A 43,711-nucleotide genomic window follows, 5' to 3' on the forward strand; every position below is an offset into this window, starting at 1 on the left:
CCCCGCGCTACCCCCCCCCCCTCCCTCGCGGGGCACTCCGCGGCCTAGCACGTCCCGCCGCGCCACAGGGCCACCGGGCCCCCCCCCCCCCCGCCGCCGCACCGACCCGGGGGGAACACCTCATGTCCACCAGCACCCGCGCGGCCCTGTCCGACGCGAGGCTGTACCTGTGCACGGACGCCCGCAAGCGCCAGGGCGACCTCCCGGAGTTCCTCGACGCGGTCCTCGCCGCCGGGGTCGACATCGTGCAGTTGCGCGACAAGGGCATGGAGGCCGGCGAGGAGCTGGAGCACCTCGCCGTGTTCGCCGACGCCTGCCGCCGGCACGGCAAGCTGCTGGCCGTGAACGACCGGGCCGACGTGGCGCACGCCGCCGCCTCCGACGTCCTGCACCTCGGCCAGGGCGACCTGCCGGTCCCGGCCGCCCGCGCGATCCTCGGCGACGGGGTGCTGATAGGCCGGTCCACCCACGCGGAGGCGGAGGTCGACGCGGCCGTCGCCGAGCCCGGCGTGGACTACTTCTGCACGGGCCCCTGCTGGCCCACGCCCACCAAGCCGGGACGGCACGCGCCGGGCCTCGGCCTCGTGCGGTACGCGGCCTCCCTCGGCCAGGACCGCCCCTGGTTCGCGATCGGCGGCATCGACGCGGGCAACCTCGACGAGGTCCTGGACGCCGGCGCCCGCCGCGTCGTCGTCGTCCGCGCCGTCACCGAGGCGGACGACCCGGCCGCCGCCGCGGCCGACCTGGCCCGCCGGATACGCGAGCGCGCCGCCGACGCGCCCCCCGTGGCGGCCGGGTGACCCGGTCCCGCCGGGGGCCGGGACGGCGGTGCCCGCGCCCGGGGGTCCTGAGCCCGGTTCCGTCCGCCCCGTGGACAAGATTCCGGCAAAAGACATGAAACCCGCTGCTCTGGTTGGGTGACCCCTCTTCGGGTGGCTAACCTGCCCGTATGGCCCTTGGCACCCCCTCCACCAGGTCGGATCGCGCGCGTACGGTGCGCGATCTGCTCGCGAACGGCACCACGTACTCCTTCGAGTTCTGGGCGCCCAAGACCGAGAAGGGCGAGCGGAACCTCTGGAACGCGCTGCGCCGGGTGGAGGCGGTGGCCCCGAGCTTCGTCTCCGTGACGTACGGGGCCGGCGGGTCCACCCGTGCCGGGACCGTCAAGGCCACCGAGCAGATCGCCTCCGACACGACGCTCACGCCGGTCGCCCACCTGACGGCCGTGGACCACTCGGTCGCCGAACTGCGCAACATGGTGGGCCAGTTCGCCGACGCCGGCATCCGCAACATCCTCGCCCTGCGCGGCGACCCGCCCGGTGACCCGATGGGCGAGTGGGTCCCGCACCCGCAGGGGCTGCACTACGCGGCCGACCTCGTCCGGCTGATCAAGGAGGCCGGTGACTTCTGCGTGGGCGTCGCCGCCTTCCCCGAGATGCACCCCCGGTCCCCCGACTGGGACACGGACGTCCGCCACTTCGTCGACAAGTGCCGGGCCGGCGCCGACTACGCGATCACGCAGATGTTCTTCGACCCCGAGAGCTACCTGCGCCTGCGCGACCGGCTCGCCGCCGCGGGCTGCGACACGCCGATCATCCCCGAGGTCATGCCGGTCACGGCCGTCCGGCAACTGGACCGGCTGCCGCAGTTGAGCAACGCGCGTTTCCCCGCGGCCGTCGAAGAGCGGATCCTCGCGGTCAAGGACGACGCCGCCGCTGTACGCTCCTTGGGCATCGAGTTCGCGACGGAGTTCTGTGCGCGGCTGCTGTCCGAAGGCGTGCCCGGACTGCACTTCATCACGCTGAACAACTCCACGGCGACACTCGAGATCTACGAGAATCTCGGACTGCACCCGCAGTCCTGACCGGCCGTACCCGTCACGTCCCGAGGCGGCGGCCGAAGGAGAGGGGCGGGCATGGACTGGAGCTGGTGGACGGTCCTCTACATCGCGTTCGGCGTCGTCGCGCTCTGGCTTCTCGGCGAGGTGCTCCTGCAGTACAAGGCGCGGCTGCGCTGGCGCCTGCTGGCCTTCTTCGGCTTCCTCGGCGTCGTCGCCGGCGTCGTCGTGTCGTCGATCGTCCTGATCATCGCCGGTGCCGCGGCCTTCGGCGTCGGCCAGACCTGCGTCACGCTGTCGTTCCTGCGCGGCTTCTCCACCGGGTGGGCGCTCGGCGGCAGGCCCGGCGCCAGCCGCCGCCGCAGGACCGCCGGGCAGCCGCAGGACCGCGGCCCCGCCCTGGAGGTCACCGAGCTCGCGTACGACGAGCCGCAGGCCCCGCCGGTGCCGGGCGCCCCGCCCGTCCACGAGCCGCTGCCGCTGCCCGACGACACCGGCGGCTACGGGATCTACGGCACGGACGGCGCGTACGGCACGGACGACACGCACGGCACGGAGGGGACGGACGGCCTGCGGCAGCCCGCCGCCCCCGGCCCGTCCGCCGCGGGCCACCCGGACGCGTACGGCGACCACCCGGTGTACGACCCGGGCGCGTACGCCCCCGTCCACGACCACGGTGCGGGCGGCCAGGAGCAGTACGCCGTCTACGCGGACCCGTACGCCGGAACGGCCACCGCCGCCCAGCCGCACGACGCCCACGACGCGTACGGGCAGCCGTACGCCGCCGACCCCTACGCGCAGCAGTACGCCACGGACACCCCGCCCGGCGGCGTGTGGGTGCCGCCCCAGCGGGACGGGTCGCAGCAGTTCCCGCCGCCCCCGCAGGAGCCCCCCTCCCCGTACGGCTACGACCAGGACGGCCGGCGGCACCACTACTGAGCCGCCGGGGCCCGGCCCCGCCCCCTCCCGACGGCCGACGGCCGACGGCTGACGGTCAACGACCGGCGGGCGGGGCGGGCGGGGCCGCCGCGGCCGGCTACCGCGAGCCGCGGAAGTCCGCGCCCTCCACGATCAGCCCCGCGACCAGCGCCCCCGACATCCCGGCGTGCGCCAGCCCGCCGCCCGGGTGGGACCAGCCGCCGGCGAAGTACAGGCCCGGCAGCGGCGCGGGGTTGGCCGCCGGCAGGTGGGCGCCGCCCCCGCCCGCCAGTGCGGGGCCGGGCACGCGCCGGCTGCCGGTCTCCTCCCCGGTGTGGACCGGCGTGCGGACCTCGCGCCACAGCAGCCGCTCCCGAAGCCCCGGCACCGCCGCCCCGGCCGCCTCCACCATCCGGTCCGCGAACGCCTCCACGGCCTCCGCCGCGCCCCACGGGTCGCCCGGCGCCCGCGGGTCGTCGCCCGCCGGGACCGTCGCCGTCACCGTGACCGCCTCGTGGTCGCCGTCCGGCCGCAGCTCCGCGTCACCGGGCCGCAGCACCACCACGGTCGGCCGCTCGCACGGCGGCCCGCCGCCCGCGAGGGCCGCCCGCTCCCCGGCCGGATCCGCGGAGTGCACCACCGTGCGGTGCGCCGCGCCCTCCTCCCGCGCGCCGCGCAGCGCCAGGCACACGGTCACCCGCCCCGTCGCCACCCCGGTCTGGAAGCGCGGCCACGCGTCCTGCCGCTCCCAGGCCACCACGTGGTCCCGGTACAGCGCCGGCACGGGCGCCCCCGCGACCACGTGGTCGGCGTCCACGACCCTCCCGTCCGCCAGCTCCACCCCGGCGGCGCGCCCGTCCTCCTCCACCACGCCGGTCACCCCGGCGCCGAAGACGAACTCGACCCGCCGCGCGAGGCACCGCTCGTACACCGCGTCCGCCAGCGCCCGCAGGCCGCCGCGCACGTACCAGGTGCCGAAGGTCTGCTCCATGTACGGCAGGACCGCCGCCGACGGGGGAGCGGTCGCCGGGTCCAGGCCGTACGCCAGCGCGTACCCCTCCAGCAGCGCGGCCAGCCGCGCGTCCCCCAGCTCCCGGCGGCCCACCTCGGCGAGGTTCGCCGCGGTCCGGCGCAGCAGTCCCGTCCTCGGCGCCGGGTACGGGTCGCGGGAGAACGGCGCCACGTCGGCCGGGAGCGGCTCCTCCAGCAGCGGTCGCCGCGAGCGGTCCCACGCGTCGCGCGCCCGGTTCAGGAACGCCGCCCACCGTTCGCCCGCGCCCCGCCCGAGGGCGTCGTCCAGGGCCGCGACGACCCCGGCCCGCGACGCGTTCGGCAGCGACACGGCCGTGCCGTCCGCGAAGACGTGCCGGCTCGCCGGGTCGACCTGCGTCAGCTCGACGCACCGCTCCAGCGGCTCCTTGCCGGTCTTGACGAACAGGTCCCGGTAGACGGCGGGCAGGTGCAGCAGCCCGGGACCGGTGTCGAAGCCGAAGCCGTCCCGCGCGAACCGGCGCACCGCGCCGCCGTACGTCCCCGTCCGCTCGTACACCGTCACCCGGTGGCCCGCCACAGCCAACCGGGCGGCCGCCGCCATGGCGCCCATCCCGGCGCCGATCACCGCAATCCGTGCCATGCCGGGGACTCTATAGGCCCTGCCGCAGGTCCCTGCCGAGAGCCCCGGCCGCGCCGGTCGGCGCCGGTCGCGCCGCTCGCGCCGGGGAGCGGGGCCGCCGCGCGCGGGTCCTGAGTACGGGTACTCAGGGCTCCGGATGAGTAGGCGCGCGGATGGGCCGGGGACCGCCGGGGCGGAAGAGTGGGGGCCACGGAAGGGGCGCGGCGCGGGCACCGCCGACACGGGGCTGCGGAACCGGCGTCGCGCACCCGTCCGGACGGGGGGATCGGGGGCCGGCGCGCCGGTCCGGTGGGGCTCGGGGGGATCGAGCCCCACCGGACCGGCGCTTCGCGTCACTCCGCGGGGGCCTTCGTCCCGGAACCCCGGCGCGCGGTCAGCGACCGCTCACCCGCCCGTGCAGCAGCCGCGACAGGGCGGCGTGCACGTCGTCGATGGACCGCTCCCGCTGGAACGCCTGCCAGTCGAGCGCCGCCACCAGCACCATGCCGACGAGCGCCGCCGCCGTCAGTGGGATGTCGATGTCCTCGCTCAGCTCACCGCCCGCGACGGCGTCCCGCAGCACGGTCTCGACGACCGCGACCGCCTCCTGCCGCACCACCAGGAGGGTCGACTGCCACGCCCGGTTGGTGCGCCACAGCTCGGCCACGTACAACTGGGTGAAGGCCGGGTACCGGTCGATGAAGACCAGGCCCGCCCGGATCATCGCGTCCAGCGCCTCGACCCGCGTCCCGCCGCGCGCCGCCGTCTCGTCGGCGGCGGCGCGCAGCGAGGCGGTGAGCAGTCCGACGCCGTGCCGCAGCAACTCCTCGAACAGCTCGGTCTTGCTCTTGAAGTTGTAGTAGACCGTGCCCTTGGCCACCCCGGCCCGCTCCGCGATCTCGTCGACGGTCGTCGCCGAGAAGCCCTGTTCCGCGATGAGGGTGACGGCCGCCTCGTACAGCTTGGTACGGGTGGCCTGCCGTCGGGTGCTCTGGGTGTCCATGGCGTCGATTCTCACAGGTCCCGGCCGCCCGTCCGGCCTACAGGCTCAGCTCGGGGTGCAGACGGTCGAACGTCCACACCTGCTTGCGGCGGGCCGACAGGGCCGTCAGCGCGAGCGCGCCCGCCGTGAACGCGGCCAGGACCGCGCACGCCTGCCACACGGGGCCCGCGGGGCCGCCCGTGATGAGCCGGCGCAGCGCCTCGACGACGTGGGTCATCGGCAGGTACGGGTGGACCGCGTTGAAGAAGCCCGGGCTGGTCTCCACGGGGTACGTGCCGCCCGCCGAGGTCAACTGGAGCATGAGCAGCGCCAGGACGAGGATGCGCCCCGCCGCCCCGAACCGGGCGTTCAACCACTGGATGATCGCGGCGAAGCAGCAGGTCACCAGGGCCAGGAAGCCCAGGGTCCCGGCGGCGCGCGCCATCTCCAGGCCGAGTCCCCAGTGCAGTACCGCCATCAGCGCCGCCACCTGCACGAGGCCGATCGCGGCGACGGGCAGCCAGCCGGCGAACGCGATCCGCCAGGCGGAGGCGCCCGCGGCCAGGGCCCGCCGGTTCATCGGCTGGATCAGCATGTACGCCACCATGGCACCCACCCACAGGGACAGCGGGATGAAGTACGGCGCGAAGCCCGTGCCGTAGTTGGACGCCTCGTGCAGCGACTGGGAGGCGAGTCGGACCGGGTCGGCCATGACCTCGGTACGACGGTCGCGGTCCCGCTCGTCGTAGTCGGGGATCCGCCCGACGCCCTCGTCGAGGCCGCTGGCGAGTTCGGTGGAGCCGTCGGCCAGCTTGAACAGGCCGCCGTCCAGGTCGTTGGCGCCCTTCTTGATCCGGCCGAGGCCGGAGTCGATGCCGACGGCGCCGTCCCTGCTCTTGGTGACGCCCCGGTGGAGTTCGGCCATCCCCTTGGCGACGCGCTGCGCGCCGCTGTTCAGCTCGTTGATCCGGGCGATCGCGTAGTCGACGTCCTGGCTGAGGGTCGGCGCGCGCCTGCCGAGGGCCTCCGCCTTCCGCTGGAGATCGGCGAGTTGGGCGTCCAGCCTCTTGAGGTCGCCGCCGCTGTCCTGCGCCAGCGCGTGCACGTCGTCCGCGACGGTCGCCACGTCGGCGGCGGCCACCTTGGCCTTCTTCAGCTCGGCGCACAGCTCGGCGTCGGCGGCCGGGGTGCCCTCGCACCGCTCGGTGTGCAGCGCGGCGAGCCCGTCGGCCGCCTTGTGCGCCCCGGCGCGGGCGGCGGGGCCGTGCCGGACGATGCCGTCCAGGCTGTCGCGGGCCGCCCGGGAGGTGTCCGCGACGAGCCGGGCCGCGTCACCGATCTGCTTGCCGTTGTCCCGCAGGTACGGGCGGACCTTCGGCGCGACGCCGTTGACCCGGTCGGCGAGCTGCCGGGTGCCGTCGGCGACCTCGCGGGTGCCGCTCTCCAGCCGTCCGGCGGCGGAGTCGATCTTCTTGAGGCCGGAGGCGAGGTCGGCGGTGCCGTCCTTGGCCTTCGCCAGGTTGTCCGCGAGGCTCCTGGCGCCCTTCTTCGCCTCGCCGACGCCGTCCTTGAGGTCGTTGGCGCCCTTGGCGGCCTTCTCCGTCGCGTCGTGGATGTCGGAGAACGAGATGAAGATCTTGTCGAGGAACGAGCGGGACGACTTCGTCGACGCGGCGGTCCGCACCTCGGAGAACACGGTCCGCGAGATCTGGCCGACGATGTAGTTGTTGGCGTCGTTCGTCCGCACCTGGAGCGCGCCGGTCTCCGGGGCGTCGCCGGAGCTGGAGGCGACGCGGGCGCTGAAGTCCTCGGGCATGGTCAGCGACAGGTAGTACCTGCCGTCCTCGACGCCGTCGCGGGCCTCGGCGTCGCTCACCTCGTGCCAGTCGAAGACGGCGCTGTCCCGCAGGCCCTCGGTGATGTCGTCGCCGGCGTTGACCTCCTTGCCGTCGGCGGTGGTGCCCCTGTCCTCGTTGACGAGCGCGACGGGTATCCGGTCGAGCCTGCCGTACGGGTCCCAGAACGACCACAGGTACAGCGCGCCGTACAGCAGCGGCAGCAGCAGGATCGCGACCAGCGCGGCCCGCGGCAGCTTCCCCCGCCCGAACCGCTTCAGCTCAAGCGCGGCCAGTCTCGGCGAACGCATCGGCCGCCCCCTCCTCGTCGTCGATGTCGTCACCGGGGCCCTCGCCGCTCCGCGCGGCGCCGTCCCCGTCCTCCCGGGCGTCCCCGTCCTCCCGGGCGCCCGCGCCCCGGCGGGCCTCCCCGGCCGCGCGCCCGGCGGAGCCTTCGGACGGGGTGCCGGCCGCCGCGGCGGCCGGGCCCGTCGTACGAATGACCACGTCCGGCTCGTCCGTCGTACGAGTGACCACGTCCGGCTCGTCCGTCGTACGAGTGACCACGTCCGGTTCGTCCGTCGTGCGGATCACCACGTCCGCCTCGTCCGGGACCTCCGTGCAGACCGCCAGCACCGTGACGCCGCCGTCGGCGACACGGCGGAGCATCGACCAGGCGGCCGCCTTCTCGGCGCCGTCCAGCTTCAGGTCCGTGTCGTCCACCGCGAGCAGCCGGGGCCCGCCCAGCAGGGCGAGCGCGACGGACAGGCGCAGGGCCTCCAGCCGCTCCAGGTCCCGCACCGAGGTCCGCTCGCCCTTGGGCAGCGCCTCCGGGTCCAGCCCGGCCGCCTCCAGGGCGGCCTCCACCCGGCGCCGGTTCTCGGCCGCCCGCCCGGAGCGCGGTCGCAGCAGGGCCAGCGGGGGACCGCCGAACCGGCGGCGCAGCAGCGCGGCCTCCCGCAGGTGCTCCGCGACGGTGAACGCCGGGTCCAGCTCGCTCACCCCCGGTACGTGCGCGAGGGCGCTGAACCGCCGTACGGCGGCCATCCTGCGCGGCAGGCGCGCCCCGCCCACCTCGGCGTACCCCTCACCCGGGCGCATCCGGCCGGTCAGGGCGAGCAGCAGGCACGTACGGCCGGACCCGGAAGGCCCCGCCACGGCGACGAGGCTGCCGGGCGCGGCCTTCGCGTCCACCCCCCGGAACGCCCAGCCGCGCGGGCCCTTCAGGCCGAACCCCTCCGCCCTGACGGCGGCTCCCGGCCGCGCCGGGGGCGCCTTCGTCCCCGTGGAACCGGTCTCGTCGTCCGCGCTCTCCACGAACCTCCCCCAACCTTTTTGAACTGACCAGTCAGTTCAAAAGCTACAGGCGGCCGGCGGACGAAGCAAAACCGCAGGTCACCCGGGGATGTCAGTGGCGGCTTGCACGATGGGAACCAGACGGCCGAAGCGCCGTCACACGACGACAGGAGGTCCGTCATGGCGAGCGACGTCCATCCCGTGCCGCGCCGCTCATCGGCACCGCCCGCCGCCCTCGACCTGCTCGCCCAGGCACACGCCGGCCTGACCGAGGCGACCACCCTCGACGACCCCAACGAGCGGTATGCGACGGCCCACCTGGCCGCCCTCCGCACCGCCGCCGCCGTCCTGGCCGTGCGCGGTCGCCCGGAGCCCCCGCGGCGCGGCCGGCGCGGGATCCGCACGGCCTGGGAGATCCTGACCGAGACCGCGCCCGAGCTGGCCGAATGGAGCGCCCTGTTCGCCGCGGGCGCCACCCGCAGGGCCCGCGCCGAGGCGGGCATACGCGGCGCCGCCACCGCGCGGGACGCCGACGACCTGGTCCGCGACGTCGCGATGTTCCTGCGCCTGGTGGAGCGGCTGCTCGCGCTGCGGCCGGCGGCGCGGCCGAGGACGGCCCCCGAGGCCATAGGCTGGGACCGTTCGTAACAGTCAGCGAGGAGTCAACCGCCGTGCCCGACCCGCAGCGCCCCCGTGCCTCCCTTCGTACCGCCGTGGTGTGGGACGTCCTCCAGGGGGCCCTCGACCGCAGGGCCGAAGCGACCGGCAAGGAAAGCCTCGACGTCCTCGACACGGGCGGCGGCAGCGGCAACTTCGCGGTGCCCGTCGCCCGCCTCGGCCACCGCGTGACCGTGGTCGACCCCAGCCCCAACGCCCTGTTCGCCCTGGAGCGCCGCATCGCGGAGGCGGGCGTCGCCGACCGCGTCCACGGCGTCCAGGGGGACATCCACGACCTGTTCGACGTCGTCGGGCGCGGCGGCTTCGACGCGGTGCTCTGCCACGGGGTCCTGGAGTACGTCGACGACCCCGCCGAGGGCGTGCGCCACGCCGTCGAGGCCCTGCGCCCCGGGGGCGTGCTCAGCCTGCTCGCGGCCGGCCTCGGCGGCGCCGTCCTGGCGCGGGCCCTCGCCGGCCACTTCAACCAGGCGCTCCGCGCGCTGACCGACCCGGCGGGCCACTGGGGCGAGGGCGACGCGGTACCGCGCCGCTTCACCGCCGAGCAGCTCACCGGGGCCGTCGAGGCGGCCGGCGTGAAGATCGGCGCGGTGCACGGCGTGCGCGTCTTCGCCGACCTCGTCCCCGGCGTCCTCGTCGACACGGAACCCGGCGCCATCGACGCCCTCAACAGGCTGGAGGCCGCCGCCGCCGAGCTGCCCGCGTTCCACTCGGTGGCGTCGCAACTGCACGTGCTGGGCGAAAAGCGCGGCTGACCCGGCGAAGGGGTCTGAACAGCGCCGCAGCGGCAGATGGAGTACGCCACAGCCGCCCCGATCGCGCCGGGATCCCCGTATGATCGAAGGACACCATCCGGCATGACGGTTCGGACGACGGGGAATCAAGGCCTCACCGGCTGAACCGGCATGGCGGTCCGATCGGCGAATTGGCACTGAGGGCGGGTTTCACGGGGACGATTCCCTGCCTATCCTGAAAGGGCCGCATACCGGTCGCCCCCGCGACCGACGATGAGGAGGACTCCGTGCCGCTCTCGGAGCACGAGCAGCGAATGCTCGAGCAGATGGAGCGAGCGCTGTACGCCGAAGATCCCAAGTTCGCGACAGCGCTCGAGGGAAGCGGGCTGCGTACGTACACCCGACGACGGGTCTACCAGGCGGTCGCTGGATTCCTGGTGGGTATCGCGCTCCTCATGGCCGGAATGGTCGCCCAGCAGATCTGGATCAGCGTGGTGGGCTTCCTCGTCATGCTCGGCTGCGCGGTCCTGGCCGTCACCGGCTGGCGCAAGGCCCCCAAGCCCGGGGAGCAGCCCGCCCCCGGAGGCGCGCCCCACGGCAGGGCGAACCGCCAGCGCCGCTCGATGATGGACCGCATCGAACAGCGCTGGCAGCGCCGGCGCGACGAACAGGGCCACTGACCCACACCGCGACGGAGGGGTGACCGCACAGGCGGTCACCCCTCCGTCGCGTACGTCCTCGTCCTCCCGCGCCGGCCGGTGACGGCCTCTCGCACGCCGCCCCGGGGCGGACCCCCGTCACGCCGCCCGGGGACGAACCCCCGGCACGCCGCCCGGGGACGGGCGCCTGCTACGGCGCCTGGGGGGACGGGCGCCCCGCCACGGCACCCGGGGACGGACGCGCCCGCCCCGCCACGCCGCCCGGGAACGGACCCCCGTCACAGCGCCCGGGAACAGATCCCCGCCACGCCGCCCGGGTGGACCGCGGCCCCAGGCGGTGCATCCCCGGAACCGCCCTGGCCGCCGGGCTCGGCCGCGGGGTGCCGGGCGTCACCGGGGCGGCGCACCCCCCGGAACCGCCCTGGTCCTGCCGCCGGGACGCGGCGTCCACGAGGACCCCGTGGACGCCGGCCCGGAACCGCCCTAGCCCTGCTGCCGGGACGGCCGTCGCAGCAGTGCGCCCCAACGGGCCGCCACCGCCGCCCGGCGCCGCGACAGCGCCCACGCCACCCGCGCCGCCGACCGCGGCGCGAGCAGCGCCCGCAGGCGCACCCCGCGCCCGCTGGCCGCCACGATCCCGGCACGCACCCGCGCGGCGTCCCGCGCCAGACCGTCCACGGGCCGCGGCGCCGGCGCGTAGAGGGCCTCCTCCACGGCGCCCGCGATCCGGTGCACCGCCTCCGCCGCGGCACCCTCCAGCGGGCCCGTGCGCACCAACCGCTCCGCCGTCCGGCGCGGGGTCAGCGACTCGTCCGGCGGGATGCCGTGGTCCCAGGCCGTGTCCACGACCTCCTCCCACACCGCCAGCGGCTGCCCGCCGCGCAGCCGTCGCGCCCGCGCCCGCCGCCGCCACAGCATCGGCGTCAACGGCAGCGCGACGACCGCCGCGACCCCGGCCGCGGCCAGCAGCACCGGCCCGAGCGCCACGCCCGCGTCCGCCGGCGGTTCGGCGCCCTGGGGCGCCGGCCCCGCGCAGCCCTCCGGCCCGGCCATCTGCGGGGCGCAGCTGTCCTGCGGGGACGGCTCCGCCGAGGGGACCGCCGACGGGCGCGCCGTGGGCTCCGCCGCCCCCGGCTCCTCACCGGCCGGCGTCTCGGGGAACGCGTAGTCCGGGATCGAGCCCCGCGACGGCGTCGGCTCGAAGCGGGTCCAGCCCACGCCCTCGAAGTACAGCTCCGGCCACGCGTGCGCGTCCTTGATGCTCACCGACACGGTGCCCCCGCCCGCGGGCGTGCCCGGCATGAAGCCGACGGCGACCCGGGCCGGCACGTTCAGCGTGCGGGCCATCGCCGCCATCGCGAAGGAGAAGTGGACGCAGAAGCCCTCCTTGTCCTTCAGGAACCGGGAGATCGCCGTGACCCCCGTCCCCGACGAGACCGTCGTGTCGTACGTGAAGCCGCCCTTCGAAGCGAACCAGTCCTGCAGCCGGACCGCCCGCTCGTAGTCGTTCTCCGCGCCCGCCGTCACCTGGAGCGCCGTGGCCTTCACGTCGCGCGGCAGCGAGTCCGGTACGCGCGTGTACTCCCGCAGCAGCGCGCCCGGCGCCGCCGGCGCCGCGGCCAACTGCTCCGGCGTCGGCCGCACCACCAGGCTGTTCACCGAGTACTGGGCGCCGCTCGTCGTCTGCCCGTCGTCACCGACGACCATCCGCCCGACCGGCTCGTACCGCCAGCGCCCCTCGATCTCCACGTCGGTCGCCGGGTACGGCATCGGCAGCCACTTCTGCTCGTACGAGCCGGCCGCCGAGACGTTCGTGCTGATCTCCGTCGTGCCGGTCCGCTCGCTCAGCCCGGTCGGCCGGGGCAGCCGCTCCGGCACGTCCTCCACGCCGCGCACGGACGTCCGCCACGACGTGCCGTCGAACTGGTCCAGCGACACCAGCCGCAGGTACAGCCCTGAGCCGTCCGGCGCGTTCGTCCGGTACCGCAGGACCTCCCGGTCCTCCTGCTGGTTGAGGTTCTCCTTGAGCGACACGAGCGGGTTCACCGCGGAGATCGTGCCGCCGCCCTCGCCCTCGCCGGTACCGCCGGAGCCCAGCAGACCGCCGTCCAGCGACGGCAACACGCCCGGGACGACCAGCGCGATGCCCAGCGCCAGCGCACCGATCCGCCGCCCCGTGCGCAGCGGGGCGGGCGCCGACCCGTCCGGGGACCCGAACGCGGCCGGGCCGCCCGGCCGGGCCCTGGGCCCGCCGAACACCCGGCCCCACTGGGCGAGCCGGTCACGGCCCTCCGCCAGCAGCAGCACCAGGTACCCGGCCGCCGCGACCAGGAACCACAGCCAGTCCGCCCCGCCGCCCGAGAGCCCGGCCGCGACCGAGTACAGCGCCAGCAGCGGGAGCCCCGCCGGGGCCGCGCTGCGGAACGTCACCGCGAGGGCGTCCACCGCCAGGCCGATCAGCAGCACCCCGCCGACCAGCATCAGCCGGATCCCGTCCGTCGCCGGAGCGGGCGGCGCGTACTGCCCCACGTCCTGGACGCCCGCCTCCAGCAGCGCGCCGAACCGGCGGAACACCCCGGGGGACGGCAGCACCCCGGCCACCGCCTGCTCCCGCGCGAAGACCACTGTCAGCAGCACGAGGCCCACCGCGACCTGGGAGGCCACCGTCAGCGGACGCGCCACCGGCACCCGCCGCGCGACCGCGCCCACCCCGGTCACCACCGCCAGCAGCAGCGCCGCCTGGACGATCCAGCCGACCTCGCCCACCAGCGGCAGCAGCGAGCACGCCGCCGCGACCGTGGCGATCAGGGCACACACCGCCAGGCGCCCGCCACCGCTCATGACCAACCCCCCGAGAACCCCGTCGTACCACCGCCGGCGACCGCGCCCGCGCCCCGCGCGGCGTGCCGCCACAGCGCGGCGAGCGAGTCGCCCGGCCGCACCGGCACAGCCGACCAGCCCGCCTCCTGGAGGCGCCGCACCGCGTCCGGCGCCCCGCCGCCCGCGCCGTCGCCGCCGTCCCGGACGAACGCGACCGCGGCGCCGCTGCGCCGCCGCATCCGGCCCGCCAACTCCGCCTGCTCCTCGTCCAGCTCGCCGAAGAACGCGATCAGCAGCCCCTCGCCCCCGGCGCGCAGCACGTCGTGGGCGGGGGCCAGGCCGGTCTCCTCCGAGTGGTCGACGACCGCGAGGGCGTCCATCATCAGGCCCGCCGTGTCCGCCGCCCCGTGGCCCGGCGCGACGTACCCGTCCGAGCCGTCACCGGACAGCGTGTCCCCGGTGTCCGTCAGGAGCCGCACCGCGTAGCCGCGCTCCAGCAGGTGCGTCACCGCCGACGCCGCGCCCGACACCGCCCACTCGAACGACGAGTCGGGCCCGCCGCCCTCGTACGCCTCCGCGCGCGTGTCCAGCAGGACGGTGCAGCGGGCCTGCTGCGGCTGCTCCTCGCGCCGCACCATCAGCTCGCCGTACCGCGCCGTGGACCGCCAGTGCACCCGGCGCAGATCGTCGCCGTACCGGTACTCGCGGGGGATGATGTCGTCCTCGCCGACCTGGGCCAGCGCGCGGTGCCGCCCGTCGCCGTAGCCCGGGGCCTCGCCGGCGAGCCGGACGGCCGGCAGCGGCTCCGTCCGCGGAACGACCGTCAGCAGGTCGTACGCGCTGAACGAACGCGTCAGTTCGCACATCCCGAACGGGTCGCTCAGCCGTAGCTGGAGCGGGCCCAGCGGGTACCGCCCGCGCAGGTCCGACCGGACCCGGTACGACACCTCCCGCTTGCCGCCCGGCTCCACCCGGTCGAGCACGAACCGGGGCCGCGGCCCCAGCACGTACGGCACGTGGTCCTGGAGCATCAGCAGCCCCGTCGGCAGCCGCGACACGTTGTCCATCCGCAGCCGCACCCGCGCCTCCGCGCCCGCGGCGACCCGCTGCGGGGAGAGCCGCCGGCTGCCCGTGACCCGGTACCGCGTGCGGTACAGCACCGTCACGCACACCAGCGGCAGCGCCGCCAGCAGCAGCCCCACGCGCAGCAGGTCCGGCTGGCCCAGCACGTACGCGCACACCGCCGCCGCCACCCCGGCCGCCAGGAACGACCGGCCGCGCGTGGTCAGCCCGCCGAGGGCGCCCCGCAGCCCGCCCCGGACCGCGCCGTCCGGACCGGCGGGGCCAGCGGATGCCATCACAGCCGCCGCAGGCCGGGCCGCTGGGCGAGGAACGCCTCCCCGGCGGGCTGCTGCCGGGACGCCGCCGGCAGGGGCGTGCGCTGCAGGATGTCCATGACGACCTGCTCGGCGGTCCGCCGGTTCAGTTGCGCCTGCGCGGTCGGCAGCAGCCGGTGCGCCAGCACGGGCACGGCCAGCGCCTGCACGTCGTCGGGGAGGGCGTACTCGCGGCCGCTCAGCGCGGCGGCGGCCTTCGCGGCGCGCAGCAGGTGCAGCGTCGCGCGCGGGGACGCGCCCAGCCGCAGGTCCGGATGGGTGCGGGTCGCCCCGACCAGGTCCACCGCGTACCGCCGGACCGGGTCGGCCACGTGGACGCCCCGCACCGCGTCTATCAGCTTCACGACGTCGTGGGCGTGCGCCACCGGCTGGAGGCCGTCCAGCGGGGACACCCCACCGTGCGTGTCCAGCATCCGCAGCTCGGCCTCGGCGCTCGGGTAGCCGATCGAGACGCGCGCCATGAAGCGGTCCCGCTGGGCCTCCGGCAGCGGATACGTTCCTTCCATCTCCACCGGGTTCTGCGTGGCCACCACCATGAACGGGCTCGGCAGCTCGTACGACTGCCCGTCGACGGTGACCTGGCGTTCCTCCAGCGACTCCAGCAGCGCGGACTGCGTCTTCGGCGAGGCGCGGTTGATCTCGTCGCCGATCACGATCTGCGAGAAGATCGCGCCCGGCTTGAACTCGAACTCGCGCCGCTGCTGGTCGTACACCGACACGCCCGTGATGTCGGACGGCAGCAGGTCGGGGGTGAACTGGATCCGCCGCACCGAGCAGTCGATGGACCGCGCCAGCGCCTTCGCCAGCATCGTCTTGCCGACCCCGGGGACGTCCTCGATGAGGAGGTGCCCCTCGGCCAGCAGCACGGTCAGCGAGAGCCGTACGACCTCGGGCTTGCCCTCGATCACACCCTCCACCGACCGGCGGATCAGCTCCGCTGTGGTGGTCAGATCAGTGAGGCTCGCTCGGTCGTCATAGGTCGTCACCCGGCCCTCCTCGGCCCTTTCGGTCATGGGCCTGCGCGATGAAGGACGGCGCGGCCCACACGGAAACACGGACACCGCCCGCGGAGCGTCTCCTGCGGTCCGGAAGGGGTGCCACTCCGCATTCTTGTTGCCGTGCGGCGTGGTGTCACTCGGCTGTGGACAACTGCGGGCGATATGTCGGGGCTTCGACGGGTCGGTCCCGCCGACGACCGCCCTCGGCGGTCCCCGGCGGGTCCTCCGACAGGTCGTTCACCGGGCCGGTCAGGCCGGGTCGATCTCCCGCAGCAGGCCGGTCGTCACGTCGAAGACGAAGCCCCGCACGTCGTCGGTGTGCTGGAGGAAGGGCGAGGTGCGCACCCGCTGCATCGACTGCCGTACGTCCTGGTCGACGTCCCGGAAGGACTCCACCGCCCAGGTCGGACGCTGCCCGATTTCCTGCTCCAGCTCGTCGCGGAAGCCCTCGGTGATCTTCTCCAGACCGCAACCCGTGTGGTGCACGAGCACGACGCTGCGGGTGCCGAGCGCCCGCTGGCTGATGGTGAGCGAGCGGATCACGTCGTCCGTGACCACGCCGCCCGCGTTGCGGATCGTGTGGCAGTCGCCGAGGTGGAGGCCGAGTGCGGCGTGCAGGTCGAGGCGGGCGTCCATGCAGGCGACGACGGCCACCTTGAGCACGGGCCGCGCGTCCATGCCGGGGTCGGTGAACTGCTCGGCGTAGCGGCGGTTCGCTTCGACGAGGCGGTCGGTGACCGGCTCGCCCTGAACATCGGTGGAGAGGTGCGCGGAAGTCGACATGACTACGACGTTAGTGGCCGCGGCTCCCCGGGGCTCCCCGCGAGAGCGGACAAAGAACATCAATGAGACGTGTTGTGAGGTAGCCCACAAGAGTGATGGGCGGTGAGGGCGGACAGGGGATATGCCCCGGTTGCTCCACCTCGCGCACCCCCCGGGCGACGCGCTGGCCGGTTGATTGACCGAACGGAGGCGTGCACTAGAGTGGCGCGAAGTTCACGGAGACATTGAGCGAATTCCGAGCGATTTCCGCGGTTTCTCCTCCGCGTGTGCGGCGGCACGTACGGCTCGGCCCCTCCGCTCGCCGGTCGGCCGACGCCCTCTCCGGCGCCGGTGGCCCGGCGGTACGTACGCCGCGCCGGACCTGAGAGGGCAGATGAAAGGGCGCGATGGGGGTGCCGCCGGTACGGATCCGGTGGAGCTCCCCGACAAGGACGGCGGCGAACGGCCGGACGGGAACACCCGGCACGTCCCCGTGATGCTCCAGCGGTGCCTGGACCTGCTCGCCCCCGCGCTGGAGCGGCCCGGAGCGGTCGTCGTCGACTGCACCCTGGGCCTCGGCGGCCACAGCGAGGCCCTGCTCACCCGCTTCCCCGGGGCGCGGCTCGTCGCCCTCGACCGCGACACCGAGGCGCTGCGCCTCTCCGGTGAGCGCCTCGCCCGGTTCGGTGACCGCGCCACGCTCGTCCACGCGGTCTACGACGAGCTGCCCGCCGTGCTCGACCGGCTCGGCGTCCCGCGCGTCCAGGGCGTCCTGTTCGACCTCGGCGTCTCCTCCATGCAGCTCGACGAGGCCGATCGCGGCTTCGCCTACGCCCAGGACGCCCCGCTCGACATGCGCATGGACCAGACGGCCGGCGTCAGCGCCGCCGAGGTCCTCAACACCTACCCGCCCGGCGAACTGGTCCGCATCCTGCGCGCGTACGGCGAGGAGAAGCAGGCCAAGCGGATCGTCGCCGCCATCGTGCGGGAGCGCGAGAAGGAGCCGTTCACCCGCAGCGCCCGTCTGGTCGAGCTGATCCGCGACGCCCTGCCGCAGGCCGCCAAGCGCACCGGCGGCAACCCGGCCAAGCGGACCTTCCAGGCCCTGCGCATCGAGGTCAACGGCGAACTGGCCGTACTGGAGCGGGCCGTCCCGGCCGCCGTGAAGGCCCTCGCCGTCGGCGGGCGCATCGCCGTCCTGTCGTACCACTCGCTGGAGGACCGCCTCGTCAAACAGGTGTTCGCCGCCGGTGCCGCCACCACGGCGCCGCCCGGCCTGCCCGTCGTCCCCGAGCGGTACCAGCCGCGGCTCAAGCTCCTGACCCGGGGCGCCGAACTCCCCACCGAGGAGGAGATCGCCGAGAACCGCAGGGCCGCGCCGGCCCGGCTGCGCGGCGCGGAACGGATCAGGGAGGACGCGTGACGAAGGCGGGACCCCTGAAGGGGCGCGCGGCCCGGCTCGCCCGGTTCATGCCGTCCGGGCCGAACACCGCCGCCCGCACCCCCTTCGTCCTGCTCGTCGTCGTCCTCCTCGGCGGCGGGCTCATCGGGCTCCTGCTCCTCAACACCTCCCTCAGCCAGGGCTCCTTCAAGCTGACCGAGCTGAAGAGGAAGACCACCGAACTCACCGACGAGGAGCAGGCCCTCCAGCGGGACGTCGACGCCCGCTCCGCCCCCGACGCCCTGGAGCGCCGGGCCCGCGAGCTGGGCATGGTGCCCGGCGGCAGCCCCGTCTTCCTGGAACCGGACGGCACGGTCCGCGGCCTCCCCGGCGAGGCCGTCGCCCCCGCGCCGGACGGCAGCGCCCTCCCCGCCGCCCCCGCACCCGATGGCGGCGCCCTCCCCGGCGCCGGCCCGTCCCCGGCCGGCGCCCCGCTCCGGCAGCTCGCCCCCGCGCCGTGGGTCCCCGTCACCCCCGCCCCCACGGCCCCCCTCCCCGCCCCGACGCCCTCCGGCAGGTGAGCAGTGCCCTCCCAGGAACCTCCGCACCGCCGCGTCCCCCGGCCCTCCGACGCCCGGCGCACCCCCGGGCGCGCCCCCGGCGCCGCCCGCGCGGACCGCGCCGGCCACCCGCGCCCCGCGCCCCGTCCCGCCGCGCGCCGCCCGCGCCAGGCCCCGCCCCGCCCCGCCCCCGCGCGCCCGCTCCGCCTCGGCAGCCCCCGCCCCCGCCTCCGCCTGGTCAGCCTCGGCCTGACCCTCGTCATGCTGGTGTTCGTCGTACGGCTCCTCCAGGTCCAGGCCGTCGACGCCGCCGCGTACGCCGCCAAGGCCGAGAAGAACCGCTACCTGAGCCACAAGCTGGCCGCCGAGCGCGGCGAGATCACCGACCGCTCCGGCGTCGCCCTCGCCACCAGCGTCGACGCGTACGACATCACCGCCGACCCGAAGATGTTCACCCCGCAGGAGAGCAAGGTCCCCGACGCGCCCGAGCAGGCCGCCGCCCTCCTCGCCCCGATCCTGGGCAAGGACCCCGCCGTCCTCGTCCGCACCCTCAAGACCCCGCCGTCCCCGCGCTACGCCGTCCTCGCCCGCAAGCAGACCCCGCAGGTCTGGAACCAGATCAAGGACCTCAAGGCGCTCTTCGCCGAGAAGGCCCGCGAGGACAAGGCCAAGGGTGGCCCCGGCATCAGCGTCCTCGCCGGCGTGCTCAGCGAGAAGAGCAGCAAGCGCGTCTACCCCAACGGCTCCCTCGGCGCCGGGATACTCGGCTACGTCAACGCCGAGGGCCGCGGCGCCGGCGGCATCGAGTCGATGCTCGACGCGGAGCTCGCCGGCCGGGACGGCAAGATCACGTACGCCCACTCCGGCGGACGCCGCGTCCCCACCGCCGGCGCCCGCGAGACACCCGCCGTACCCGGCTCCGACATCGAGCTGACCATCGACCGCGACATCCAGTGGGCCGCCCAGAGGGCCATCAGCGAGCAGGTCGCCGCCTCCCGCGCCGACCGCGGCTACGTCGTCGTCCAGGACACCCGGACCGGCGAGGTCCTCGCCATGGCCAACGCCCCCGGCTTCGACCCCAACGACCTGTCCCAGGCCGACTCCGCCGCCATGGGCAACGCCGCCCTCCAGGACGCCTTCGAACCGGGCTCCACCGCCAAGGTGATGTCGATGGCCGCCGTACTGGAGGAGGGCGTCGCCACGCCGTCCACCCACGTCGTCGTCCCCAACCGGCTGCACCGCGGCGACCGCCTCTTCAAGGACGACGTCGACCACCCCACCTGGTACCTGACGCTCAACGGCGTCCTCGCCAAGTCGTCCAACATCGGCACCATCCTCGCCACCGGCCAGCTCGGCCGGGACCAGGCGGAGGCCAACCGGGTCCTCCACTCCTACCTGCGCAAGTTCGGCATCGGCAGTCCCACCGGCCTCGGCTACCCCGGGGAGACCTCCGGCATCCTCGCCCACCCGCGGGACTGGAACACCTCCCAGCAGTACACGATCCCCTTCGGCCAGGGACTGTCCGTCAACGCCGTGCAGGCCGCCTCCGTCTACTCGACCATCGCCAACGGGGGCGTCCGCGTCCAGCCCACCCTCGTCCGCGGCACCCGGGGCCCGGACGGCCGCTTCGCCCCCGCCCCCGCGCCCGATCGGACGCGTGTCGTGAGCGAGAAGACCGCCAAGACCCTCGCCGCCATGCTGGAATCGGTCGTCGACGACCAGGAGGGCACCGGCACCAAGGCCGCCATCCCCGGCTACCGCGTCGCCGGCAAGACCGGCACCGCCAACCGCGTCGACCCGCAACTCGGCCGCTACAAGGGCTACACCGCGTCCTTCGCCGGGTTCGCACCCGCCGACGCCCCCCGGCTCACCGTCTACTGCGCCATCCAGAACCCCACCCAGGGCAGCTACTTCGGCGGCCAGATCTGCGGCCCCGTCCACAAGAAGGTCATGGAGTTCGCCCTGAAGACCCTGCACATCGCGCCGACCGGAGCACCGCCCCCGCGCATGCCGGTCACCTTCACACCCGGCAGCTGAGCCGAGGGGAGTCCCCAGTGACAACGATCACGCCCGACCCCGGGAACCGATCCGGCGCCGACCGCGACCCGGCGGCCTCATTTAGCCCGATCACGGGTGCGCCCGGTACGCTCACCGCCGTGCCCCACCCTGATCAGTCCCGAACCACCGACCAGGACGCCCCCGCGAAACAGCCGGGAGCGCCCCGTCCGGTCCAGGTCCGCCCCACGCCCCTCGGCGAACTGGCCGCCCGGCTGGGCGCCCCCGCTCCGCACGAGCCGCACCGGCCGTTCGAGGGGCAGGTCACCGGCATCACCCACGATTCCCGGGCCGTACGCCCCGGGGACGTGTACGCCGCGCTGCCGGGCGCCCGGCTGCACGGGGCCGACTTCGCCGCCCAGGCGGCCGGCCTCGGCGCCGTCGCGATCCTCACCGACCCGGCGGGAGCCGACCGCGCCGCCGCGGCCGGCCTGCCCGTCCTGGTGGTCGACGACCCGCGCGGCCGGATGGGCGAACTCGCCGCCGATATCTACGGCCGCCCCGGCGACGACCTCCTGCGGATCGGCATCACCGGAACGTCCGGCAAGACCACCACGGCGTACCTCGTCGAAGGCGGCCTCAGGGCCGCCGGACGCAGGTCCGGGCTGATCGGGACCGTCGAGACGCGCATCGGCGACGAGCGCGTCAAGTCCGAGCGGACCACCCCCGAGGCCACCGACCTCCAGGCCCTGTTCGCCGTCATGCGGGAGCGCGGCGTGGAGGCCGTCGCCATGGAGGTGTCCAGCCACGCCCTCGTGCTCGGTCGGGTCGACGGCTGCGTCTTCGACGTCGCCGTCTTCAACAACCTCAGCCCGGAGCACATGGAGTTCCACTCCGGCATGGAGGACTACTTCCAGGCCAAGGCGCAGCTGTTCACGCCGCGCCGCTCCCGCCAGGGGGTCGTCAACTACGACGACGCCTACGGCAGGAGGCTGGTGACCGAGGCGACCGTGCCCGTCGTCACCTTCTCCGCCGACGGCGACCCGGACGCCGACTGGCGCGCCGAGGACGTCCGCAGCGGCCCCCTCGGCAGCACCTTCACCATCGTCGGCCCCAAGGACGAGCGGATCAGCGCCGAAGCGCCGCTGCCCGGCCCGTTCAACGTCGCCAACACCCTCGCCGCCGTCGTCGCCCTCGCCGTCGCCGGGATCGACCCGCAGACGGCCGCCGACGGCGTCGCCGCCGTGTCGGGCGTCCCCGGCCGGCTGGAGCGCGTCGACGCCGGCCAGCCGTACCTCGCCGTCGTCGACTACGCCCACAAGACCGACGCCGTCGAGTCCGTGCTGCGCTCCCTGCGCAAGGTCACCGAGGGCAGGCTGCACATCGTCCTCGGCTGCGGCGGCGACCGCGACGTCACCAAGCGCGGCCCCATGGGCGCCGCCGCGGCGCGCTTCGCCGACACCGCCGTGCTGACCTCCGACAACCCGCGCTCCGAGGATCCCCTCGCGATCCTCTCCGCCATGCTCGCCGGCGCCGCCCAGGTGCCCGCCCACGAGCGGGGCACCGTCCTCGTCGACGCCGACCGGGCCTCCGCCATCGCCACCGCCGTGGCCCGCGCGCGGCCGGGCGACACCGTGCTGGTCGCGGGCAAGGGCCACGAGCAGGGCCAGGACATCGCAGGCGTGGTACGGCCCTTCGACGACCGCCAGGTTTTGCGGGAAGCCATCCAGAACAGTCAGGGATGAAGAAGTGATCGCCCTCTCCCTCACCGAGATCGCCGAAATCGTCGGCGGGCAGACGTACGACATACCGGATCCGGCGGCACGTGTCACCGGCTCCGTGGTCTACGACTCCCGCCAGGTCGAGCCCGGCAGTCTCTTCGCCGCGTTCGCCGGTGAGAACGTCGACGGGCACGACTACGCCGAAGGCGCCGTCGCGGCCGGAGCGGTGGCCGTCCTGGCCACCCGTCCCGTCGGCGTCCCCGCCGTCGTCGTGCCCGACGTGACCGCCGCCCTCGGCGCGCTCGCCCGTACCGTCGTCGAGCGGCTCGGGACCACCGTCGTCGCCCTGACGGGCTCGGCCGGCAAGACCAGCACCAAGGACCTCATCGCGCAGCTCCTCCAGCGCCAGGGGCCCACGGTCTGGCCTGCCGGCAACCTCAACAACGAGATCGGCCTCCCGGTCACCGCCCTGCGGGCCACCGAGGAGACCCGGCACCTCGTCCTGGAGATGGGCGCCCGCGGTGTCGGCCACATCCGGTACCTCACCGAGCTGACCCCGCCCCGCGTCGGCCTCGTCCTCAACGTGGGCTCCGCCCACATCGGCGAGTTCGGCGGACGCGAGCGGATCGCCCAGGCGAAGGGCGAACTCGTCGAGGCCCTCCCGCCCGCCGAGGAGGGCGGCGTGGCCGTCCTCAACGCCGACGACCCGCTCGTGAAGGCCATGGCGTCCCGCACCGCGGCGCGCGTGGTCTTCTTCGGCGAGTCCGAGGAAGCGTCCGTACGCGCCGAAAATGTCCGTCTCACAGAGAACGGACGGCCCTCTTTCCGCCTTCACACACCCACCGGGTGCAGCGACGTGACCATGCGCCTGTACGGTGAGCACCACGTGTCGAACGCGCTCGCCGCGGCCGCCGTCGCCCATGAGCTGGGCATGCCCGTGCACGAGATCGCCGCCGCGCTCTCCGAGGCGGGCTCCCTCTCCCGCTGGCGCATGGAGGTCACCGAGCGTCCGGACGGTGTGACGATCGTCAACGACGCCTACAACGCGAACCCCGAGTCCATGCGGGCCGCCCTGCGCGCGCTGGCAGCCATGGGCGAGGCCGCACGGGCCAAGGGGGGGCGCACGTGGGCGGTGCTCGGCCTCATGGCCGAGCTCGGCGACGAGGCGCTCGCCGAGCACGACGCGGTCGGACGGCTCGCCGTCCGGCTCAATGTCGGCAAGCTCGTCGCAGTCGGGGGCAGGGAAGCGTCCTGGCTGCAACTGGGCGCATATAACGAGGGTTCGTGGGGTGAGGAGTCGGTGCACGTGTCCGACGCGCAGGCGGCGATCGACCTGTTGCGCAGTGAACTGCGTCCGGGTGACGTCGTGCTGGTGAAGGCTTCCAGGTCGGTCGGGCTCGAGCGGGTCGCCCAGGCACTGCTCGAGAACACCACCGAGGGCGAGGTCGCCGGCCGATGAGGCAGATCCTCTTCGCGGGAGCCATCGGGCTCTTCCTGACACTGATCGGCACGCCGCTGCTGATCAAGCTCCTGGCCCGCAAGGGATACGGGCAGTTCATCCGGGACGACGGCCCGCGCACGCACGGCAGCAAGAAGGGCACGCCCACCATGGGCGGCATCTCCTTCATCCTGGCCACGATCATCGCGTACGCCCTGGCCAAGGTCATCACCGGCGAGGACCCGACGTACTCGGGCCTCCTGGTGCTGTTCCTCATGGCCGGCATGGGCCTGGTCGGCTTCCTCGACGACTACATCAAGATCGTCAAGCAGCGGTCGCTCGGCCTGCGGGCCAAGGCCAAGATGGCGGGCCAGCTGATCGTCGGCATCGCCTTCGCCGTGCTCGCGCTGCAGTTCTCCGACAAGCGCGGACTGGCCCCGGCCTCCACCAAGCTGTCGTTCATCACCGACTTCGGCTGGACCATCGGCCCGGTGCTGTTCGTGGTCTGGGCGCTGTTCATGATCCTGGCGATGTCGAACGGCGTGAACCTGACGGACGGCCTGGACGGCCTCGCCACCGGCGCGTCGGTGATGGTCTTCGGCGCGTACACGTTCATCGGGCTCTGGCAGTTCCAGGAGTCCTGCGCCAACGCCGAGACGCTCACCAACCCGAACGCCTGCTTCGAGGTGCGCGACCCGCTCGACCTCGCCGTCGTGGCCTCCGCGCTGATGGGCGCCTGCTTCGGCTTCCTGTGGTGGAACACCTCACCCGCGAAGATCTTCATGGGCGACACCGGATCGCTCGCCCTCGGCGGCGCCCTCGCCGGCCTCGCCATCTGCTCCCGCACGGAGCTGCTGCTGGCGATCCTCGGCGGCCTCTTCGTCCTGATCACCCTCTCCGTGATCATCCAGGTCGGCTCCTTCCGGCTGACCGGCAAGCGCGTCTTCCGCATGGCGCCCCTCCAGCACCACTTCGAACTCAAGGGGTGGTCGGAAGTCCTCGTCGTGGTCCGCTTCTGGATCATCCAGGGCATGTGCGTCATCGTGGGTCTGGGCCTCTTCTACGCGGGATGGGCAGCCGACAAGTGAGCACCGACACAGCGGACTGGCAGGGCAGGAAGGTCACCGTCGCCGGCCTGGGCGTGAGCGGCGTGCCCGCCGCCCGCGTCCTGCGCGGCCTGGGCGCGCGCGTCACCGTCGTCAACGACGGCGCCGACGAGCGCGCCCGCGCCCAGGCGACCGAGCTGGAGGCCGAGGGGATCACCGTCCGCCTCGGGGACGGCGACACGCTCCCCGAGGGCACCGAGCTGATCGTCACCGCCCCCGGCTGGCGGCCCGACAAGCCGCTGTTCGCCGCCGCCGGGGCGGCCGGCGTCCCCGTCTGGGGCGACGTCGAGCTGGCCTGGCAGCTCCGCGGCCTCGGCGGCCGGAAGCCCGCCCCCTGGCTCGCGGTCACCGGCACCAACGGCAAGACGACGACGGTCCGCATGCTCGCCTCCATCCTGGAGGCGGCCGGGCTGCGGACCGCCGCCGTCGGCAACATCGGCGTCTCCCTCCTCGACGCCGTCCTCGGCGACGAGGAGTACGACGTCCTCGCCGTCGAGCTCTCCAGCTACCAGCTCCACTGGGCACCCAGCGTGCGCGCCCACTCCGCGGCCGTGCTCAACCTGGCCCCGGACCACCTCGACTGGCACGGCTCCATGGAGGCGTACGCCGCCGACAAGGGCCGGATCTACGAGGGCAACACCGTCGCCTGCGTCTACAACGCCGCCGACAAGGCCACCGAGGACCTGGTCCGCGAGGCCGACGTGGAGGAGGGCTGCCGCGCGATCGGCTTCACCCTCGGCACGCCCGGCCCGTCCCAGCTCGGCCTCGTCGACGACATCCTCGTGGACCGCGCGTTCGTCCCGAACCGCCAGAAGCAGGCGCAGGAGCTGGCGCAGGTCTCCGACGTGAACCCGCCCGCCCCCCACAACATCGCCAACGCGCTCGCCGCGGCGGCCCTCGCCCGCGCCTTCGGCGTGGAGCCGGCGGCCGTCCGCGAGGGACTGCGCGCCTTCCGCCCCGACGCCCACCGCATCGCGTACGTCGCGGAGGTCGAGGGGGTCGCGTACGTCGACGACTCCAAGGCCACCAACACGCACGCCGCGGAGGCGTCGCTCGCCTCCTACGACCCGGTCGTCTGGATCGCCGGCGGCCTCGCCAAGGGCGCCACGTTCGACGAGCTCGTCGCGAAGTCGGCGGAGCGGCTGCGCGGCGTCGTCCTCATCGGCGCCGACCGCGCCCTGATCCGCGAAGCCCTCGCGCGACACGCCCCGCAGGTGCCGGTGGTCGACCTCGACCGGACAGACACTGGGGCGATGGCGGCGGCGGTCCGGGAGGCGGCGCGGCTCGCCCGGCCGGGGGACACGGTGCTCCTCGCCCCGGCCTGCGCCTCGATGGACATGTTCGTCAACTACAACAAGCGGGGTGAGGCGTTCGCGGACGCCGTCCGCGCACTCGCCGCCGGGGACGCCTGACCAGCCGACAGGTCCGGCGGCGCCGGACACGACTGGAGGGGACAGCGACCATGCCGGCCGACGACACCGCAGCCCCGGCGCCCGCACCCGTGCGGGCCCGGGCAGCCGCCGACGCCCTGGCCGTACGGCTCGCGGCCACGGGCCGGCGCCTCGCGGACCTGGTCCCGGGCGCCGTACCGCGCCCGCAGGCCGCCGCCGGGGCGTGGGCGCCCGGGCCGCCCCCCGCACCCGGATTCGCCCCGCGCACCCGTACGACGGGCCCCCGCAAGGCCGCCGTACCGCGCGGGAGGGCCGGCACGCGGTCGCGGGGCGCGCCCCGGCCGCCTCGCGGGGCGGGGGTGCGGGGCCTGTACGAGCGGGCGCGCCGCGCCTGGGATCGCCCGCTCACGGCGTACTACGTGATCCTCGGCGCCAGCATGCTGATCACGGTGCTCGGCCTCGTCATGGTCTACTCGGCGTCGATCATCAAGGCGCTGGAGCTGTCCCTGCCGGCCACGTACTTCTTCCGCAAGCAGTTCGTCGCCGCCGCCATCGGCACCGCCCTGCTCCTGCTCGCCTCCCGCATGCCGGTCAGGCTGCACCGCGCCCTGGCCTACCCGCTGCTCGTGGCCACGGTCTTCCTGATGGTCCTGGTCCAGGTCCCGGGGATAGGGCACGCGGTCAACGGCAACCAGAACTGGCTGTACCTCGGCGGCCCCTTCCAGCTCCAGCCCAGCGAGTTCGGCAAGCTGGCGCTGATCCTGTGGGGCGCGGACCTGCTCGCCAGGAAGCAGGACAAGCGGCTGCTCACGCAGTGGAAGCACCTGCTCGTGCCGCTCGTGCCCGGCGCGCTCCTGCTGCTCGGGCTGATCATGCTGGGCGGCGACATGGGGACGGCGATCATCCTCACGGCCATCCTCTTCGGCCTGCTGTGGCTGACCGGCGCGCCCACGCGGCTGTTCGCCGGCGTCCTGGGCGTCGCCGCCGTCATCGGCGTGGTGCTGGTCAGGGGCAACGACAACCGCATGGCGCGGGTCGCCTGCCTCGGGGCCACGGACCCCGGCCCGGGGGACGCCTGCTGGCAGGCCGTCCATGGCATCTATGCCCTGGCGTCCGGCGGATGGTTCGGTTCCGGGTTGGGGGCGAGTGTGGAAAAATGGGGCCAACTCCCCGAACCGCACACCGACTTCATCTTCGCCATCACCGGGGAGGAACTGGGGCTGGCGGGGACGCTGTCGGTGCTCGCCCTGTTCGCGGCTCTAGGCTATGCGGGTATTCGCGTGGCCGGACGCACGGAGGACCCCTTCGTGAGGTACGCCGCGGGAGGTGTGACCACCTGGATCACGGCTCAGGCCGTGGTCAACATCGGTGCGGTGCTCGGCCTGCTGCCGATCGCCGGTGTCCCCCTCCCGCTGTTCTCCTACGGGGGATCCGCCCTGCTGCCGACCATGTTCGCCGTCGGGTTGCTGATCGCCTTCGCGCGAGACGAGCCCGCCGCGAAAGCGGCCCTGGCCGGCCGCGAGCCCCGTTTCGGCGGCCGGGCCGGGGTGAGTTGGATGTCGATGCGACGGCGCGTCAAGAAGCGTCCGTCCGGAGAGCGGTGAATTTCGGTGCATGTCGTACTCGCCGGCGGGGGGACCGCCGGCCACATCGAGCCCGCGCTCGCCCTCGCGGATGCCCTGCGCAGGCAGGACCCGACCGTGGGGATCACGGCCCTCGGCACGGAGCGGGGCCTGGAGACCCGGCTCGTGCCCGAGCGGGGTTACGAGCTGGCGCTCATCCCCGCCGTACCGCTGCCGCGCAAGCCCACCCCCGAGCTGATCACCGTTCCCGGGCGGCTGCGCGGCACGATCAAGGCCGCCGAGCAGATCCTGGAGCGCACCAAGGCGGACTGCGTCGTCGGCTTCGGCGGCTACGTGGCGCTGCCCGGGTACCTGGCCGCCAAGCGGCTCGGTGTGCCCATCGTCGTCCACGAGGCCAACGCCCGGCCCGGCCTGGCCAACAAGATCGGCTCCCGGTACGCCTCCGCGGTCGCCGTCGCCACGCCCGACAGCAAGCTGCGGAACGCCCGGTACATCGGCATCCCGCTGCGCCACTCCATCGCGACCCTCGACCGCGCCCGGGTGCGCCCCGAGGCGCGCGCGGCGTTCGGCCTCGACCCCAACCTGCCCACGCTGCTGGTTTCCGGCGGTTCGCAGGGCGCCCGCCGCCTCAACGAGGTGGTCCAGCGGGCCGCCCCGGTGCTCCAGCGGTCCGGCATCCAGATCCTGCACGCGGTCGGCCCGAAGAACGAGGTGCCACACGTCGACAACATGCCCGGTATGCCGCCCTATGTCCCGGTATCGTATGTGGACCGGATGGACCTCGCGTACGCCGCGGCCGACATGATGCTCTGCCGCGCGGGCGCGATGACCGTCGCCGAACTCTCCGCCGTCGGGCTGCCCGCCGCCTACGTCCCGCTGCCCATCGGCAACGGCGAGCAGCGGCTCAACGCCCAGCCGGTGGTCAAGGCCGGCGGCGGCCTGCTGGTCGACGACGCCGAGCTGACCCCCGAGTGGGTCCAGGGCAACGTCCTGCCCGTGCTCGCCGATCCGCACCGGCTGTACGAGATGTCCCGCGCCGCCGCCGAGTTCGGCCGCCGGGACGCCGACCAGTTGCTCGTCGGCATGGTCCACGAGGCGATCGCGGCACGCCGGTAGGGGCGCGCCCCGGCTCAGGGAAGGGCAGGGCAGGGAGCATGGCCGGACCGACGGCCGCCGAGCGCGGCGCCAAGGGGGCCGCGGGCGCGCCGCCGGGCCGGTCCTCCACGGGCCCCGGTCCGGAGCCCGGCGGGGGCGCGCGCCGTTTCCGGGTGCGCCCCCGCGTCCTGCTCCCCGCCCTCGCCGCCCTCGCGTTCACCGGCGGGGCGGTCTGGCTGCTCTACGGCTCCCCGTGGCTGCGGGTCGACCACGTCTCCGTTTCCGGCACGCGCGTCCTCCCGCCGGAGCAGGTCCGTTCCGCGGCGGCCGTCCCCGGCGGCTCGCCGCTCGTCTCCGTCGACACGGAAGCCATCGAGGAGCGGCTGCGCCGCGCCCTGCCGCGGATCGACTCGGTCGAGGCCGTCCGCTCGTGGCCGAACGGGATCGGTCTCGAAGTGACCGAACGCCGACCCGTCCTCCTGGTTCAACAGGGCGGAAAACACATCGAAGTGGACGCGAAGGGCATCCGTTACGCCACGGTCGACACCGCGCCCGCCGGGGTCCCCCTCCTCCACCTGCCCGCCGGGCGGTCGCCCAGTCTGCGCCGCTTCGGCGCGGACCGGCTGACCCGCGAGGCAGTGGGCGTGGTGACCGGGCTCCCGGAGCGGATCGGTCGCGACCTCCGGTCCGTCCGCGTCCGCTCGTACGACTCCCTCACGTTGGAGCTGGCGGACGGCCGCACGGTGTTCTGGGGGAGCGGAGAGGAGCGCGAGGCGAAGGCGCGCGCGCTCCTCGCGCTGATGAAAGCGGTACCCAAAGCGGGGCACTTCGACGTGAGCGCCCCGAGCGCCCCTGCGGCGTCGCGGAGTTGACGCACATACGTGCTGGCCAGCACCCTGGTTGGTCAGCGCTATGGGTGATCACATAGGGTGAAAAGAAAAACGGGAGGTTCGGCGTGTTCGTTGAACGTGCGCCGCTTGCCGACTTAGTGTCCTGTTCGGAAGAGTGCAGGGAGCAGGCACACTAGTAACCCTAAACTTCAACGTTAGGGTTTGGGTCGGCGGTTCGGACCGTCCCTTCGGCATCCGCCGTCGCGGCGCGCCACGCAGCGCGAAGCGGCGGCACGTAACTCGAGGCGAGAGGCCTTCGACGTGGCAGCACCGCAGAACTACCTCGCAGTCATCAAGGTCATCGGTGTCGGCGGCGGTGGTGTCAATGCCATCAACCGAATGATCGAGGTCGGTCTCAAGGGCGTCGAGTTCATCGCCATCAACACGGACGCACAAGCCCTGTTGATGAGCGACGCCGACGTCAAGCTGGACGTCGGCCGCGAACTCACCCGCGGCCTCGGGGCCGGGGCCAACCCGGCAGTCGGCCGCAAGGCGGCAGAGGACCACCGCGAGGAGATCGAGGAGGTCCTCAAGGGGGCCGACATGGTCTTCGTCACCGCCGGCGAGGGCGGCGGCACCGGAACCGGCGGCGCACCCGTCGTCGCGAACATCGCGCGCTCCCTCGGCGCGCTCACCATCGGTGTGGTCACCCGCCCCTTCACCTTCGAGGGCCGGCGCCGCGCGAACCAGGCGGAGGACGGCATCGCCGAGCTCCGCGAAGAGGTCGACACCCTCATCGTCATCCCCAACGACCGGCTGCTGTCCATCTCGGACCGCCAGGTCAGCGTGCTCGACGCGTTCAAGTCCGCCGACCAGGTGCTGCTCTCGGGCGTCCAGGGCATCACGGACCTCATCACGACCCCGGGCCTGATCAACCTCGACTTCGCCGACGTCAAGTCGGTCATGTCGGAGGCCGGTTCGGCGCTCATGGGCATCGGCTCCGCCCGCGGCGACGACCGCGCCGTGGCCGCCGCCGAGATGGCGATCTCCTCGCCGCTCCTGGAGGCGTCCATCGACGGCGCCCGGGGCGTGCTGCTCTCCATCTCCGGCGGCTCCGACCTCGGCCTGTTCGAGATCAACGAGGCCGCCCAACTGGTCAGCGAAGCCGCCCACCCCGAAGCCAACATCATCTTCGGTGCCGTCATCGACGACGCCCTGGGCGACGAGGTGCGGGTCACGGTCATCGCGGCCGGCTTCGACGGCGGCCAGCCGCCCGCCCGGCGCGACAACGTGCTCGGCGCCTCGGCGGTCAAGCGCGAGGAGCCGGCCGCGCCGGCGCCCCGCGTCTCCGACCCCGTCCGCTCCGCGAGCGGCGGCCTCGGCACGGTCCCGGTCCGCGAGGAGCCCCCGGCCCCTCCGGTCGAGCCCGCCCCGGCCCCGGTCGAGACCCCGCTCTCGACCGTCACGCCGCCGTCGATCCCGACGACGCGCCCGTACCCGGACAGCCAGGCCGAAGAGCTGGACGTCCCGGACTTCCTGAAGTGACGGCCACGAAGTGACCCTGACGTGATAGAGCGGTACGACACCGAGGACGGCGCGCACTTCGCCTTCACCGACCGGTGGGGCGGGGTGAGCGCCGTTCCGTACGAGGAGCTCAACCTCGGCGGCGCCGTGGGCGACGACCCCGCCGCCGTACGGCGGAACCGGAAGATCGCGGCCGTCGGGCTGGGCGTCGACCCCGGGCTGGTCGTCTGGATGCACCAGGTGCACGGCCGGGCCGTCCACGTGGTCGACGGGCCCTGGCCGGCCCGGGCGGAGGTGCCGGAGGGTGACGGCGTCGTCACCGCCCGGCGGGGCCTCCCGCTCGCGGTCCTGACCGCGGACTGCGTCCCCGTCCTCCTCGCCGACCCGGTCGCGGGGGTCGCGGCCGCGGCCCACGCGGGGCGCCCCGGCATGGTCGCCGGGGTCGTCCCGGCAACGGTCGAGGCCATGGTCGGCCTCGGGGCGGAACCGTCCAGGATCGTCGCCAGGACCGGCCCCGCCGTCTGCGGACGCTGCTACGAGGTCCCGGCGGCCCTGCGGGACGAGGTCGCCGCCGTCGAGCCGGCCGCCCGGGCCGAGACCTCCTGGGGAACCCCGGCCGTCGACGTGGTCGCCGGGGTCCACGCCCAGCTGGAGCGGATGGGGATCCGGGACAGGCGGGCCTCCGAGGTCTGCACCCGCGAGTCGGGCGACCACTTCTCGTACCGCCGCGACCGCACGACAGGGCGACTCGCGGGATATGTCTGGTTGGACGGATAGGACATGACGGACCGCAGGACCGAACTCGCCGAGAACCTCGCACGGGTGGAGGAGCGCATCGCCGCGGCCTGCGCGGCGGCCAGGCGCGCACGCGAGGACGTGACCCTGATCGTGGTCACCAAGACCTACCCCGCGAGCGACGTCCGCCTCCTCCACGAACTCGGCGTCCGCCACGTCGCGGAGAACCGGGACCAGGACGCGGCCCCCAAGGCCGCCGCGTGCGCGGATCTCGATCTGACGTGGCACTTCGTCGGTCAGCTCCAGACCAACAAGGTGCGATCGGTGGCCGGTTATGCCCAGGTTGTGCAGTCGATCGACCGGTTGAAGCTGGTTTCCGCACTGTCGGCGGCGGCCGTGCGGGCCGGGCGGGAGCTGGACTGCCTGATCCAGGTCGCGCTCGACGCCGAGGCGGGCGAGCGGGGGGCGCGCGGAGGCGTCGCCCCCGGAGGCGTCGAGGAACTGGCGGCCGCGGTCGACGGCGCGCCCGGGCTCCGGCTCGGCGGGCTGATGACGGTGGCGCCGCTGGTCGGGCCGTACGCGGGGCGGCAACGCGCGGCCTTCGACCGGCTGATGGAATGCTCGTCGCGTCTGCGCGCGTCCCGCCCCGCTGCGACCATGGTCTCGGCGGGGATGAGCGCCGACCTCGAGGACGCGGTGGCGGCGGGGGCGACACATGTACGCATCGGTACGGCGGTACTCGGAGACCGACCCCGGCTCGGGTAACGTCGCGAAGCAAGTCGGACCACAGTAGAAAATATGGTCATTTCCGCCGAATGGCGGACAGGCCCAGTGGATCGCGGGCGCGACCCGACGTTGCCGATCCACCACAGAGCGGAGGAATCGGAGAATGGCCGGCGCGATGCGCAAGATGGCGGTCTACCTCGGCCTCGTGGAGGACGATGGGTACGACGGCCGGGGGTTCGACCCCGATGACGATTTCGAACCCGAACTCGAGCCGGAGCCCGAGCGTGACCGGCGCCACCACCAGCCCCCCCGTCAGGTGGAGCGCGAAGAGCCGGTCCGTGCGCCGGTAGTGCAACCCCCAGTGCAACGCGAGCCCGTTCCGCTTCCCGCTGAAAGCGGGCGACCCGCCCGAATCGCCCCCGTGGCGTCCATCACACCTGAACGCCCGAGCCTGGAGAAGAGCGCACCGGTGATCATGCCCAAGGTCGTGTCCGAGCGGGAGCCCTACCGCATCACCACGCTGCACCCGCGGACCTACAACGAGGCCCGTACCATCGGGGAACACTTCCGCGAGGGCACGCCCGTGATCATGAACCTCACGGAGATGGATGACACGGACGCGAAGCGACTTGTCGACTTTGCCGCCGGTCTCGTCTTCGGGCTGCATGGCAGCATTGAGCGAGTGACGCAGAAGGTGTTCCTGTTGTCGCCTGCTAACGTCGATGTCACGGCGGAGGACAAGGCCCGCATCGCAGAGGGCGGATTCTTCAACCAGAGCTGAGACACGACACCGGGAACGGCCCGGCCGCAAGGCCGGTACAGAGAGCCAGGGGAGAGGGAACGCGGGATGGGTATCGCACTACAGGTGATCTACATCGCGCTGATGTGCTTCCTGATCCTGCTGATCTTCCGGCTGGTCATGCAGTACGTCTTCCAGTTCGCCCGTTCATGGGAACCCGGCAAGGCGATGGTGGTCGTCCTGGAGGCCACCTACACTGTCACCGATCCACCACTGAAGCTTCTGCAGCGGTTCATCCCGCCGCTGCGTCTCGGGGGCGTGGCACTCGACCTGTCCTTCTTCGTTCTGATGATCATCGTCTACATCCTGCTCAACATCGTGGGTAGCTTCGCGATGAGGGTGTGAGCGATACGGTCCTGCCGACTGCCGACGACTACGTAGAGGTGAAGAAGAGATGCCGCTGACCCCCGAGGACGTGCGGAACAAGCAGTTCACGACCGTCCGTCTCCGAGAGGGCTACGACGAGGACGAGGTCGATGCCTTTCTCGACGAGGTCGAGGCCGAGCTGACCCGCCTGCTCCGGGAGAACGAGGACCTGCGCGCGAAGCTGGCCGCCGCGACGCGCGCCGCCGCGCAGAACCAGCAGCAGGCGATGCGCAAACCGCCGGAGCAGCAGGAGCGCCCGGTCGGTCCCGGCGGTCCGGTGCCCGCCGCCATATCCGGTCCGCCGGTCCAGCAGCAGCCCCCGCAGATGGGTCCGCCCCAACTGCCCGGTGGTGCCCCTCAGCTGCCGGCCGGTCCCAGCCACGGCGGACCGCAGGGTCCGCACGGCCCCGGACCCATGCAGGGCGGCCCCATGGGCGGCCCGATGGGTGGACCCATGGGTGGTCACGGCCCGGGGATGCCCCAGCAGGGGCCCGGCGGCGACAGCGCTGCGCGCGTTCTGTCGCTGGCCCAGCAGACTGCCGACCAGGCGATCGCGGAGGCCCGCTCCGAGGCCAACAAGATCGTCGGTGAGGCCCGGTCGCGCGCCGAGGGCCTGGAGCGGGACGCCCGCGCCAAGGCCGACGCGCTGGAGCGGGACGCGCAGGAGAAGCACCGCGTCGCGATGGGCTCCCTGGAGTCCGCCCGCGCCACGCTGGAGCGCAAGGTCGAGGACCTGCGCGGCTTCGAGCGCGAGTACCGCACGCGGCTGAAGTCGTACCTGGAGAGCCAGCTGCGCCAGTTGGAGAGCCAGGGCGACGAGTCGCTGGCCCCGCCGCGCACGCCGTCCGCGGCTCCGTCGCTGCCGCCGTCCCCGTCGATGGCGTCGGCCGGCGCGAGCGGCCCGTCGTACGGTGGCAACCAGTCGATGGGCGGCTCCCCGACGATGGGCGGCGCCCCGTCGTACGGCAGCCAGCAGCAGATGTCGCCGGCGATGACGCAGCCGATGGCACCGGTGCGGCCGCAGGCCCCGCAGCCGATGCAGCAGGCCCCGTCGCCGATGCGCGGCTTCCTCATCGACGAGGACGACAACTAGGAGCCGAACGGCAGTCGGCCCGTACCCGGGGGCCCAGGACACCCGTCCTGGACCCCCGGGCCTTTTCGTCTCCGGAGCGGCTTCCGCGGCCACCGCCGTCAGGGGTGCCGGCGCGGTCGCCGCGGGGGACGGGAGAGCCCCGGCCGCGCGGGCCGGGGCTCTCTCCTTCCGGGGCCGTCGCCCCCTCGTGTCACGCCTTGCGGAGGCGGAAGACGAGGGACAGCGCCTCGTCCGCGAACGGCTCGCCGAAGGTCCCGTCGCCCTCACCCCGGGCGAAGTCCGTGGCCAGGACCTCCTCCGCGATGAGCCCCGCGTGCTCCTCCAGGGCGGACGCGACCTCCGCGTCCGTCGACGACCAGCGCAGCGCGATCCGGTCCGCGACGTCCAGGCCGCTGTTCTTCCGCGCCTCCTGGATCAGCCGGATCGCGTCCCGCGCCAGCCCCGCCAGCCGCAGCTCCGGGGTGATCTCCAGGTCCAGCGCGACCGTCGCGCCCGCGTCGGAGGCCACCGACCAGCCCTCGCGGGGGGTCTCGGTGATGATGACCTCCTCGGGCGTGAGCGTGATCGTCTCGCCGTTGACGTCCAGCGTCGCCCCGCCCTCCCGCAGCGCCAGCGACAGCGCCGCCGCGTCCGCGGCCGCGATCGCCTTGGCCACGTCCTGGACGCCCTTGCCGAACCGCTTGCCCAGCGCCCGGAAGTTGGCCTTGGCCGTCGTGTCGACCAGCGACCCGCCCACCTCGGACAGGGACGCCAGCGACGAGACGTTCAGCTCCTCGGTGATCTGGGCGTGCAGCTCTGGCGTCAGCGAGTCGAAGCCGGCCGCGGCGACCAGCGCCCGGGACAGCGGCTGCCGGGTCTTCACGCCGGACTCCGCGCGCGTGGCGCGGCCCAGCTCGACCAGCCGCCGGACGAGCGCCATCTGCTGCGACAGCACCGGGTCGACCGCCGAGGGGTCCGCCTCGGGCCACGTCGACAGGTGCACCGACTCCGGGGCGTCCGGCGTCACCGGCACCACCAGGTCCTGCCAGACCCGCTCGGTGATGAACGGGGTCAGCGGCGCCATCAGGCGCGTGACGGTCTCCACGACCTCGTGGAGGGTGCGCAGCGCGCCCTTGTCGCCCTGCCAGAACCGGCGCCGCGACCGGCGCACGTACCAGTTCGACAGGTCGTCGACGAACGCGGAGAGCAGCTTGCCGGCGCGCTGCGTGTCGTACGCCTCCAGCGCCTGCGTCACCTGGTCGGTCAGCGCGTGCAGCTCGCTCAGCAGCCAGCGGTCCAGGACCGTGCGCTCGGCCGGGGCCGGGTCGGCGTCGGACGGGGCCCAGCCCGCCGTGCGCGCGTACAGGGCCTGGAACGCGACCGTGTTCCAGTACGTGAGGAGCGTCTTGCGGACGACCTCCTGGATCGTGCCGTGGCCGACCCGGCGGGCCGCCCACGGGGAGCCGCCGGCCGCCATGAACCAGCGGACCGCGTCCGCGCCGTGCTGGTCCATCAGCGGGATCGGCTGGAGGATGTTGCCGAGGTGCTTGGACATCTTCCGGCCGTCCTCGGCCAGGATGTGGCCCAGGCACACGACGTTCTCGTACGACGACTTGTCGAAGACGAGCGTGCCGACCGCCATCAGCGTGTAGAACCAGCCGCGGGTCTGGTCGATGGCCTCCGAGATGAACTGCGCCGGGTAGCGCTTCTCGAACAGCTCCTTGTTGCGGTACGGGTAGCCCCACTGCGCGAACGGCATCGACCCCGAGTCGTACCAGGCGTCGATGACCTCGGGCACGCGGGTCGCGGTGAGCGCGCACCCCTCGTGGGTGCAGCCGAACGTGACGTCGTCGATGTACGGGCGGTGCGGGTCCAGCTCCGACTGGTCGGTGCCGGTCAGCTCGGTCAGCTCCGCGCGCGAGCCGACGCACGTGAGGTGGCCCTCCTCGCAGCGCCAGATCGGCAGCGGCGTGCCCCAGTAGCGGTTGCGGGAGAGCGCCCAGTCGATGTTGTTGTTCAGCCAGTCGCCGAAGCGGCCGTGCTTGACGGAGTCGGGGAACCAGTTGGTCGCCTCGTTCTCCTCCAGGAGCCGGTCCTTGACCGCCGTGGTGCGGATGTACCAGGACGGCTGCGCGTAGTACAGCAGCGCCGTGTGGCAGCGCCAGCAGTGCGGGTAGCTGTGCTCGTACGCGATGTGCTTGAACAGCAGGCCGCGCGCGTCCAGGTCGGCGGTCAGCGCCTCGTCGGCCTTCTTGAAGAACACGCCGCCGACGAGCCCGAGGGACTCCTCGAACGTGCCGTCGGGGCGGACCGGGTTCACCACGGGCATGCCGTACGAGCGGCACACCTTGAGGTCGTCCTCACCGAACGCCGGCGCCTGGTGGACCAGACCCGTACCGTCCTCGGTGGTGACGTACTCGGCGTTCACCACGTAGTGCGCCGCCGGGCCGCCGTCGGTCGCGGCCGGGAACTCGACCAGGTCGAACGGGCGCCGGTACGTCCAGCGCTCCATCTCCGCGCCCGTGAAGGTCCGGCCCGTGGCCTCCCAGCCCTCGCCCAGGGCCTTCTCCAGCAGCGCCTCGGCGACGACCAGCTTCTCCCGGCCGTCCGTGGCCACCACGTACGTCACGTCGGGGTGCGCGGCGACCGCCGTGTTCGACACGAGCGTCCACGGGGTCGTCGTCCACACCACCAGGGACGCCTCGCCCGCGAGGGGGCCGGACGTCAGCGGGAAGCGGACGTAGACGGACGGGTCGACGACCGTCTCGTAGCCCTGCGCCAGCTCGTGGTCCGACAGGCCCGTGCCGCAGCGGGGGCACCAGGGGGCGACGCGGTGGTCCTGGACCAGCAGGCCCTTGCCGAAGATCTCCTTCAGCGACCACCACACGGAGTCGATGTACTCGGGGTCCATCGTCCGGTAGGCGTCGTCCAGGTCGACCCAGTAGCCCATGCGGGTCGTCAGCTCGGCGAACGCGTCGGTGTGCCGGGTGACGGACTCGCGGCACTTGGCGTTGAACTCGGCGATGCCGTACGCCTCGATGTCCTTCTTGCCGGAGAAGCCCAGCTCCTTCTCGACGGCGAGCTCCACGGGCAGGCCGTGGCAGTCCCAGCCGGCCTTGCGGGCGACGTGGTAGCCGCGCATGGTCCGGAAGCGGGGGAACACGTCCTTGAAGACGCGGGCCTCGATGTGGTGGGCGCCCGGCATGCCGTTGGCCGTGGGCGGGCCCTCGTAGAACACCCACTCCGGGCGCCCCTCGGACTGCTCCAGGCTCTTGGCGAAAACCTTGCTCTCGCGCCAGAAATCGAGCACGGCGTGCTCGAGCGCGGGCAGGTCGACCTGGGCGGGTACCTGGCGGTACTGCGACATCGAATCCTCCGGCGGACAGGTTCGTCTTTCCGTCGGAGGGACGAGAGCGCCTGCTCCCGCGGTACCACCCTCCTTGGCGCCGGGCACGCGGGCCCGGCAGCCCCCTCATTCGGGTCGCGAAGCCGGTTCTACTGACCTTGCGCCCGTGGGCGGGCCCACGGTCCAAGGCGTTCTTCCGGCGGCTCCGGGGCGATGCTTCACGTCGGGCTCGCCCCCGGGCTCTCACCGTCCCCGGGTCGCTCATGGCTGCGTACGACGCTACTGGTCCCCATCCACGCCTTTCGCTGCGCCCAGTGTACGGGCCCGCACGGACACCGGCCGACACGGTTTTCCGGAGCGGGCGGCGGGAGGGCGGCCGCGACCCGCACGGGCGCACCGGTGCGGGCGGCTCGCCGGACGGGGGCGTGCGGCCGATTACCGGCCGGCGGGCCGGGCACAAGGGCTGCGGGCTCGCCTGGTCGGGTACCGGGTCTCCGGTGCGGGCGGCGTGCCCCGTTGCCGCGGGGCCGAAGTCGATTTATCGTCCCAGCACGATTCGCGAGCAAGATCACAATATGTGAAGGGGCCGCGGCATGGTGGCGAAGAAGACCGCTGTCCAGGGGACGGCGCCCGCGCGGTCCGCCCCGGGCGGGCCCGAGGGCGGCGGGAAGGCCACGACGTCCGCGGCCGGGGCTCCGCCGTCCGGGGGAGCGGCCGCCCGGAAGCGGGCGGCGGGGAAGGCTCCGGGGGAGGAGGCGGCTGCCGAGGGGCCGCCACCGGGGAAGACCCCTGCCGGGAAGGCCGCCGCCCGGGCGGAGCCGGCGCCCCGGAAGACCGCGTCGGGGAGGACGCCCGCCCGGAAGACGGCCGCGGAGGGGGCGCCGGCCGGGAAGGTGCCGGCGGTGGACGAGGCACCCGCCAAGAAGACCGGGGTCAAGAAGGCCGGGGCCAAGAAGGCCGTGGCCGGGAAGGGCGGGACCAAGAAGGCCGAGGTCGGGAGGGCCGCGGCCGGGAAGGCGGCCGTTTCCGGGGCGGTCGGCGGGGCCGCGCGCGGTCGGGAAGCGGACGCGGGGGTGTCCGGAGGCGCTGTGGTGGGTAAAGCGGCTGGGGCCGCTCGTACGGGTGGGAAGAGGGCCGCCGGGGGTGCGGCCGACGCCGAACAGACAGGAGCCAGGACGGTGGCAGCGAAGAAGACTGCGGACGTGACCACGGCGGCCGGCGTGGCCATGCCCACGGCCCGCGGGGTCGCGGAGGCGACGCCCGGGGAGCTCGCCGTACGGCCGGGCGAGGAACCGTGGACGCCGGAGGAGGTCGCGGAGGCCCGCGCCGAGCTGGAGGGCGAGGTCCGCCGCCTGCGGGAGGAGCTCGCCGTGTCCGAGGCGGCCCTGTCCGGGCTGATGCGGGACTCCGGCGAGGGCGCCGGCCACGACGAGGCCGACACGGGCACCAAGAACATCACGCGCGAGCACGAGATGGCCCTCGCGGCGAACGCCCGCGCGACCCTGGAGCAGACCCAGCACGCGCTCCAGCGGCTCGACGCCGGTACGTACGGGCTGTGCGAGGTTTGCGGCAAGCCCATCGGCAAGGCCCGCATGCAGGCGTTCCCGCGGGCCACGCTGTGCGTGGAGGACAAGCAGAAGCAGGAGCGGCGCGGCTGACCCGTACGGGGGTGCCGTACTCTCGTCACAGTCAGGTACCTAGGTTGAGGGACTCACGTGACAGAGGCGGAGTACGGCATCGGTACGCCGGAGGTTGACGACGAGGCCGGGGCGCCCGCCGAGCGGCCCCGGGGACGGCGCAGGGTCGTGGCGCTCCTCGCCGTGGCCCTCCTCGCCTACCTCCTGGACCTCGGCAGCAAGATGCTCGTCGTGGCGAAGCTGGAGCACCACGATCCGATCGTGGTCATCGAGGGCCTGCTGAAGTTCGAGGCCGTGCGGAACCCGGGCGCGGCCTTCGGCATCGGCGAGGCGTTCACCGTCGTCTTCACGGTGATCGCGGCCGCGGTGATCGTCGTGATCGTACGGCTGGCGCGCAAGCTGTACAGCCTGCCCTGGGCGATCGCGCTGGGGCTGCTGCTGGGCGGCGCGCTCGGCAACCTCACGGACCGGATCTTCCGCGCGCCGGGCGTGTTCGAGGGCGCCGTGGTCGACTTCATCGCGCCCGCGCACTTCGCGGTGTTCAACCTCGCGGACTCGGCGATCGTCTGCGGCGGCTTCCTCATCGTGATCCTCTCCTTCCGGGGTCTGGACCCGGACGGGACCGTCCACAGGGACTGAGCGGTCGCGCGGGTTGTCCACAGGCCAGACCGGTCGCGGCCGCCGACAAGGCATACTCGACGGGTGAGCACGATTCCCGAGATCCGTACGCTGCCCGTTCCCGATGGCCTGGAGGGCGAGCGCGTCGACGCCGCCATCGCCCGCATGTTCGGCTTCTCCCGCACGAAGGCGGCCGAGCTGGCCTCCGCCGGGAAGGTCCTCGTCGACGGCGCCGTCGTCGGCAAGTCCGAGCGGGTCACGGGCGGCGCCTGGCTCGAGGTCGAGATGCCCGGCGCCCCCGCGCCGGTCCAGGTCGTCGCGGAGCCGGTCGAGGGCATGGAGATCGTGCACGACGACGACGACATCGTCGTGATCATGAAGCCGGTCGGCGTCGCCGCCCACCCCAGCCCGGGCTGGACGGGCACGACCGTGATCGGCGGCCTCGCCGCCGCCGGGTACCGGATCTCCACCTCGGGCGCCGCCGAGCGCCAGGGCATCGTGCACCGCCTCGACGTGGGCACGTCCGGCCTGATGGTCGTCGCCAAGTCGGAGCGGGCCTACACGCTGCTGAAGGCGCAGTTCCGCGAGCGGGTCGTCGACAAGCGGTACCACGCGCTCGTGCAGGGCCACCCCGACCCGCTGAGCGGCACGATCGACGCGCCCATCGGCCGCCACCCGAACCACGACTACAAGTGGGCGGTCACCGCCGAGGGCAAGCCGTCCGTCACGCACTACGACCTGATAGAGGCCTACCGGGCCGCGTCCCTGCTGGACATCAAGCTGGAGACGGGGCGGACGCACCAGATCCGCGTCCACATGTCGGCGCACCGCCACCCGTGCGTCGGCGACCTGACGTACGGCGCCGACCCGACGCTCGCCAAGCGGCTCCGCCTCACCCGCCAGTGGCTGCACGCCGTGCGCCTCGGCTTCGAGCACCCGTCGGACGGCCGGTGGGTCGAGTTCGAGAGCGGCTACCCCGCCGACCTCCAGTACGCGCTGGACACCATCGCCGAGGAGAGCGCGTGAACGCCTACGAGATACGGGAGGCGGTGAGCGACGAGGACCGCGAGGCGGCCTTCGCGGTCCGCCGCGAGGTCTTCGTCGTCGAGCAGGGCGTCCCCGAGGAGATCGAGTACGACGCGCACGACGCGACGGCCGTGCACGTCCTGGCCGTCCGCGCCGACGACGGCGTCGCCCTCGGCACGGGCCGGCTCCTGTACGGGCCGGACGCCGCGGACCGCACGGGCGGTGAGGACGGCGTGGGCGCGCTCGGCCGCCTCGCCGTCACCCGCCGCGCCCGCGGCCTCGGCGTGGGCGCGGCGCTCGTACGGGCCGTCGAGGAGGCGGCGCGGGCGCGCGGCCTCAAGGCCGTGGACCTGCACGCGCAGACCCACGCGCTGGGCTTCTACGAGCGGCTGGGGTACGAGGCGTACGGCTCGGAGTTCCCCGACGCGGGAATACCCCACCTGGCGATGCGCCGCACGCTCTGATCCGCACGTGCGCATGGCAGGGTGGAAGCCCTGACCTGGTGTTCGTGAGCGGGCGGAGGGTGTCGCACCGTGGACCAGCTGGCTCTCCTGCTCGTTCTGCTGCTCGGTGCCGTGCTGACCGTTCCGCTCGGTGACCGGCTCGGGCTGCCCGCGCCGGTCCTGATGACGCTCCTCGGGGTCGTCCTGGCGCTGCTGCCGTTCGTGCCGAACGTCGACGTCCCGCCCGAGTTCATCCTGCCGCTCGTCCTGCCGCCGCTGCTGTACGCGTCCGTGCAGCGCACGTCCTGGCGGCAGTTCACGGTGAACCTGCGGCCGATCCTGCTGCTCGCGGTGGCGCTCGTCCTGGTCACGACGGCCGCCGTCGCCGCGGTCGCGCACACGGTCGTTCCCGGGCTGCCGATCGCCGCCGCCGTCGCGCTGGGCGCGCTCGTCGCCCCGCCCGACCCGGTCGCCGCGACCGCCGTCGCCGGGTCGGTGGGCCTGCCGCGCCGCCTCGTCTCCATCCTGGAGGGCGAGGGCCTGTTCAACGACGTGACGGCCATCGTCGTCTACCACGTGGCGGTCGGCGCGGTCGTCGCCGGGGCGTTCTCGTGGACGGACGCCGGCCTGGAGCTGCTGCTGTCCGCCGTCGTCGCCGTCGCCACCGGGCTGGTCCTCGGCAAGGTGGGCGGCCGGATCGCGGGTGCGCTGGACGATCCCATCCTACGGACCGGGATGACCCTGCTGCTGCCGTTCGCGGCGTACGCGCTCGCCGAGGAGCTGCACGGCTCGGGCGTCCTCGCGGTCCTCGTCACGGCCCTCGTCGTGGCGGGGCACACCCTCGACGCGGACGACGTGACGGGCCGGCTCACGGGCCGCACCTTCTGGGAGATCATCGACACCCTGGTCACCGGGGTGGCGTTCGGCCTCGTCGGGCTGGAGCTGAGCACGGTGGTCAGGCTGGCCGAGGGCCGCGAGCTGCGGATGCTCGGCTGGGGCGCGATCGTCGTCGCGACCGTCGTCGGGGTGCGGCTGCTGTGGCTGCTGCCCGCCGCGTGGCTGGCGAAGCGGCTCCACACGCCGGGCTCCTCGGCCGAGGAGATCCCGGTGAGCTGGCGGGAGGCCGTCATCATGTGGTGGTCGGGCATGCGCGGTGTCGCGTCGGTCGCGCTGGCGCTGGCCATCCCGCTCACCACCGACGCGGGGGAGGGGTTCCCGGCCCGCGACGAGATCCTGTTCATCGCTTTCTGCGTGATCATGGTGACGCTGGTCCTCCAGGGCCTCACCCTGCCCTGGCTGGTCGGGCGGCTCGGCGTGCGCGCCGACAGCGACGCGGAGCGGTGGCTGGAGCGCGACCTCGCGCTGCGCGCCACCCTCGCCGCCAAACGGCGCCTGAAGGAGATCCAGCAGGCCGAGGAGCTGCCGGACGACCTGGTGGAGCAGTTGCGGCGGTTGGCGTTCGACATCGGGGCGAGGATCAGCCCCGACGTGGTCGACGAGGAGAGGCGGGCGGCGTACGAGCGGCGGGCGCGGCGCCTGGAGACCGTCCAGCGCGTCCAGCACGACATGCTGTCGGCGGCCCGCCACGAGGTGCTGGCCGCCCGCGCCGAGCCGGGCGCCGACCCGGAGGTCGTCGACCGGGTGCTGCACCAGTTGGACGTCCGCAGCCTCCACTGAAACCGCCCGGGCCGCGCGGCGCCTAGGTCCTGTCTGACAAAGGATCTTGGTTGGGTTCGCGGAGCCAGAGGATGAGTGAGGCGAGGTGGACTCCGGCCTTGTAGCGGGTGGCGAGTT

The 43,711-nt window shown here is 73.8% G+C and carries 36 protein-coding genes; 27 read left to right on the plus strand and 9 right to left on the minus strand.

Annotation, left to right across the window (positions count from 1 at the left end; all coding sequences use genetic code 11):
• Positions 1–122: 122 nt before the first annotated feature.
• From thiE to AC07D6_RS03150, 3 genes are all read left to right on the plus strand, one after another.
• Positions 123–800: a thiamine phosphate synthase gene (thiE, locus tag AC07D6_RS03140; RefSeq protein WP_479041465.1), complete on the plus strand. Its 678-nt coding sequence runs from the start codon at positions 123–125 to the stop codon at positions 798–800.
• Between the two features lie 149 nt (positions 801–949).
• Positions 950–1,864, plus strand: a complete 915-nt coding sequence (gene metF / locus AC07D6_RS03145; protein ID WP_315879641.1) for a methylenetetrahydrofolate reductase [NAD(P)H] — start codon at positions 950–952, stop codon at positions 1,862–1,864.
• A 51-nt stretch (positions 1,865–1,915) separates the two neighbouring features.
• Positions 1,916–2,776 (plus strand): hypothetical protein, encoded by an 861-nt coding sequence (locus AC07D6_RS03150; protein WP_315879642.1) that lies wholly within the window; start codon positions 1,916–1,918, stop codon positions 2,774–2,776.
• A 97-nt stretch (positions 2,777–2,873) separates the two neighbouring features.
• Here the strand turns inward: AC07D6_RS03150 and AC07D6_RS03155 are convergent, their stop codons facing one another.
• From AC07D6_RS03155 to AC07D6_RS03170, 4 genes are all read right to left on the minus strand, one after another.
• The gene (locus tag AC07D6_RS03155) at positions 2,874–4,388 is read right to left on the minus strand and encodes a phytoene desaturase family protein (RefSeq protein WP_479041468.1); all 1,515 of its coding nucleotides are present in this window, start codon (positions 4,386–4,388) and stop codon (positions 2,874–2,876) included.
• A gap of 373 nt (positions 4,389–4,761) precedes the next feature.
• Positions 4,762–5,370: a TetR/AcrR family transcriptional regulator gene (locus tag AC07D6_RS03160; protein WP_315876609.1), complete on the minus strand. Its 609-nt coding sequence runs from the start codon at positions 5,368–5,370 to the stop codon at positions 4,762–4,764.
• A 37-nt stretch (positions 5,371–5,407) separates the two neighbouring features.
• Positions 5,408–7,495, minus strand: a complete 2,088-nt coding sequence (locus AC07D6_RS03165) for a YhgE/Pip family protein (protein ID WP_479041471.1) — start codon at positions 7,493–7,495, stop codon at positions 5,408–5,410.
• Positions 7,467–8,501: an ATP-binding cassette domain-containing protein gene (locus AC07D6_RS03170; RefSeq protein ID WP_479041473.1), complete on the minus strand. Its 1,035-nt coding sequence runs from the start codon at positions 8,499–8,501 to the stop codon at positions 7,467–7,469. The genes AC07D6_RS03165 and AC07D6_RS03170 overlap by 29 nt, the downstream gene beginning before the upstream one ends.
• 159 nt (positions 8,502–8,660) lie before the next feature.
• On the opposite strand from AC07D6_RS03170, the gene AC07D6_RS03175 reads away from it, so the two are divergent.
• The 3 genes from AC07D6_RS03175 (at position 8,661) to AC07D6_RS03185 (ending at position 10,569) form a co-directional block, all read left to right on the plus strand.
• Complete coding sequence (locus AC07D6_RS03175; protein WP_479041475.1) at positions 8,661–9,128, plus strand: SAV_6107 family HEPN domain-containing protein; 468 nt, start codon at positions 8,661–8,663, stop codon at positions 9,126–9,128.
• A gap of 23 nt (positions 9,129–9,151) precedes the next feature.
• Positions 9,152–9,910 (plus strand): methyltransferase, encoded by a 759-nt coding sequence (locus tag AC07D6_RS03180; protein ID WP_315876603.1) that lies wholly within the window; start codon positions 9,152–9,154, stop codon positions 9,908–9,910.
• 266 nt (positions 9,911–10,176) lie between these two features.
• On the plus strand, positions 10,177–10,569 hold the full coding sequence (locus AC07D6_RS03185; protein WP_315876601.1) for a DUF3040 domain-containing protein: 393 nt from the start codon (positions 10,177–10,179) through the stop codon (positions 10,567–10,569).
• 462 nt (positions 10,570–11,031) lie between these two features.
• Here the strand turns inward: AC07D6_RS03185 and AC07D6_RS03190 are convergent, their stop codons facing one another.
• The 4 genes from AC07D6_RS03190 to AC07D6_RS03205 form a co-directional block, all read right to left on the minus strand.
• Positions 11,032–13,389: a transglutaminase TgpA family protein gene (locus AC07D6_RS03190; protein WP_479041478.1), complete on the minus strand. Its 2,358-nt coding sequence runs from the start codon at positions 13,387–13,389 to the stop codon at positions 11,032–11,034.
• On the minus strand, positions 13,386–14,726 hold the full coding sequence (locus AC07D6_RS03195; RefSeq protein ID WP_479041480.1) for a DUF58 domain-containing protein: 1,341 nt from the start codon (positions 14,724–14,726) through the stop codon (positions 13,386–13,388). Before AC07D6_RS03195 ends, AC07D6_RS03190 begins: the two co-directional genes overlap by 4 nt.
• Entirely contained in the window at positions 14,726–15,751 is a 1,026-nt protein-coding gene (locus AC07D6_RS03200; RefSeq protein ID WP_479041482.1) for an AAA family ATPase, read from the minus strand. The genes AC07D6_RS03195 and AC07D6_RS03200 overlap by 1 nt, the downstream gene beginning before the upstream one ends.
• A gap of 261 nt (positions 15,752–16,012) precedes the next feature.
• Complete coding sequence (locus AC07D6_RS03205; RefSeq protein WP_479041484.1) at positions 16,013–16,546, minus strand: beta-class carbonic anhydrase; 534 nt, start codon at positions 16,544–16,546, stop codon at positions 16,013–16,015.
• 412 nt (positions 16,547–16,958) lie between these two features.
• Here AC07D6_RS03205 and rsmH point away from each other — a divergent pair, with 412 nt between their 5' ends.
• The 16 genes from rsmH to AC07D6_RS03285 all read left to right on the plus strand — a co-directional run bounded on the left by rsmH (position 16,959) and on the right by AC07D6_RS03285 (position 34,868).
• Positions 16,959–17,948, plus strand: a complete 990-nt coding sequence (rsmH, locus tag AC07D6_RS03210) for a 16S rRNA (cytosine(1402)-N(4))-methyltransferase RsmH (RefSeq protein WP_479041486.1) — start codon at positions 16,959–16,961, stop codon at positions 17,946–17,948.
• Positions 17,945–18,487: a cell division protein FtsL gene (gene ftsL, locus AC07D6_RS03215; RefSeq protein ID WP_479041488.1), complete on the plus strand. Its 543-nt coding sequence runs from the start codon at positions 17,945–17,947 to the stop codon at positions 18,485–18,487. The genes rsmH and ftsL overlap by 4 nt, the downstream gene beginning before the upstream one ends.
• 3 nt (positions 18,488–18,490) lie before the next feature.
• On the plus strand, positions 18,491–20,503 hold the full coding sequence (locus tag AC07D6_RS03220; protein ID WP_479041490.1) for a peptidoglycan D,D-transpeptidase FtsI family protein: 2,013 nt from the start codon (positions 18,491–18,493) through the stop codon (positions 20,501–20,503).
• Positions 20,504–20,520: 17 nt separating this feature from the next.
• Entirely contained in the window at positions 20,521–22,206 is a 1,686-nt protein-coding gene (locus tag AC07D6_RS03225; protein WP_315876587.1) for a UDP-N-acetylmuramoyl-L-alanyl-D-glutamate--2,6-diaminopimelate ligase, read from the plus strand.
• A gap of 4 nt (positions 22,207–22,210) precedes the next feature.
• A complete protein-coding gene (locus AC07D6_RS03230) occupies positions 22,211–23,641 on the plus strand; it encodes a UDP-N-acetylmuramoyl-tripeptide--D-alanyl-D-alanine ligase (RefSeq protein WP_479041492.1) in 1,431 nt (476 codons plus the stop codon).
• A complete protein-coding gene (mraY, locus tag AC07D6_RS03235) occupies positions 23,638–24,708 on the plus strand; it encodes a phospho-N-acetylmuramoyl-pentapeptide-transferase (protein WP_315876583.1) in 1,071 nt (356 codons plus the stop codon). The genes AC07D6_RS03230 and mraY overlap by 4 nt, the downstream gene beginning before the upstream one ends.
• Complete coding sequence (gene murD, locus AC07D6_RS03240; protein WP_479041495.1) at positions 24,690–26,138, plus strand: UDP-N-acetylmuramoyl-L-alanine--D-glutamate ligase; 1,449 nt, start codon at positions 24,690–24,692, stop codon at positions 26,136–26,138. The genes mraY and murD overlap by 19 nt, the downstream gene beginning before the upstream one ends.
• Before the next feature lie 50 nt (positions 26,139–26,188).
• On the plus strand, positions 26,189–27,721 hold the full coding sequence (ftsW, locus tag AC07D6_RS03245) for a putative lipid II flippase FtsW (protein ID WP_479041497.1): 1,533 nt from the start codon (positions 26,189–26,191) through the stop codon (positions 27,719–27,721).
• A 6-nt stretch (positions 27,722–27,727) separates the two neighbouring features.
• Entirely contained in the window at positions 27,728–28,816 is a 1,089-nt protein-coding gene (murG, locus tag AC07D6_RS03250) for an undecaprenyldiphospho-muramoylpentapeptide beta-N-acetylglucosaminyltransferase (RefSeq protein ID WP_315876578.1), read from the plus strand.
• Between the two features lie 38 nt (positions 28,817–28,854).
• Positions 28,855–29,667 (plus strand): cell division protein FtsQ/DivIB, encoded by an 813-nt coding sequence (locus AC07D6_RS03255; protein WP_479041500.1) that lies wholly within the window; start codon positions 28,855–28,857, stop codon positions 29,665–29,667.
• Between the two features lie 279 nt (positions 29,668–29,946).
• Positions 29,947–31,170 carry a cell division protein FtsZ gene (gene ftsZ / locus AC07D6_RS03260; protein ID WP_479041502.1) on the plus strand — a complete coding sequence of 408 codons (1,224 nt, stop codon included), beginning with the start codon at positions 29,947–29,949 and terminating at the stop codon, positions 31,168–31,170.
• Between the two features lie 21 nt (positions 31,171–31,191).
• Positions 31,192–31,926 carry a peptidoglycan editing factor PgeF gene (gene pgeF, locus AC07D6_RS03265; protein WP_479041504.1) on the plus strand — a complete coding sequence of 245 codons (735 nt, stop codon included), beginning with the start codon at positions 31,192–31,194 and terminating at the stop codon, positions 31,924–31,926.
• Between the two features lie 3 nt (positions 31,927–31,929).
• The gene (locus AC07D6_RS03270) at positions 31,930–32,649 is read left to right on the plus strand and encodes a YggS family pyridoxal phosphate-dependent enzyme (RefSeq protein ID WP_479041506.1); all 720 of its coding nucleotides are present in this window, start codon (positions 31,930–31,932) and stop codon (positions 32,647–32,649) included.
• A 124-nt stretch (positions 32,650–32,773) separates the two neighbouring features.
• Complete coding sequence (locus AC07D6_RS03275; protein WP_315876569.1) at positions 32,774–33,391, plus strand: cell division protein SepF; 618 nt, start codon at positions 32,774–32,776, stop codon at positions 33,389–33,391.
• Positions 33,392–33,457: 66 nt separating this feature from the next.
• Positions 33,458–33,754: a YggT family protein gene (locus tag AC07D6_RS03280; RefSeq protein ID WP_315876567.1), complete on the plus strand. Its 297-nt coding sequence runs from the start codon at positions 33,458–33,460 to the stop codon at positions 33,752–33,754.
• 49 nt (positions 33,755–33,803) lie between these two features.
• Positions 33,804–34,868 carry a DivIVA domain-containing protein gene (locus AC07D6_RS03285; protein ID WP_315876565.1) on the plus strand — a complete coding sequence of 355 codons (1,065 nt, stop codon included), beginning with the start codon at positions 33,804–33,806 and terminating at the stop codon, positions 34,866–34,868.
• Positions 34,869–35,058: 190 nt separating this feature from the next.
• On the opposite strand, the gene ileS is transcribed toward AC07D6_RS03285, so the two are convergent.
• A complete protein-coding gene (gene ileS / locus AC07D6_RS03290; protein ID WP_479041509.1) occupies positions 35,059–38,214 on the minus strand; it encodes an isoleucine--tRNA ligase in 3,156 nt (1,051 codons plus the stop codon).
• Between the two features lie 1,157 nt (positions 38,215–39,371).
• Between ileS and AC07D6_RS03295 the strand changes: the two genes are divergently transcribed.
• The 5 genes from AC07D6_RS03295 (at position 39,372) to AC07D6_RS03315 (ending at position 43,594) form a co-directional block, all read left to right on the plus strand.
• Positions 39,372–39,851: a TraR/DksA family transcriptional regulator gene (locus AC07D6_RS03295; RefSeq protein ID WP_315876562.1), complete on the plus strand. Its 480-nt coding sequence runs from the start codon at positions 39,372–39,374 to the stop codon at positions 39,849–39,851.
• 57 nt (positions 39,852–39,908) lie between these two features.
• Positions 39,909–40,469 carry a signal peptidase II gene (gene lspA, locus AC07D6_RS03300; RefSeq protein ID WP_315876560.1) on the plus strand — a complete coding sequence of 187 codons (561 nt, stop codon included), beginning with the start codon at positions 39,909–39,911 and terminating at the stop codon, positions 40,467–40,469.
• A 63-nt stretch (positions 40,470–40,532) separates the two neighbouring features.
• Positions 40,533–41,474, plus strand: a complete 942-nt coding sequence (locus AC07D6_RS03305; protein WP_315876558.1) for an RluA family pseudouridine synthase — start codon at positions 40,533–40,535, stop codon at positions 41,472–41,474.
• Positions 41,471–41,938, plus strand: coding sequence for a GNAT family N-acetyltransferase (locus tag AC07D6_RS03310; protein WP_479041513.1), 468 nt, complete (start codon positions 41,471–41,473; stop codon positions 41,936–41,938). The genes AC07D6_RS03305 and AC07D6_RS03310 overlap by 4 nt, the downstream gene beginning before the upstream one ends.
• Before the next feature lie 69 nt (positions 41,939–42,007).
• Positions 42,008–43,594 carry a Na+/H+ antiporter gene (locus AC07D6_RS03315; RefSeq protein ID WP_479041515.1) on the plus strand — a complete coding sequence of 529 codons (1,587 nt, stop codon included), beginning with the start codon at positions 42,008–42,010 and terminating at the stop codon, positions 43,592–43,594.
• Positions 43,595–43,711 lie beyond the last annotated feature (117 nt).

The organism is Streptomyces sp. NPDC045287 (assembly GCF_056432325.1).

Bases quoted from the DNA above. Each gene is read 5' to 3' on its own strand.
- thiE (WP_479041465.1), top strand. From the start codon at position 123: ATGTCCACCAGCACCCGCGCGGCCCTGTCCGACGCGAGGCTGTACCTG.
- AC07D6_RS03190 (WP_479041478.1), bottom strand. From the start codon at position 13,389: ATGAGCGGTGGCGGGCGCCTGGCGGTGTGTGCCCTGATCGCCACGGTC.
- AC07D6_RS03275 (WP_315876569.1), top strand. From the start codon at position 32,774: ATGGCCGGCGCGATGCGCAAGATGGCGGTCTACCTCGGCCTCGTGGAG.
- AC07D6_RS03150 (WP_315879642.1), top strand. From the start codon at position 1,916: ATGGACTGGAGCTGGTGGACGGTCCTCTACATCGCGTTCGGCGTCGTC.
- AC07D6_RS03160 (WP_315876609.1), bottom strand. From the start codon at position 5,370: ATGGACACCCAGAGCACCCGACGGCAGGCCACCCGTACCAAGCTGTAC.
- AC07D6_RS03205 (WP_479041484.1), bottom strand. From the start codon at position 16,546: ATGTCGACTTCCGCGCACCTCTCCACCGATGTTCAGGGCGAGCCGGTC.
- AC07D6_RS03285 (WP_315876565.1), top strand. From the start codon at position 33,804: ATGCCGCTGACCCCCGAGGACGTGCGGAACAAGCAGTTCACGACCGTC.
- AC07D6_RS03280 (WP_315876567.1), top strand. From the start codon at position 33,458: ATGGGTATCGCACTACAGGTGATCTACATCGCGCTGATGTGCTTCCTG.
- mraY (WP_315876583.1), top strand. From the start codon at position 23,638: ATGAGGCAGATCCTCTTCGCGGGAGCCATCGGGCTCTTCCTGACACTG.
- AC07D6_RS03195 (WP_479041480.1), bottom strand. From the start codon at position 14,726: ATGGCATCCGCTGGCCCCGCCGGTCCGGACGGCGCGGTCCGGGGCGGG.
- AC07D6_RS03255 (WP_479041500.1), top strand. From the start codon at position 28,855: ATGGCCGGACCGACGGCCGCCGAGCGCGGCGCCAAGGGGGCCGCGGGC.
- ftsW (WP_479041497.1), top strand. From the start codon at position 26,189: ATGCCGGCCGACGACACCGCAGCCCCGGCGCCCGCACCCGTGCGGGCC.
- AC07D6_RS03155 (WP_479041468.1), bottom strand. From the start codon at position 4,388: ATGGCACGGATTGCGGTGATCGGCGCCGGGATGGGCGCCATGGCGGCG.
- ileS (WP_479041509.1), bottom strand. From the start codon at position 38,214: ATGTCGCAGTACCGCCAGGTACCCGCCCAGGTCGACCTGCCCGCGCTC.
- AC07D6_RS03175 (WP_479041475.1), top strand. From the start codon at position 8,661: ATGGCGAGCGACGTCCATCCCGTGCCGCGCCGCTCATCGGCACCGCCC.
- metF (WP_315879641.1), top strand. From the start codon at position 950: ATGGCCCTTGGCACCCCCTCCACCAGGTCGGATCGCGCGCGTACGGTG.
- AC07D6_RS03270 (WP_479041506.1), top strand. From the start codon at position 31,930: ATGACGGACCGCAGGACCGAACTCGCCGAGAACCTCGCACGGGTGGAG.
- AC07D6_RS03165 (WP_479041471.1), bottom strand. From the start codon at position 7,495: ATGCGTTCGCCGAGACTGGCCGCGCTTGAGCTGAAGCGGTTCGGGCGG.
- murD (WP_479041495.1), top strand. From the start codon at position 24,690: ATGGGCAGCCGACAAGTGAGCACCGACACAGCGGACTGGCAGGGCAGG.